55 protein-coding genes and 2 pseudogenes (1 of these 57 cut by a window edge) are annotated in these 57671 nt (G+C 57.9%); 32 read left to right on the top strand and 25 right to left on the bottom strand.

All coding sequences use genetic code 11. The features are described 5' to 3' along the window. Positions 1-18: 18 nt before the first annotated feature. Positions 19-1089: an AraC family transcriptional regulator gene (locus ABNH18_RS05040; protein ID WP_349381761.1), complete on the bottom strand. Its 1071-nt coding sequence runs from the start codon at positions 1087-1089 to the stop codon at positions 19-21. A gap of 206 nt (positions 1090-1295) precedes the next feature. Here ABNH18_RS05040 and ABNH18_RS05035 point away from each other — a divergent pair, with 206 nt between their 5' ends. From ABNH18_RS05035 to ABNH18_RS05025, 3 genes are all read left to right on the top strand, one after another. Continuing rightward, positions 1296-1727: an SRPBCC domain-containing protein gene (locus ABNH18_RS05035; RefSeq protein WP_349381760.1), complete on the top strand. Its 432-nt coding sequence runs from the start codon at positions 1296-1298 to the stop codon at positions 1725-1727. A gap of 65 nt (positions 1728-1792) precedes the next feature. Further along, on the top strand, positions 1793-4456 hold the full coding sequence (locus ABNH18_RS05030) for an efflux RND transporter permease subunit (protein WP_349381759.1): 2664 nt from the start codon (positions 1793-1795) through the stop codon (positions 4454-4456). Between the two features lie 323 nt (positions 4457-4779). Then, entirely contained in the window at positions 4780-5904 is a 1125-nt protein-coding gene (locus ABNH18_RS05025; RefSeq protein WP_349381758.1) for a hypothetical protein, read from the top strand. 403 nt (positions 5905-6307) lie between these two features. On the opposite strand, the gene ABNH18_RS05020 is transcribed toward ABNH18_RS05025, so the two are convergent. From ABNH18_RS05020 to ABNH18_RS04985, 8 genes and pseudogenes are all read right to left on the bottom strand, one after another. Continuing rightward, a complete protein-coding gene (locus tag ABNH18_RS05020; RefSeq protein ID WP_349381757.1) occupies positions 6308-7027 on the bottom strand; it encodes a haloacid dehalogenase type II in 720 nt (239 codons plus the stop codon). A 167-nt stretch (positions 7028-7194) separates the two neighbouring features. Beyond that, positions 7195-7596 (bottom strand): DUF6713 family protein, encoded by a 402-nt coding sequence (locus ABNH18_RS05015; protein ID WP_349381756.1) that lies wholly within the window; start codon positions 7594-7596, stop codon positions 7195-7197. A 136-nt stretch (positions 7597-7732) separates the two neighbouring features. Beyond that, positions 7733-8392, bottom strand: a pseudogene (locus ABNH18_RS05010) (NADPH-dependent FMN reductase). A gap of 133 nt (positions 8393-8525) precedes the next feature. Then, positions 8526-8873, bottom strand: coding sequence for a hypothetical protein (locus ABNH18_RS05005; RefSeq protein ID WP_349381754.1), 348 nt, complete (start codon positions 8871-8873; stop codon positions 8526-8528). 488 nt (positions 8874-9361) lie between these two features. Continuing rightward, positions 9362-10870: a fumarate hydratase gene (locus tag ABNH18_RS05000; RefSeq protein ID WP_349381753.1), complete on the bottom strand. Its 1509-nt coding sequence runs from the start codon at positions 10868-10870 to the stop codon at positions 9362-9364. Between the two features lie 174 nt (positions 10871-11044). After that, complete coding sequence (locus ABNH18_RS04995; RefSeq protein ID WP_349381752.1) at positions 11045-11920, bottom strand: alpha/beta fold hydrolase; 876 nt, start codon at positions 11918-11920, stop codon at positions 11045-11047. After that, entirely contained in the window at positions 11917-12198 is a 282-nt protein-coding gene (locus ABNH18_RS04990; protein WP_349381751.1) for an acylphosphatase, read from the bottom strand. Before ABNH18_RS04990 ends, ABNH18_RS04995 begins: the two co-directional genes overlap by 4 nt. Beyond that, the gene (locus tag ABNH18_RS04985) at positions 12188-13507 is read right to left on the bottom strand and encodes a YihY family inner membrane protein (RefSeq protein ID WP_349381750.1); all 1320 of its coding nucleotides are present in this window, start codon (positions 13505-13507) and stop codon (positions 12188-12190) included. The genes ABNH18_RS04990 and ABNH18_RS04985 overlap by 11 nt, the downstream gene beginning before the upstream one ends. Positions 13508-13601: 94 nt before the next feature. On the opposite strand from ABNH18_RS04985, the gene arsC reads away from it, so the two are divergent. The 9 genes from arsC (at position 13602) to ABNH18_RS04940 (ending at position 21710) form a co-directional block, all read left to right on the top strand. Beyond that, complete coding sequence (gene arsC / locus ABNH18_RS04980; RefSeq protein ID WP_349381749.1) at positions 13602-13955, top strand: arsenate reductase (glutaredoxin); 354 nt, start codon at positions 13602-13604, stop codon at positions 13953-13955. Positions 13956-13962: 7 nt separating this feature from the next. After that, a complete protein-coding gene (wrbA, locus tag ABNH18_RS04975) occupies positions 13963-14559 on the top strand; it encodes an NAD(P)H:quinone oxidoreductase (protein ID WP_349381748.1) in 597 nt (198 codons plus the stop codon). Beyond that, positions 14559-14900, top strand: a complete 342-nt coding sequence (locus ABNH18_RS04970) for a DUF2069 domain-containing protein (RefSeq protein ID WP_349381747.1) — start codon at positions 14559-14561, stop codon at positions 14898-14900. Before wrbA ends, ABNH18_RS04970 begins: the two co-directional genes overlap by 1 nt. Beyond that, positions 14890-15570 (top strand): RDD family protein, encoded by a 681-nt coding sequence (locus ABNH18_RS04965; RefSeq protein WP_349381746.1) that lies wholly within the window; start codon positions 14890-14892, stop codon positions 15568-15570. Before ABNH18_RS04970 ends, ABNH18_RS04965 begins: the two co-directional genes overlap by 11 nt. Then, complete coding sequence (locus ABNH18_RS04960) at positions 15567-16550, top strand: stage II sporulation protein M (protein ID WP_349381745.1); 984 nt, start codon at positions 15567-15569, stop codon at positions 16548-16550. Before ABNH18_RS04965 ends, ABNH18_RS04960 begins: the two co-directional genes overlap by 4 nt. Then, positions 16531-18051, top strand: coding sequence for a DUF4129 domain-containing protein (locus ABNH18_RS04955; RefSeq protein ID WP_349381744.1), 1521 nt, complete (start codon positions 16531-16533; stop codon positions 18049-18051). The genes ABNH18_RS04960 and ABNH18_RS04955 overlap by 20 nt, the downstream gene beginning before the upstream one ends. Continuing rightward, entirely contained in the window at positions 18044-19366 is a 1323-nt protein-coding gene (locus ABNH18_RS04950; protein ID WP_349381743.1) for a DUF4350 domain-containing protein, read from the top strand. Before ABNH18_RS04955 ends, ABNH18_RS04950 begins: the two co-directional genes overlap by 8 nt. A 68-nt stretch (positions 19367-19434) precedes the next feature. Then, positions 19435-20406, top strand: a complete 972-nt coding sequence (locus ABNH18_RS04945) for an AAA family ATPase (protein WP_349381742.1) — start codon at positions 19435-19437, stop codon at positions 20404-20406. Continuing rightward, complete coding sequence (locus ABNH18_RS04940; RefSeq protein ID WP_349381741.1) at positions 20403-21710, top strand: DUF58 domain-containing protein; 1308 nt, start codon at positions 20403-20405, stop codon at positions 21708-21710. The genes ABNH18_RS04945 and ABNH18_RS04940 overlap by 4 nt, the downstream gene beginning before the upstream one ends. A gap of 94 nt (positions 21711-21804) precedes the next feature. On the opposite strand, the gene ABNH18_RS04935 is transcribed toward ABNH18_RS04940, so the two are convergent. Then, positions 21805-22326 carry an elongation factor P hydroxylase gene (locus ABNH18_RS04935; protein ID WP_502876775.1) on the bottom strand — a complete coding sequence of 174 codons (522 nt, stop codon included), beginning with the start codon at positions 22324-22326 and terminating at the stop codon, positions 21805-21807. Positions 22327-22426: 100 nt separating this feature from the next. Here ABNH18_RS04935 and ABNH18_RS04930 point away from each other — a divergent pair, with 100 nt between their 5' ends. From ABNH18_RS04930 to ABNH18_RS04915, 4 genes are all read left to right on the top strand, one after another. After that, a complete protein-coding gene (locus ABNH18_RS04930; protein ID WP_349381739.1) occupies positions 22427-23809 on the top strand; it encodes an MATE family efflux transporter in 1383 nt (460 codons plus the stop codon). A gap of 128 nt (positions 23810-23937) precedes the next feature. Continuing rightward, entirely contained in the window at positions 23938-24204 is a 267-nt protein-coding gene (locus tag ABNH18_RS04925; protein ID WP_349381738.1) for a DUF3649 domain-containing protein, read from the top strand. Further along, the gene (locus tag ABNH18_RS04920) at positions 24201-25826 is read left to right on the top strand and encodes a PepSY-associated TM helix domain-containing protein (protein ID WP_349381737.1); all 1626 of its coding nucleotides are present in this window, start codon (positions 24201-24203) and stop codon (positions 25824-25826) included. The genes ABNH18_RS04925 and ABNH18_RS04920 overlap by 4 nt, the downstream gene beginning before the upstream one ends. Further along, a complete protein-coding gene (locus ABNH18_RS04915) occupies positions 25823-26182 on the top strand; it encodes a DUF3325 domain-containing protein (protein WP_349381736.1) in 360 nt (119 codons plus the stop codon). The genes ABNH18_RS04920 and ABNH18_RS04915 overlap by 4 nt, the downstream gene beginning before the upstream one ends. A 14-nt stretch (positions 26183-26196) precedes the next feature. Here the strand turns inward: ABNH18_RS04915 and ABNH18_RS04910 are convergent, their stop codons facing one another. Continuing rightward, positions 26197-26673: a gamma-glutamylcyclotransferase family protein gene (locus ABNH18_RS04910; protein WP_349381735.1), complete on the bottom strand. Its 477-nt coding sequence runs from the start codon at positions 26671-26673 to the stop codon at positions 26197-26199. Positions 26674-26869: 196 nt separating this feature from the next. Here ABNH18_RS04910 and ABNH18_RS04905 point away from each other — a divergent pair, with 196 nt between their 5' ends. After that, positions 26870-27556: a hypothetical protein gene (locus ABNH18_RS04905; protein WP_349381734.1), complete on the top strand. Its 687-nt coding sequence runs from the start codon at positions 26870-26872 to the stop codon at positions 27554-27556. A gap of 65 nt (positions 27557-27621) precedes the next feature. On the opposite strand, the gene tusA is transcribed toward ABNH18_RS04905, so the two are convergent. From tusA to rlmM, 3 genes are read right to left on the bottom strand one after another with little or no spacing between them, the layout of a single operon-like run. Beyond that, a complete protein-coding gene (gene tusA / locus ABNH18_RS04900; RefSeq protein ID WP_349381733.1) occupies positions 27622-27861 on the bottom strand; it encodes a sulfurtransferase TusA in 240 nt (79 codons plus the stop codon). Beyond that, on the bottom strand, positions 27861-29117 hold the full coding sequence (locus tag ABNH18_RS04895; protein WP_349381732.1) for an MFS transporter: 1257 nt from the start codon (positions 29115-29117) through the stop codon (positions 27861-27863). The genes tusA and ABNH18_RS04895 overlap by 1 nt, the downstream gene beginning before the upstream one ends. A 2-nt stretch (positions 29118-29119) precedes the next feature. Further along, positions 29120-30181, bottom strand: coding sequence for a 23S rRNA (cytidine(2498)-2'-O)-methyltransferase RlmM (rlmM, locus tag ABNH18_RS04890; protein ID WP_349381731.1), 1062 nt, complete (start codon positions 30179-30181; stop codon positions 29120-29122). Between the two features lie 60 nt (positions 30182-30241). Between rlmM and ABNH18_RS04885 the strand changes: the two genes are divergently transcribed. After that, positions 30242-30898, top strand: a complete 657-nt coding sequence (locus ABNH18_RS04885) for a hypothetical protein (RefSeq protein ID WP_349381730.1) — start codon at positions 30242-30244, stop codon at positions 30896-30898. 116 nt (positions 30899-31014) lie between these two features. Here ABNH18_RS04885 and purU read toward each other — a convergent pair whose 3' ends face one another. Both purU and ABNH18_RS04875 read right to left on the bottom strand, forming a co-directional pair. Then, entirely contained in the window at positions 31015-31887 is an 873-nt protein-coding gene (gene purU, locus ABNH18_RS04880; protein WP_349381729.1) for a formyltetrahydrofolate deformylase, read from the bottom strand. A 50-nt stretch (positions 31888-31937) separates the two neighbouring features. Then, complete coding sequence (locus ABNH18_RS04875) at positions 31938-32957, bottom strand: AraC family transcriptional regulator (RefSeq protein ID WP_349381728.1); 1020 nt, start codon at positions 32955-32957, stop codon at positions 31938-31940. A 253-nt stretch (positions 32958-33210) separates the two neighbouring features. Between ABNH18_RS04875 and ABNH18_RS04870 the strand changes: the two genes are divergently transcribed. Further along, a complete protein-coding gene (locus ABNH18_RS04870) occupies positions 33211-33600 on the top strand; it encodes a response regulator (protein ID WP_349381727.1) in 390 nt (129 codons plus the stop codon). Positions 33601-34003: 403 nt separating this feature from the next. Here the strand turns inward: ABNH18_RS04870 and ABNH18_RS04865 are convergent, their stop codons facing one another. Together ABNH18_RS04865 and ABNH18_RS04860 are read right to left on the bottom strand one after the other, a co-directional pair. Further along, a complete protein-coding gene (locus ABNH18_RS04865; RefSeq protein ID WP_349381726.1) occupies positions 34004-36169 on the bottom strand; it encodes a 3-hydroxyacyl-CoA dehydrogenase NAD-binding domain-containing protein in 2166 nt (721 codons plus the stop codon). A 29-nt stretch (positions 36170-36198) separates the two neighbouring features. Further along, on the bottom strand, positions 36199-37410 hold the full coding sequence (locus tag ABNH18_RS04860) for an acetyl-CoA C-acetyltransferase (RefSeq protein WP_349381725.1): 1212 nt from the start codon (positions 37408-37410) through the stop codon (positions 36199-36201). A 209-nt stretch (positions 37411-37619) separates the two neighbouring features. On the opposite strand from ABNH18_RS04860, the pseudogene ABNH18_RS04855 reads away from it, so the two are divergent. From ABNH18_RS04855 to ABNH18_RS04845, 3 genes and pseudogenes are all read left to right on the top strand, one after another. After that, positions 37620-37960, top strand: a pseudogene (locus ABNH18_RS04855) (glutathione S-transferase N-terminal domain-containing protein); the annotation flags it as partial. Further along, positions 37940-38431 (top strand): glutathione S-transferase N-terminal domain-containing protein, encoded by a 492-nt coding sequence (locus ABNH18_RS04850; protein ID WP_502876774.1) that lies wholly within the window; start codon positions 37940-37942, stop codon positions 38429-38431. The pseudogene ABNH18_RS04855 and the gene ABNH18_RS04850, both read left to right, overlap by 21 nt. 175 nt (positions 38432-38606) lie before the next feature. Next, positions 38607-38765, top strand: coding sequence for a hypothetical protein (locus tag ABNH18_RS04845; RefSeq protein WP_323774173.1), 159 nt, complete (start codon positions 38607-38609; stop codon positions 38763-38765). 137 nt (positions 38766-38902) lie between these two features. On the opposite strand, the gene ABNH18_RS04840 is transcribed toward ABNH18_RS04845, so the two are convergent. After that, complete coding sequence (locus ABNH18_RS04840; protein WP_349381722.1) at positions 38903-39223, bottom strand: hypothetical protein; 321 nt, start codon at positions 39221-39223, stop codon at positions 38903-38905. Positions 39224-39318: 95 nt separating this feature from the next. Between ABNH18_RS04840 and smrA the strand changes: the two genes are divergently transcribed. Beyond that, positions 39319-39909 (top strand): DNA endonuclease SmrA, encoded by a 591-nt coding sequence (gene smrA, locus ABNH18_RS04835; RefSeq protein WP_349381721.1) that lies wholly within the window; start codon positions 39319-39321, stop codon positions 39907-39909. 191 nt (positions 39910-40100) lie between these two features. Here smrA and sthA read toward each other — a convergent pair whose 3' ends face one another. After that, entirely contained in the window at positions 40101-41498 is a 1398-nt protein-coding gene (sthA, locus tag ABNH18_RS04830) for a Si-specific NAD(P)(+) transhydrogenase (RefSeq protein WP_349381720.1), read from the bottom strand. A 92-nt stretch (positions 41499-41590) separates the two neighbouring features. Between sthA and ABNH18_RS04825 the strand changes: the two genes are divergently transcribed. Next, entirely contained in the window at positions 41591-41881 is a 291-nt protein-coding gene (locus ABNH18_RS04825) for a LapA family protein (RefSeq protein WP_349381719.1), read from the top strand. On the opposite strand, the gene ABNH18_RS04820 is transcribed toward ABNH18_RS04825, so the two are convergent. From ABNH18_RS04820 to ABNH18_RS04810, 3 genes are all read right to left on the bottom strand, one after another. Then, positions 41846-46156 carry a choice-of-anchor Q domain-containing protein gene (locus ABNH18_RS04820; protein ID WP_349381718.1) on the bottom strand — a complete coding sequence of 1437 codons (4311 nt, stop codon included), beginning with the start codon at positions 46154-46156 and terminating at the stop codon, positions 41846-41848. The two genes, ABNH18_RS04825 and ABNH18_RS04820, sit on opposite strands and share 36 nt — an antisense overlap. Before the next feature lie 186 nt (positions 46157-46342). Next, positions 46343-47032 carry a DnaA regulatory inactivator Hda gene (gene hda, locus ABNH18_RS04815; protein ID WP_349381717.1) on the bottom strand — a complete coding sequence of 230 codons (690 nt, stop codon included), beginning with the start codon at positions 47030-47032 and terminating at the stop codon, positions 46343-46345. Positions 47033-47036: 4 nt separating this feature from the next. Next, positions 47037-48047 carry a DUF8605 domain-containing protein gene (locus ABNH18_RS04810; protein ID WP_349381716.1) on the bottom strand — a complete coding sequence of 337 codons (1011 nt, stop codon included), beginning with the start codon at positions 48045-48047 and terminating at the stop codon, positions 47037-47039. A gap of 227 nt (positions 48048-48274) precedes the next feature. Here ABNH18_RS04810 and purM point away from each other — a divergent pair, with 227 nt between their 5' ends. The 4 genes from purM to ABNH18_RS04790 are packed head-to-tail and all read left to right on the top strand — an operon-like array spanning position 48275 to position 51396. Then, positions 48275-49318: a phosphoribosylformylglycinamidine cyclo-ligase gene (gene purM, locus ABNH18_RS04805; RefSeq protein WP_349381715.1), complete on the top strand. Its 1044-nt coding sequence runs from the start codon at positions 48275-48277 to the stop codon at positions 49316-49318. Next, positions 49315-49956: a phosphoribosylglycinamide formyltransferase gene (gene purN / locus ABNH18_RS04800; protein WP_349381714.1), complete on the top strand. Its 642-nt coding sequence runs from the start codon at positions 49315-49317 to the stop codon at positions 49954-49956. Before purM ends, purN begins: the two co-directional genes overlap by 4 nt. Positions 49957-49990: 34 nt before the next feature. Next, positions 49991-50665 carry a DUF3108 domain-containing protein gene (locus ABNH18_RS04795; RefSeq protein WP_349381713.1) on the top strand — a complete coding sequence of 225 codons (675 nt, stop codon included), beginning with the start codon at positions 49991-49993 and terminating at the stop codon, positions 50663-50665. Positions 50666-50667: 2 nt separating this feature from the next. Further along, entirely contained in the window at positions 50668-51396 is a 729-nt protein-coding gene (locus ABNH18_RS04790) for a DUF3108 domain-containing protein (protein ID WP_349381712.1), read from the top strand. Positions 51397-51553: 157 nt separating this feature from the next. Here ABNH18_RS04790 and dcd read toward each other — a convergent pair whose 3' ends face one another. Continuing rightward, entirely contained in the window at positions 51554-52123 is a 570-nt protein-coding gene (gene dcd, locus ABNH18_RS04785; RefSeq protein ID WP_349381711.1) for a dCTP deaminase, read from the bottom strand. Between the two features lie 116 nt (positions 52124-52239). Continuing rightward, the gene (apbC, locus tag ABNH18_RS04780; RefSeq protein WP_349381710.1) at positions 52240-53325 is read right to left on the bottom strand and encodes an iron-sulfur cluster carrier protein ApbC; all 1086 of its coding nucleotides are present in this window, start codon (positions 53323-53325) and stop codon (positions 52240-52242) included. Between the two features lie 207 nt (positions 53326-53532). Between apbC and ABNH18_RS04775 the strand changes: the two genes are divergently transcribed. From ABNH18_RS04775 to ABNH18_RS04760, 4 genes are all read left to right on the top strand, one after another. Then, positions 53533-54228 (top strand): SIMPL domain-containing protein, encoded by a 696-nt coding sequence (locus tag ABNH18_RS04775; RefSeq protein WP_349381709.1) that lies wholly within the window; start codon positions 53533-53535, stop codon positions 54226-54228. Positions 54229-54240: 12 nt separating this feature from the next. After that, entirely contained in the window at positions 54241-55278 is a 1038-nt protein-coding gene (locus ABNH18_RS04770; protein ID WP_349381708.1) for an AraC family transcriptional regulator, read from the top strand. Between the two features lie 118 nt (positions 55279-55396). After that, positions 55397-56866, top strand: a complete 1470-nt coding sequence (locus ABNH18_RS04765; RefSeq protein ID WP_349381707.1) for a DUF3336 domain-containing protein — start codon at positions 55397-55399, stop codon at positions 56864-56866. 39 nt (positions 56867-56905) lie between these two features. Continuing rightward, positions 56906-57671 carry the beginning of a hybrid sensor histidine kinase/response regulator gene (locus ABNH18_RS04760; RefSeq protein WP_349381706.1) on the top strand. The gene runs 1514 nt beyond the window's last position, so the window shows 766 of its 2280 coding nt (coding positions 1-766); its start codon is at positions 56906-56908; its stop codon lies off the right edge, out of view.

Below are 57671 nucleotides of genomic sequence, written 5' to 3'. Positions count from 1 at the left end.
GGCAAAGTGTCACACCAATCAGGCGTGGGAACCCTGAACGGGAGGCTTGCCAGGTTCCTGATGGAAGTCTTTCTGGTACTCCTTGCGGTATTGGCCCGGCGCACAACCCTGCCAGCGTTTGAAGGCATGATAGAAGTTGGCCGTATCGGAAAAACCCAGCTCCGTCGCCAGGCTTTGCATATCACAGCGCGGCTGGCGTAGCGCCTTGCAGGCATGCTGATGGCGCACCTGATCGCGCAACTGTGCAAACCGCGCCCCCTCTTCCTGAAGCCGCCGCTGGAGTGTGCGCGGAGTCATGGCCAGCACATCGGCAACCGCTTCCATGGTCACCGTATACTCACCGAGCAAACGCTCCAGCTGCTTAACCACTTGCCCAGTCACCCCACCGGCCCGGGATAATCCGGCCAGCACCTGGTCCGCAGATTTGCGCAAACGCTCGTTGTATTTCGGGTAGGCACGAGGCAGCGCGGTGCCAAGCAACTCGGCACTGAAGCGGATGGCATTTTGCCCGGCAGAAAACGACAAGGGGCACTGAAAAAATGCCCCATAGCTTTCCAGCTCGTCGGCGCAGGGTTCAGCATGCAGAAAACAGGCACCGGTGAGCGGCATGTCTGCGCCCAGTAGGGAGCGCCCAATGGACAGCATGGTCGCGACCACCACTTCGTTGTGGGTGCGCGTCGCCGTAAAGCGCAAGGTTGGGTCTTTGCTGATCACCGACAACTGCACACTCTTGCCATACAGATCCAGAGAGAAATCCAGATACGGCACCACCAGGTCCTTGTAGCGAAACAGCATACCAATGCCCTGCTCCAGGCTATTGGCGGTGGCCATCAGGTTGCCCAACAGATCCAGGTTGCCATAGTGGTTATCCGCGCCCACATGCAACCCGAATAGAGGATCATCACTTTCAGTAAAGGCGGCATAAAGGAGTGCATCCAGTTGAGTAAGGCTGATAAAACGATCACTGCGGCCGACAATATCCGCATCTATTCCCACCTGCTCGAACAGGGCCTGCACATCCAGCTGGTTACGTAACGAGACTTCAAGAAGCCCCGGCAATATGGACGCCGGTAACAGTGTTGTTGTCATGCTGACTCCTCGCAATCACCCGAAACTAGGCAAAGCCTCCAGACAGGTCAATAACGCCCGCCGGATTGGCCCGTTTTACCGACTGGAGGTTGCTCCCTACTGTGCGTAATCTAGGCCCCTTGGAATTATTGCTTTTGCGCAACCGCACAGGCTTGCGTGTCGCGCTACCCGAAAGCACCTTCACCCAATAAAAACACGGATGCAGCATGCTAAAACGTTACCTGGTCGACGAAGTCACCGACACCCGCGCTTCCCGTAAACAGGCCTTCAAACTGTTTGCCGACGCTGACAACTGGGCCAGCTGGTGCTCGGTAGTCCGCCACGCCCGGCTCCTCAATGGCGGCTGGCGCCCCGGTGCCCTGCTGCTGTTCGTGGCGGACCTGCCCCGCCTGCCGCCGGCGCCGGTGGTAGTGAAGGTGCTGGAGTACAAGGAAAACGAACGCATCACCTGGGGCCTGCAACTGCCCTTCGCCCGCATCATCCACCGCTTCACCTTTATCGACGATGGTCAGGGCGGCTGCCGGGTACATCAGGAAGAGTGGACCGAAGGCTTGTTGACGCTGTTGACCTGGCCCGCCGGCAAACTCATTCACCGTTTCGATACGCGGTTCGCGGCAGAATACGCAGCCATGTTCTGAAACCGTCTGTTCGTTGTATACATAACAAAACTGCAGATCCCCCTGTAACGTAAATCGGAAACGTCATGACTCATCGATTGTTTAACGCCTATTGCCGGGCGGTACTGGCACACCCTGTTTTGTGGCTGGTGCTGCTGGTGCTCATTTGTGGTGTCGCCGCCACGCAGGCCCGCAATTTCAAAATCGATGCGTCCGCGGATTCCATGGTGCTGGAAAACGACAAGGCGCTGGAGTACTACCGCAAGGTCTCCAAGCAATACGGCGGCAGCGATTTCCTCGTCATCACCTACAGCCCCAAAGATAAACCGCTGTTCCAGCAAAACAGCCTGGATCACCTGCAATCCCTGCAGCAGTCGCTCAAAGACGTGGACCGGGTCAGCTCCGTTTACAGCATGCTGGACGTGCCCCTGCTGTTCAGCCCCCAGGTGGAATTCAGCGACCTGGCCAATGAATACCGCACCCTCACCAGCGAAGGGGTAGACCTGTCACTGGCCGAGAAAGAGTTCACTGACGAGAACCCCCTTTACGAAGACCTGCTGGTCAGTGACGACGGCAACACCACTGCCCTGTTGGTGAGCTTCGAGCGGGACCAGAAATATTACGACCTGCTATACAAGCGCAACGACCTGCGAGATCAGCAACGCAACGCCGAGCTGGGTGAACAGGGCCAGCAGGATCTGGCAGATGCCACACGTGCCTTCAGCGACTACAGTAGCCAGATCCAACAACGCACCGCCGGAGAAATCGACCAGGTGCGCGAGATCATGGACAGCTACCGGGACGACGCCAACCTGTTCCTGGGCGGCGTACCCATGATCACCACCGACCTGGTGCGCTTCATCCGCTCGGACCTGAAAGTGTTCGGCGTTGGCGTACTGGTCTTCCTGATCCTCACCCTGTTCGTCATTTTCCGCCGCCCCCGCTGGGTGATCGTGCCGCTGGCCTGCTGCGGCGTCACCGTATTGGCCGTCACTGGCTGGCTGGGCTGGATGGACTGGAAGGTGTCGGTTATCAGCAGCAACTATATTTCCCTGCTGCTGATCATCACCATGTCCATCACCATTCACCTCACCGTGCGCTTTCGCGAACTGCACGAGGAGAACCCGGACGCTAGCCAAAAATGGCTGATCCGCGAAACCGCCGCCCACATGATGCGCCCCAGCATCTACATGATCCTCACCACCATGGTGGGCTTCTCCTCGCTGGTAATCAGCGGCATTCGCCCGGTGATCGACTTCGGCTGGATGATGACCCTGGGCCTGGGCGTGTCCCTGATTGTCTGTTTTTTGGTGTTCCCCGCCCTGCTCGCCCCGCTGTCCGCCGGAAAACCTCGCCAAGGGCGCGATATCAGCCGGGAGCTGACCCTCGCCTTTGCCGGCTTTACCGAACGCCATCGGCCGATTCTGCTGATCGCCGCGCTGGCCGTGATCGCCGCCTCCCTGTGGGGCATCAGCCGCCTCACCGTGGAAAATCGTTTTATCGATTACTTCCAGAAAGACACGGAAATTTATCAGGGCATGCTGCAGATCGACCGTAAACTGGGCGGCACCACCCCGCTGGATATCGTCATCGATGCGCCCAAAGCCACCACCGCGCAGAAAGCCGCTCTCAACCAGCCCGCCACCGGCTGGGATGGCGACAGCATGGACGACAGCGCCAGTGACCCCTTTACCTCAGACGCCATGGCAGATAGCGCTGACGACGAAACAGGCAGTGCCGATCCTTTTGCCGACAGCGATCCTTTCGCCGCAGGCAGCACCAGTGATGATCCTTTCGCTAACGATGCCGGTGCCGACCCATTCGCGTCCACGCCCAAAAAAGCCGAACCCAATCCACTCAAGGGGTCCTACTGGTTCACACCGGCCCGACTGGGCCAGCTGGTGGAGATTCAGGACTACCTGGAATCCCTGCCGGAAACCGGCAAGGTGCTATCCATTGCCACCACCTACGAGGTGGCAGAAAAACTCAACGGCCGCCCGCTCAGTTATGTGCAGTTAATGCTGCTGGCCAGCTTCATTCCCGATGACTTGCGCAGCCAGCTGGTGAAGCCCTACTTGTCTGACGACGGTAACCAGGTGCGCATCAGCGTGCGGGTGATTGATTCCGACAAAAACCTGAACCGCAACGACCTGCTCGCCAAGATTCGCACTGACCTGGAAAGCAACTTCGGCCTGCAAGCGGAACAGGTGCACCTCACCGGCGCCATGGTGCTCTACAACAACATGCTGCAAAGCCTGTTTGACTCCCAGATCAAGACGCTGGGTTATGTGTTTGCGGCGATTCTGTTCATGCTGCTGATCCTGTTCCGCAGCATTCCGGTGGCACTGATCAGCATGGTACCCAGCCTGATTTCCGCCTCACTGGTACTGGGCCTCATGGGTTGGATTGGCCTGCCTTTGGACCTGATGACCATCACCATTACTGCCATCACCATCGGCATCGCCGTGGATGACACGATTCACTACATCCACCGTTTCCACGAAGAGCAGCCCAAAGACAACGACTACGTGGCCACCATGAAGCGCTGCCATAGCTCCATCGGTAAAGCGATGTACTACACCTCGCTCACCATCATTGCCGGCTTCTCGATCTTGGCTCTGTCCAGCTTCAACCCCACCGTCTACTTTGGCCTGCTCACCGGCTTGGCCATGCTGGTCGCCCTGCTCAGCAACCTGACCCTGCTGCCGGCACTGCTGATCACCGTCAAACCCAAACTCAAAGCCGGCTAACCCCTCCCGCCGGCCCCACTGTGGGAGCTTGCCTGCAAGCTCCCACACCCTCCCTATCCCACTGCCCCTCAATATCCCTCTAAACCACGCCCCTCCGTAGGGCGGAAATGGCACAAGTAATCCCCGCCACAATGACAGCAGCACTAAGCGGTTTTTTTGCCCAACAAATGGCAGAATGCTATCAATAGGGACCGAGCGGGGGCTCGGAATACAACAGAGGGAAGGGGTACATCAAGATGTTTCATATTGCAGATTGCAGGGTGCTGCTCTGGTCAATAGCACTAATCTCAGTGCTTGCCTCAGGCTGCACCGGCACCCGCTACATGCCAGCACAAGGCCAGCTGGCCAAACCAGCAACGTCGCCCGAAGCATTAAAGGGCTTTGCTGGCACAGCCGATATCCATCTCAGCGTACCTGGTGGTTACGCCTCACCCAGTGCTCGCCAATACCCTACCCAAATCGCCACCGCGGAAGTGAATCGCTGGTTTGCGGAATCCGGGCAAGACCTCACGGTCAGCATGCGTAACGAGAACATCAAAGATAGTGGGTCGCTAACCATCATTACCTACCTGCTGACGCTGGGCATACTGCCTTCCTGGATCAATACCAAAGGGGAAACCGTCCTGGAAGTAAAAGCCGGAGATCAGGTTTTGTTTCAAAATCGAGAGCCTGTGGCGTACCGATCATCACTGGCAATGATACCCACAGCCTATGCATTCGGTAGCCCCGGTAAAACACAATATGAAGTCATGGCTAACGACCAGCTCAACCGCCACAAACAGGCCCTGCAGCAATTCATCCAGTCGCAGCAAGCCGGCTACGAAAGTGCCGTTTCCGCAGGCACCGTCAACGCCTACCGCCAGTACCTCAACAATAACCCGGAATCCTTCTTCCGCATGGAAACCCTGCGCCGGCTGGCCGAAATGGCCCCCGCCACTCATGCATTGCCCTACCATCGCGACAACATCGCCATCGACAGCGCCTACATCGTCTACCTGCCCGATGAATACGACATCTGGTTCCTGGGGCCACAAGACATGAAGGTCTACGAGGTGCTTCGTCTGTCCCGCAATGAAGACGACGCCCTGCTGGCCTCACGCATCCGTGCCGCCAAGCAGCCTTACCGAGTCTTCAACACGGACGAAATCGCCCTGCTCAAGGAAGGCGGCCTGTCCTCCGGTCTTATCGCCGCCATGATTGATGCCAGCGCCACTAGCCAACCCGCTCCGGCGGCAGCCACCCCCGCCGTTGCCAGCGCAGTGGCCCAGCCCCCTGGCACGCCGGCAGAGGCCGCCTCCCAGAACGGCATGAGCGACATCGCTGCCCAATGCGCCAAGCGCTACGCCGCCTTCAAAGCCTGCGATCAGGTGCCCTCCTTCGGCGCCAATATCTGCCGCAGCCAGGTGAAAAAACAATACTCCCACATGGCCTGTGAGCTCATTCAGTAACCCGGCCCCTGTGGGAGCTTGCCTGCAAGCAATTGCGGAGTTTGAAATCGTTTGCAGGCAAGCCCCCACAGCCATCCTCCAGCGACTCCATTGACTACTGATCAAATGATCAGTACATTGGTCGTCCGGGTAGCCCCAGGCCTTCATTACTGTGACCCCAGGAAAGCCTGACGATTGATCTCCGCGCCCCAAGGATGGGGCCGGGCTCCCGGACTAATTCAAGGTTATGGCAGGACGGTATTTGTGGGAGCAGTGGTTCCACCGCGAATGCCCACTTTTTGTCAGCCCCCAATCTCAACACTAAAAAACCCCGGCCGAGACCTTTGAAACAAAGGCCCCAACCGGGGTTCTTCTATCGATATCCTGTATCGATCAGCAACCGGCAATCGCTCACCGGCATCGCTTACTTCGCTTTCATGATCTCCGCCAGTTCAGAGACATTCTCGACCACGTAATCCGGCTTCTTCGCCAACGGGTAAAGCGCCTTACCGGGCCGGGCAATAAAGGCGGTCTGCAACCCGGCTTCTTTTGCGCCAGCCACATCCCAGCCATGGGCCGCCACCATCAAGGCTTCTTCTGGCTTCACCCCAAGCTGCTTCAGCACCCACTCATAGGCGCGCAAGTCCGGCTTGTAGATCTTGATATCCTCAATGCTGTAACGCGCATCAAAGAAATCCGTCAGCCCCGCGTTCTCGAACTGGGTCTTTACCCCGTCGTTGGACGAGTTCGTCAGGCTCACCATCTTGAAGCCCTGCTTTTCCAGAGCCGTCAGCCCCGGCTTCACATCCGGGTGAGGTGGCAGGTTGAGGATCGACGACACAATGGCATCTTTCGCTTTTTCCTCACTCAAGGAAATATCGTTGTTCTCCGCTACCATCAGCAACGAGGCAACGCCGATCTGACCAAAGTCGTGGTATTCGCCTGTTACCGTGGTCACCAGAGAGTTATGCAGCATGGTCGAGAACCACAGCGGCAACAGCTCTTCTCTACCCCCCAGCGCCTCACCCACCGATGAACGCATGGACTCCAGATCCAGCAGGGTTTCGTTCACGTCAAAGATGATGACCTTGGGTTTAGGCGGTTCGGCGTTTGTCGCAGCGCCTTTCGGAGTTGCATCAGCCATGGCTGTACCTCCAAGAAACAAAATGGCAGCAAGAAGGGGAAACGTTTTCAACAGGGTTCGGGGCATAACAAAGAGCACCTCAAAGAGAATGAATGCATAGCAAGCCAATGCAGCGTAAGCCTTTCTGGTGTGAGGGCACAATAAAGGTAAAGTTCCTGGGGCTGCTTCTACTCTCTACCAACCCAGTAACACCCTAACAGGTAAATCGCACCAAACAGCGCAGCGCCAAAAATGAGTGTATTCGAGAGCACTCCCTCAAACGTATAGTGCGGCTGCCCGCTAAAGGCCACATGCAAGCCAGCATGAACCACCAAAAACACAGACACCCAGAACTGCCCCCGTACCACCCGCTCTGGCAAGCGGCTGGTCAACCAGCCCAGCACCAGTGCAAACACCGGCACATGTAACACCACAAACACAACACGCCCTACCGCCGGCTCCAGCCAGTGGGTCAGCGGCAGCACACGCCACTCATTGTGAGTCATGGCATCCAGCTCGTGAGTGAATATCAGGCTGATGCCGAGGAGGAAAGTTGCTTTAAGCCAGAGAGGCTGAAAAGTAGCACTCATTATCATTGATCCCGGAGGTATTAACGGGTTAACCGCGCGGCCCTTTCTACATTGGATATGACACCCGGGGCAAGAACAGACCTTAGCCTCTCATTCGACGCTTTCCGACGGCCAACATCCATTTTCCGAAATCCCACTAGGGCGCATTTCGCTCGGAAGGGGTTGTTTTAAAATCCCGGACCATCTTGTGCGGATCGACCTCATCACCATACGCTTTCGCGGCCTGAGCCCACCAGGTTAGTTGATTGAACGTTCGACCCAAATAATCAAACCAGGATGCCTGATCCTCACCCGCCTGTAGCGCTCCATCTTCGGCGAAGACGTTTTGCGCTTTCGGCACATGCACCATCGCAGAAACAGGAAGGCAGCCCAGCTCCGAAAGAAACGTGCGCATACCGACGGCCGCACGCATCCCACCCCACTGGCCGGCTGAATAGGTAACGATTGCGCTAGGCTTATAGGAAAAGAGCGAACTGCCAAAGTGGTTGAGCAAATTCGCCAACGCTGGGCTCATGGAGTGGTTATATTCCGGGCTGACCATGATGTAGCCATCGGCAGAGGCGATTTTTTCGGCCAGCGTATTAAGTGCCGGCGGCGCCTTGCTCTTCGGGTAAGAAAAATGCGGCTTGAACACCGCCTCCATCGGGTAATCCAGCGCGTCAATCAACTACACCTCATGCCCCGCATATCGCTCATTCAGGCATTCAACGCACGCCTTCGCTACCCTCTCACCTAAGCGAGCAGGCTTAGGCGGAGTACTATCGCGAACCGTGCCCAAAAAAATCAGGAATTTCATTGATCGGACTCCCTCTGTTGGGTCATCGGGCGAAGTCTTTGCCTCTTACGATAAAAAACCAGAACTCAGGGGACAACTCTTACCATTGTCCTCTTGAGGCACGGGGCAAGACCTGACCCCGGGCCTGACATTGTTATGTATGACTTTCTTTAACACTCGAAGTGCCAACCAATTTTTTTGCCACTTTTCTGGACACAAACCCAGTAATAAAAAAAGCCGGGATATGCCACCACCAAAGAATCAACAGCAAATCAAGGACTTCATTAGGAGCCCCTGTTGCAGCGCCAACACCAAGCATTACTCCAAAGGGGATAGGCACCATGACGATCGTTGCCGGGGCCCATGAAGGAGTAAAAAGCAACGTATAAACCACCGAGCAAAATAGCACTCTCTTTTCTTTTGGCAAAAGCCTAGCCAGCAATGTGGCTGCGGTAGCGACAAGAAGCAAAACCGCCATTGCCTCAATAAATATTATTAGCACCTAGCCTACCTTCCACCTAACAGTTTATTTAGTTGCAGATGCAATATATCACTTTGCTGTATATCCCCGACCCCGCCCTGCTCAAGAGCCACATAAAACCATCACCCAATCAGTGATTTACCCCACAGGCAGGAATCAATCTCAACGGACTTTTCTTGCATCGCAAAATTTGAAAATCCACCTTATCTCAGCAACTTACAAATATCTGTAAGTCATATCCTACATATTAAAATTGCGCGCGGGTGAAAAACGGGGGATTTAGGGCGGGAGAATCAGGGTTGGTAGGGACGTTAAAGTTTGAGGTTTGATTGCCAGGTTTGTCGGGTTATCTGCCGTTGGGTTCGTCCCTCGAGCGGGACTCCTACAAAAAAAAGGGCGGGTTGTTTTGACGGTTTGGGTTTTGCGTGAGGCGTGTTGCTGCCGCTTACCCACAAAAAAGCCGCGCTTTTGTTGCGCGGCTTTTTTGTGGGTAAGCGGCGTAGAACCTACTACGCGCTCTTTTCGGCGATCTTCTGTTTCCAGATAACCGGGCCGGTTTTGTGTACGGATTCGCCGGTGGAATCCACGGCCACGGTGACGGGCATGTCTTCCACTTCGAATTCGTAGATGGCTTCCATGCCCAGATCTTCAAAGGCCGCCACGCGGGATTTGCGGATGGCTTTGGAGACCAAGTAGGCAGCACCGCCCACGGCCATGAGGTACACGGCCTTATTGTCCTTGATGGCTTCGATGGCGGTGTCGCCACGCTCGGCCTTGCCGACCATGCCGATCAGGCCGGTTTCTTCCAGCATGGTGCGGGTGAACTTATCCATGCGCGTGGCGGTAGTGGGGCCTGCGGGGCCAACGACTTCGTCGCCCACCGGATCCACCGGGCCTACGTAATAGATAAAGCGGTTGGTGAAATCCACGGGCAGTTTCTCGCCGTTGGCCAGCATTTCCACCATACGCTTGTGGGCCGCATCGCGGCCGGTGAGCAGCTTGCCGGATAGCAGCAAGGTGTCACCGGGCTGCCAGGTCTGCACTTCTTCCGGGGTGACCGTATCCAGGTTCACACGGATGGCGCCTTCGTCGTTGCCCCAGGCGATGTCCGGCCATTCTTCCAGGTCCGGTGCTTTCAGGTCTGCCGGGCCGGTGCCGTCCAAAATGAAGTGCGCATGGCGGGTGGCGGCACAGTTGGGGATCAAAGCCACCGGCTTGTTGGCCGCGTGGGTGGGGTAATCCACCACTTTCACGTCCAGCACGGTGGTCAGGCCACCCAAGCCCTGGGCGCCCACGCCGAGGGCGTTCACTTTTTCGAACAGTTCCAGACGCAGTTCTTCCGAACGGGTCTTAGCACCACGAGCTTGCAGCTCGTGGATGTCGATGGGATCCATGAGGGATTCTTTGGCGATCAGCATGGCTTTCTCGGCGGTGCCGCCGATGCCGATACCCAGCATGCCCGGCGGGCACCAGCCGGCGCCCATCTTGGGAATCTGTTCCAGCACCCAATCCACCACGGAGTCGGACGGATTCAGCATAGCGAACTTGGATTTCGCTTCGGAGCCACCGCCTTTGGCCGCCACGTCGATTTCCAGGGTATCGCCGGGGACGATGGAATAATTGATCACCGCCGGGGTGTTGTCCTTGGTGTTGGCACGCTTGCCGTCCGGGTCCGCCAGCACCGAGGCACGCAGGACGTTATCCGGGTGGTTGTAAGCGCGACGCACCCCTTCGTTGATCATGTCGTCCAGGTTCATGTCGCCTTCAAAGGTGACATTCATGCCCACTTTGGCGAACACGGTCACGATGCCGGTGTCCTGACAAATGGGGCGACGGCCCATGGCGGCCATGCGGGAGTTAACCAGGATCTGCGCCATGGCGTCCTTGGCGGCCTTGCTCTCTTCCTTCTCATACGCTTCTTTCACCGCACGGATAAAATCCACGGGGTGGTAGTAAGAGATGTACTGCAAGGCATCTGCCACGCTCTGAATCAGGTCATCCTGGCGAATCACCGTCATGGGATTACTCCTGCTGGGAAAATAGGGGCGCGTAGTATAGCGCGACTGTGAAGGGGGCGAAATCGGCGGCGGGAGCACTGGACTAGGGAACCTCTGAATAACTCCTTGCGTACTCAGTCTTTCAGAGGTTCCCTGCCCCCCCCCCTTGCCGCTGACCACTTTATCGCGGTGGTTTCAGTCGCACCGGGTGTTGTTGAGCAACCGAATCAAATGACGATTGACCTCTTCCGGCTGCTCCAGATGCAGGAAATGACCGGCATTGGGCAAAGTTTGCAGCTCCACGCCACCACTGAAGTCACTTTCTACCAGCGTATGCTCCAGCAGTTTGGGGCTCATGCAGCCATCGTTCTCGCCAAACAGGACCTGGGTCGGGGTGGCAATATCCTGCCCCAGCCAGGCCCGTGCCTTACGGTGTTCTTTCTTCCATACCTTGAACAGGGACCGGTACCACGCCAGTGCCGCACTAATTACGCCCGGCTCTGCCAAGGTATGTTTGGCGTTATCCAGATAGAGTTCCGGCTCCCAACCTGGCGACCAGCGCCGCCACAGGGCTTCCACGCCATCCAGGTCGCCGCGCTTGAGCCAGGCTTCCGGTGCCAGCGGCAGCTGGAAAAACTGCATGTAGCCGCTTAGCAATACCTGCTCTGGCACTTTCAACAGCCCTTGAGGTATACGCCGTACGGGCGGAATCGACAGTGCGCTGAACGAACAAAACGTTTCCGGGGACTGGGCACAGGCCAGATATCCCACCGCCGCACCCCAGTCGTGCCCAACCAAATGCACACGGCCGCCCAGCTGCGCAGCAAAGACCATCAGATCATCCACAGCGGCATACAGAGAGTAATCGCCGTTACCCGGCTGACAACTGGGTGCATACCCGCGCAAGGCCGGGGCGATAGCCGTATAACCGGCATCGGCCAGAGCATTGATCTGCACCGCCCAGTTTTCGTAGGTATCGGGAAAACCGTGCAACAAAATCACCGGCTCACCATTGCCGGCCATCAAGGCAGGAAAACGCAGGTCACCATTGACCAGCTCAACCTGTTTCATCGGGTTACCTCAAAGTGATTGGAACAGGGGGTATCATCATGATCGCTACCCTCTTCCACCAAAATTCTTTCCACCTGAGCCAAAGCCGGCCCCTGGTGCATGGCATCGAGCATGTCGTCCACCGCGCCGCTTTCGCCTTCCAGCAATGCTTCCACCCGGCCGTCTGCACAATTGCGTACCCAGCCGGTGAGATTGCGACGTACCGCTTCCTGGCGCGTCCAGGCTCGATAGCCTACACCCTGCACAATACCGCTCACCAGTACATGCTTAACCGTCATGCTTGTCCTCTTGGTCAATGTTGGCAGAAGCCCGCTCTGGCTCTGCGTTATCATGTGTTGTAACTGCCGGTTTACTGAATAGCGTATCCAGGCTTATATCCAATGGCGCCATCATGCCTTCCCGGGCCTGATCCATTCGCGTTTTCAGCGCCGCTTCCCAGGGCAGCGGTTCCTGCTGTTGCCTAACCCGTAACTGGGTATGGGCCGGCCAAGGCAACATCGCCACCAACTGGCCTAGCGACAGGTTGCGTAAATCCCGGCTGAGCATGTAGCCGCCTTCTTCCGTGCGCCGGATCAGTTTTGCGTCCACCAGCAGGTTACGGAATTCATCCCACTGGCTAATGCCGGATTCTTGCATCACCTTGCGCACTTCCTTGCTGCGCAGCACCTTGCCATTCTGCTGGCGCTGCCAGAACACATTGAGCAGGCGCACCAAGGCATGCATGCGTGGCACCTGCCGGCGATGTTCTTGGAAGACCACTAAGGCACGCACCAGCTCGGCCCCCCCGAGCACAATGGTCCAGGAAATATAAATCCACAGCAGAAACACCGGCACGGCGGCAAAGGCGCCGTACACCACCTGGTAGCTCGGTGCCTGTTTGATGAAAAAGGTAAAGCCGCCTTTCGCCAGCTCAAACAACAGAGCCGCCACCGCCGCGCCCAACACGCCCTGTCGTAACGGGATTTTGGTATTGGGCACCACCGTGTACATCAGTGTCAGCATGGCGGTGGTGAACAGGAACGGCAGCAAGGACAACCACAAACGTACACCGCCCAGATAACTCACGGTGTCACTGAAAATAGCCTGAGAGGTGAGATAGGACGAGATCGCCAGACCTAAGCCCAAACAAATCGGCCCCAGAGACAATACGGCCCAATACATCAACAGGCTGGTCAGCCCTTTACGGCGTGTCTTTACTTTCCAGATTCGATTCAGGCTTTGCTCAACAGTACTGAGCATCAAAATCGAAGTAATCACCAAAAACACAATCCCCAGCCCGGTGAGATTCGCCGCTTGCTTGGCAAAGGACTGCAGGTGATCGAGCAGCATGTTGCCGGCGGACGGCACAAAATACTCAAAGGCCCACGCCTGAAACTGGGTGCCCTTGTCTTTCAAGGCGGGCACAGAAGAAAGCACCGCAAAACTCACCGTCATCACCGGCACGATGGCGAACAGCGTGGTGTAAGTCAGTGCCGCCGCACTTTGCCGGCAACCGTCTTCATTAAACTGGCGCACCAGTAGCGCAAAAAACGCCTTGATGGAATCGAACCGGGCCTGCACCGGAATGATCGGTTGCTCATTCTCCATGCTCTACGCATCCTCTCTGATTAATCACCGTGCCCTTGCCACCACACCTGTGCAGCTTACAATGGCTGCGTTACGAAACAGGATATGCAATCCCATGAGCGACTACACTATCTTCCACAACCCGCGCTGTTCAAAATCACGCCAGACGCTGGCCTTGCTAGAAGACAACGGCATTACCCCTACTATCGTAAAGTATCTGGACGACACACCGGATACCGCCACATTGGAAAGCCTGATTCGCAAACTCGGGCTGGGCAGCGCCCATGATCTGGTACGTCACAAGGAAGCGGATTACAAAACTGCCAGCCTGTCTGCGCAAAGCAGCGATGCCGACGTTATCGCGGCCATGATTCAGTACCCCAAACTGATTGAACGCCCCATCGTCGTCAAAGGCGACCAGGCGGTGCTGGGTCGCCCCCCGGAAAACGCCCTACAGTTACTGGACTGAATCCCCCATGAGCGATTATGTGCTGGTGCTTTACTACAGCCGCAACGGCAGCGTTGCCAACTTGGCGCAACAGGTGGCCCGCGGTATCGAAAGCACCGCAATGGAAGCGCGCCTGCGCACCGTCCCGGCGGTGTCCGCCAACTGTGAAGCCACCGAGCCGGGCATTCCGGATCAGGGTGCGCCCTACGCCACACTGGATGACCTGGCCGGTTGCCAAGGCCTGGCACTGGGCTCGCCCACCCGCTTCGGCAACATGGCCGCGCCACTGAAGTATTTCATCGACCAGACCAGCGAGCTGTGGATGAAAGGCACCTTGATCGGCAAACCGGCAGGCGTGTTCAGTGCCACCGGCAGCCTGCACGGTGGCCAGGAAAGCACGCTGCTTTCCATGATGACGCCCCTGCTCCACCACGGTATGGTGCTGGCCGGTGTCCCCTACTCCGAAGCGGCCTTGCTGGACACCCAAAGCGGCGGCACCCCTTACGGCCCCACTCACGTTTCCGGCAACCAGGGCGACCCGGCACTGACGGAACACGAAATCACCTTGGCCCGCGCACTGGGCAAACGCCTGGCACTACTGGCGCGTCAACTGAAGGCTTCCTGATGAATCTTGTTTTACTCCGTATCAGCTATGCGTTACTCCTGCTTGTCGGCATCAGCGGCCTGTTCACCCTGGCACCGCCGGACGCTCACATCGTTTCCAGCCTGATCATCGCCCTGGTGCTGTACGGCCCTCTGATATTGATGATCCCTGCTGTCATCAGCGGCAACCGGCGCCAGGCCACCTGGCTTTGCTTTCTGATACTGTTCTATTTCTGTGGTTATGCCGTCCAGCTGCTCGATCCGCCGCCGGTACGCACCCTGGCCATCGCCAAAACCACGCTGACCATCATGGTCTTCGTGTTTGCCGCGCTACAAATTCGCCAGGGCCAGAATGCTGATTGATGAACGCCTGGAAGTAGAAACACCGGAAGGCGCCATGCTCAGCCTGTCGCTGGCCGGGCCGGTGCCCCGGGCGCTGGCCTATGCCATCGACCTTGTCATTCGGCTGATTATTTACGGTGCCCTGGCCGGTGTCTTCGCGGCATTGGGCAAGGCGGGCATGGGGCTGTTGCTTATTCTGGCGTTCGTGCTGGAATGGTTTTACCCCACTCTGTTCGAAGCCTTCCGCCATGGCCAGACTCCTGGCAAGAAAGCCATGGGCATTGTGGTGGTCCATGCCAATGGCAGCCCGTTGAGCTTTAACGGCAGCCTGATTCGCAACCTGCTGCGCACCGCCGACGCCTTCCCGTTGTTTTACCTGCTCGGGTTTATCTGCACGCTGATAAGCCCCCGCCATCAACGGCTGGGCGACATGGCTGCCAATACTCTGGTCGTTCACATCGAGGAAACGCCGCAGGTTCAAGAGCGAACCCAAGGCGACACCCTCGCCCCGGACTGGTCACTGAACCGCGATGACCAGCTTGCCTTACTCGCCTTCCATGAACGTCATGGCCGCTTTTCCGAAGCACGCCAGCAAGAACTGGCGCAACTGGCGTACCCCGAACTGGCTCCACCGCTGGCTTTGCAGCGTCTGAATGCCGTCAGCCGTTATCTGGTACAAGGGCCCGCATGAAACAGGCCCGTTTCGAACAACAATACCGCCCGGAATGGCAAGCGCTGGAACGCCAGCTTGAGCAACTGGAGTCCCTGCATGTGAGCAAGAAGAACAAGCTCGCCCTAGACACCTTTGTCACCGATTACCGCAAACTCTGCCACCAGTTGGCGCTGGCCCGGGAACGGGGCTACAGCGTGCAGCTGCAACAGTTCCTGAACAACCTGGTGTTGCGAGCCCATCGCCAGTTGTACCGCTACAACCCATCCCTGGCGGATCGCATCGGCACCTTTATCGCCAGCGGCTTTCCCCAGGCGGTACGTCGCCAATGGCGCTGGCATCTGGTCAGCGGTCTGGCCTTTGTGCTCTCCATGGGGCTGGTATGGGTGCTGGTGCATCAACAACCGGAAATGATTTACACCGTGGTGGATGAAGCCAGCATTGCCAATCTGGAAAGCATGTATCAGCCGGAAAACCAGGCGGACATGAAGGAGGACCGCAGCGGCGATGACGATGTGATGATGTTTGGCCATTACATCCAGAACAACATCGGCATCGCCTTCCGTACCTTTGCCAGCGGGCTCCTGCTGGGCGTAGGCGCGCTGGTGGTGATGCTATTCAACGGCAGCTTCTTCGGCGCCGCCGCCGGGCACCTGATCAACGTGGGCGCACAGGAACCGTTCTTTACCTTTGTGATCGCCCACGGCGCCCCGGAACTGACAGCCATCGTACTGGCCGGTGGCGCAGGATTACGGCTGGGCTGGGCCATTATTGCGCCCGGCCCCTGGTCACGGCTGGACGCCCTGCGCCTGGCGGCCCGGGATGCGCTACCCACCATGTACGGGGTGTTTGCCCTGCTATTACTGGCCGCCTTTATCGAAGCGTTCTGGTCACCACGGGACCTGGCACCAACCATCAAATACAGCGTGGGTGCGGCCTGTTGGGCCCTTTTGTATCTGTATCTTATGTTCGGGGGGCGGGATGGAACTCGAAAAGGCTAGCGCCCGGCTGGCGCCGCGCAGCCCCTGGCAAGCGGCGGACCTGGGCACCCAGTTTTACCGCCACTGGGCCGGGCCCATTACCCGTGTCTGGCTACTCTTTACCGCCGTGCCCTATGCCCTGCTGCTCAGCATTGCTGCCCTGGACAACAGCCTCTGGCCCTTGTTCGTGTTCTGGTGGCTAAAACCCCTGTGGGAGCGACCGCTGCTGGCCTATTACAGCCACGCCCTATTCGGTGAAACGCTCTCCCTGAAAGCCTTGCTCAAACGCTGGCGCCAGTACGCCCTGCCGGGCCTGGCCGGTCAACTCACCTGGCGACGGCTGAGCACCTTGCGCAGTTTCAATGCCAGTGTCTGGCAACTGGAGCAGGTCAAAGGCGAGACGGCCAGCCAACGGCTGAAAGTACTCAACAGCTACCCCTCCAACCGGGCCGGCATGTTGACCCTGCTGGTGCTGCACCTAGAACAGTTCATGACGCTCGGGCTGATGGCGTTGCTGTATATGCTGGTGCCCTGGCAGTTCAATCTGGAGCTTAGCGACTGGTTCTACGATCAGAGCGCGCTGCAACTGGCCATCTCCGGGCTTTGCTTTTACCTGGTGCTGTGTGTGACCGAGCCGCTCTATGTGGCCTGTGGCTTTGCCCTGTACCTGAACAAACGCACTTGGCTGGAAGGCTGGGATCTGCAGCTGGGGCTCACCCGTCTGGGCGAACGCCGCCGGGCGGCCAGTGCGGCCAAAAGAGCAGTCGGCGCCTTGCTGATCATGGTACTGGTGCCGTTGATGGAGCCCGCCAACGCCGATATGGCAGAGCCTGCCGCCAACCCCAAAACCGAGCAGCAGCAAGTCATCGAGCTGCTGGCCAGCCCGGAGTTCATGCCCTTGGAGGAACGCACCGAGCGGCAATGGATCAACCAGGACGACAGCGACTCCGACAGCCTGATGGAGAAAATCTGGCGGTTCCTCTTTGACAATCTCGATGATGAGGACGCCGAGACTCACAGCTCGCCGCTGAACATCCCGGATGCCTTACTGTGGACGATTTTCTGGGTTCTGTTCATTGCCCTGGCACTGTGGCTGATCGTCAAAGTAGCCGACCAGTTCGGCCTGCGCGGGCACCGCACCCGCAACCGCCCGGTGATTCCCACTCACGTGGCCGGGCTGGATATTCGCAAACGCAGCCTGCCTAAAAATCTGAATCGTGCCGTGGAAGAAGCACTTAAAACCGGCGACATACGCGGCGCACTCGCCGTGCTCATGCGTACCGCCCTGGCCGGCATTCTGGCGCGATATCCCGTGCCCCTGGCCGCTGGCAGTACCGAACAACAATGCCTGCGCACCCTGCAACAGCACCACGGCGACCCACTACCCATTGCCTATCTCCAGCGGCTAACCCAGGCCTGGATCAGCACCGCCTGGGCCCATCGCCCGGTCAGCACTGAACAGGTACGTACCCTGGCCCAGCACTGGCAGCAAATGGACAGGCTGGAGGCAGACCATGGGTAGAGCTCGCCTGCGCCGTGCCTTTCCCTGGCTCCTTGCTGCCCTGCTAGTCGCCATGATCGCGGGTTATTACGCGCTGACCGAGCCGGTCACTTACATGCAACGGACCGCCCCGGACAGCAGCATTACTCGCAATCCTTACAGCGCCGCCCAACAGTGGCTAGCGCAACGGGGGCAGCCCTCCGAACGCATTCTCAGCGCCGCGGCCCTGTTCCCGTTACCTGACACACGCACCACACTGGTGATCGACAAACACCGTGGCATGCTGACGTCCAACCAGGTCAATACCTTGCTGAAATGGGTGCAGGACGGCGGCGAGCTGGTGGTTGAGGCGCGCCCGCTTCCCGGCATGCTGGAAGCATCCGATGCCAGCGACAGCGACTGGCAAGACAACGACCCACTATTGTTCCCGTTAGGCATCACCGTGTGGGACTCCCCGGTGCCCAGTGAATCTGCAGAAGCAGATCCGATACGCGAGCTGCTCATGGCTCTGCCGACCTTTGTCGACAGCCCGCTGCAATATTGTCTGCATAGCGACAACGAATCACTCCGCGAAGACTGTGCACGACTGGCTTGTGACGCACCTCAGGAACCCACTCCACTGGGACTGCATGTCGGTGACAACGAGCCCGATCGTCGCGTGCAGCTTTTCAGTGACTACGTCATCTGGCACGACAGCTGGGATGACGAAGAAGGCCTGGCGCCACACCTGGAATGGCCGGTAGAAGTGACCGCCTATGCGGATAACGATTACGGTAGTCAGCTGGTACAAATGAGCCTGGGCAGCGGACAGATTTCCGTGCTGACGGATTTGAGCCTGTGGTCCAATGAACGACTACTCTATTTCGATCATGCCTGGTTACTGGCCTGGCTCACCGCCGATGAGCCGGTGTGGTTTGTCCGCTCAGTGGCCATGCCGCCGCTGGCCCAGTGGCTGTGGCTGAAAGCCCCGGCTCTGGGCACTGCCCTGCTGGTGCTGCTGGCCCTGTGGCTGTGGTACCGCATTCCTCGCCAGGGGCCACGCCAACAAGCCCGGGAAGAAAGCAGCCGTGACTACCTGCAACACCTGCACGCCAGCGGCTATTTCCAGTGGCGCACCGGCCAGCAGGCGGCCCTGGTAGAAGTGCTGCGCGCACAGGCAGAGCAACAACTGGTGCGTTTTCATCATCAGCGCGACAAAGCGCTGACCCTGGCAGCGAAAACCCTGTCGGTGTCCGTACGGGAACTGGACGCCGCCTTACAAATGAAGCCGGAAACCCGTGATCAGCTCACGCAGCAGATCGCACTCTTACAATCGCTGAAAAATTGCAGTCATTGATGCCAGATACCGACCCAGTGACACAGACAACCACGCCAACGTCAGTTGAAATGCAAAAGGACAACAGCATGAGCCAACCCGCCACCCTCGCCGATGCGGCCGCCTTGGCCCACGACATTGAAAGCCGGCTCAATCAGGTATTGATTGGCCAGCAACAGGTCGTCCGTGAAGTGTTAATCGCACTGATTTCCGGCGGCCACGTTCTTATAGAAGGGGTCCCCGGCCTGGGCAAGACGTTGCTGGTGCGTAGCCTCGGGCGAGTACTGGAACTGGATTTCAACCGCATCCAGTTCACCCCGGACCTGATGCCCACGGACGTGACCGGCCACGCCATGTACGATCGGAAAACCGAGCAATTTCGCATCCGTCGCGGCCCAGCCTTTACGCAACTACTGCTCGCTGACGAGATCAACCGCGCACCGGCCAAAACCCAAGCCGCATTGCTGGAAGTAATGCAGGAACGGCAGATCACCATCGAGGGAAAGGCCTTCACGCTGGACGAGCCCTACATGGTCCTCGCCACCCAGAATCCACTGGATCAGGAAGGCACCTATCCGTTGCCAGAAGCGGAACTGGACCGGTTCCTGTTCAAGGTATTGATCGACTACCCCGGCCACGAAGACGAAACCCGCCTGGTGAACATGGTGCTCGACGGCACCATCCGCGCCAGCCTGGACGTGGACAGCCTGAGCCCGGCCACCGATGCGGCCGGCCTACAGGCCATGAAAGCGCTCAGCAATGACGTACTGATCGACGCCGAAGTGCTGGACTATGCCTTGCGTATCGTGCGCGCCACCCGCGACTTCAATGGCCTGAGCCACGGCGCCAGCCCCCGTGCCAGTATTGCACTGGCCCGCGCAGCGCGCGTACAGGCCATGTTCGAAGGCCGTGACTTCGTGACCCCGGACGATATCCAGCAAGTGGCTCGCCCGGTGCTGCGCCACCGTATTCAACTCAGTGCGGACGCAGAAATCGAAGGCCAGACCCCGGAAACCGCGCTGGCCCGTCTGCTCGATCAGGTGGAAGCACCGCGGCAATGAAGCCCGCTCCGCGCCTGCTTCTCGCCGTCGGCCTCTGGGCTCTAAGCGCGATCTCGCTGCTGTTTTTCAGTGGCAGCATCGCGAGCCTGCTATGGTGGGCGGCCGGGGCGATTCTGGCGGCCTTTGCCCTGCTAGACCTGCTCCATGGCTGGCGCCGCCCGGCACCAGCGGCACAGCGTATCGTGCCCAATGCCCTGTCCGTGCAGCAGCCTCACCCGATCAAGGTGCGCATTCCCTCCACGGAGTTACCGGCACAGGCCACACTGGCGGATCATCATCCCGGCGATGATCCACTCACCGGCCTGCCCTGCCTGCTGAACCGTGCGGACAATGAGCTCACCGAATTCACCTACCATTACCGCCCCAGCCGGCGCGGCCCGGTGGCGTTCGGTGATCTGGAATTCTGGTTTGCCAGCCAGCTGGGGCTCTGGTCGGTACGCAAAATCTGCGCGGCCCGCTGCACGGTGCCGGTGTACCCGGATTTTTCCCGCATCGGGCAAACCCAGCTGGATGCCAACCATTCCTTCTTGCTTACCGGGACTCGCCTCAAGCCCCGTCGCGGCGAAGGCATGGAGTTCCACCAGTTGCGCGAATATCACCCCGGCGACAGCCTGCGCCAGATTGACTGGAAAGCCACCGCCCGCCGGCGCAGCCTGATTAGCCGCGAGTATCAGGATGAACAAAACCAGCAAGTTTTGATCATGCTCGATGGGGGGCGCCGCCTAGGCATACCAGTGGGCAATCTCACCGGTTTTGACCATGCGCTGAATGCCTCACTGCTGCTGGCCTGGAGTGCGCTCAAGCAAAAAGACAAGGCCGGCGCCATGCTGTTCTCCGGCGATCAACCACGCTGGCTGCCACCGGTGCAGGGGCAGAATGGCATTAACCACTTGTTGAACGGGCTGTATGACTTGCACCCCAGCCAGCACGCCAGTGACTTCAGCCTGGCCGCCCGCCAACTGGTACGCCATAGCCGCCGGCGAGCGCTGGTGGTGCTGGTGACTCGGCTACAACACGAAGACCTGGATGACCTGCTCAGCGCCGTCGGCTTGATGCGTCGCCATCATCTGGTATTGATCGCCGATATGCTGTTGCCAGAGCAGGAAGCTCTGACGCGTAAACCGGTGGAGGATTTCGATCAGGCGCTGACACTCTGCGCCGACGCCCAGGAACAGAAACAGCGCCAGCAACTGCACACCCGCCTGCGTCACGCCGGCACGCTGGTCACCAGCGCCACGCCGCAAAACATGCCGGAGCAGTTAAATCACCTGTACCTGGCGCTGAAGCGCAGCGGCCGGCTTTAGTCGGATTACGCCTTTCAGGCTAATTCGACCTACTTGAGAAGTTGGGTTTTGTAGGTCGAATTAGGCCGAAGGCCGTAATCCGACAACCCATCGCCTACGAAAACAGCGACTGCAAAGCTTGATGCAAAGACACGCCCTCACGCCCATACGCCGTTGCCAGCGCTTCACACCAACGCGCCGGCCGTTCGGCAAGGCCTCGCTCCAGCAAGGCCTGAGCCTTGGCTTTGACCTCCACCGCAAACGCCGCTTCATCACCACCGTCACCATTCAGGTTATCCAGCGACACCCGAAAATCATGCCCACAAGCGGCACAGAAAAGCGCCTCCAGCGCCTGAGGATAGACTTCCACCCGGGCAAACTGAGACTGCTGGTCCGCGTCACGCCCATCCGGTGCGTACCAGTAACCGTAATCCTCTTGCTGATGGCGGGCCGGGCCAGCCACACACCAATGGGCGATTTCATGAAGAGCACTACGAAAGTAATCACGGGTGTAGCAAATCCGATGGGGGTTACCGGGAAGGTACACAGGTTCAGCGCCCCCCCCTTCCAGCACGGTATTGTGGGAAGCAAAAAAAGTCGCCCGGAACAGGCCTTCCAGATCACCACTGGCATACACCTGTGAAGCGCTTTGCGGTATGGTAGCCGCCTTCATCTGAACCTGATTCTGATCTATTTCGTTCACTACACCGTTCCGTTTACAACAGTAGCACTCGCCTATGTTATCGCGCCGCCAGGAACTTGCCGCTCAGCTCACCCTCGCTTTGCCGATTTTGGGTGGCCAACTGGCACAGACGGCCAACGGCTTTGTGGACACCATGATGGCCGGACGGGTCAGCGCCAATGATTTGGCCGCCGTGGCCGTGGGCGCCAGCATCTGGGTGCCGCTGTTCCTGTTTATGACCGGCGTGTTGATGAGTGCAACGCCGGTGCTGTCACGGCATCTGGGCGGCAAAGCTTATCATCGCATCAACCCCCTCGCCCAGCAGGGCCTGTGGTTGGGGCTGGGGCTGGGCATTCTGTGCGCGCTGATTTTGCGCAGCATCGCCCCGGTGCTGGTGTGGATGGACGTGGACCCGGCTATTCGCCCCATGGTCAGCGGTTACCTGGATGCACTCAGCTGGGGCATGCCCGGGGCCGCCATTATGCTGGCCCTGCGCAGCTACACCGAGGCCATGAATCATACCCGCCCAGTGCTGCTGATCAGCGTCATCGGCCTGATGATCAACATCCCCAGTAACTATGTGCTGATCTACGGCAAGCTCGGCTTCCCGGCCATGGGCGGCGTAGGCTGTGGCTGGGCCACCGCGCTGGTGATGTGGTCCATGGCACTGATGATGATGGTCTACACCCACCGCCATCCGGTCTATCAGCATGCCCCGCTCAACCTGCGACAGCGGCATTTTGATCGGGCCAGCCTTGGCTACATGCTACGCTTGGGCTTGCCAGTGGGGCTGACGATTTTCTTTGAGGTGAGCATCTTTGCGGTCATCGCTCTGATGATTGGCAGCCTGGGGGCCCAGGTGGTCGCCAGCCACCAGATCGCTCTCAACTTCACCTCCCTGATTTTCATGGTGCCACTGAGTTTCGCCTTGGCCGCCACCGTGCGGGTGGGGCACGCCCGCGGGCGAAGCGATCGGGACGGTATTCGAGTGGCGGTGCAGGTGGCCATGGCCATTACACTGGTCGTCGGCATCGCAGCTGCCAGTAGCTTGGTGCTGGCCCGCCACTGGATTCCCCGCATTTATACCGACAATGGTTCCGTGATTGCTCTGGCCAGCTACTTGCTACTGTTCGCCGCTCTATACCAGGTGTCTGACGCCCTGCAGGTGTGCGCCAATGGCTGCCTGCGCGGTTTTGAAGACACCGGCTGGCCCATGGTCATGACCCTGCTCGCTTACTGGGGCATCGGCCTGCCCATCGGCTATGGCCTGGCACTGACGCACTGGTGGGTGGAGCCCATGGGCCCCGCCGGCTTCTGGATCGGACTGGTGGCCGGCCTGACCAGTGCCGCCGTTTTTCTTGGCTGGCGCCTGCGCTGGCGGCTCACTCAGCCCCTTCCGGCACCGCCAGCTAATGCCCAGGATGACTTGGCGGCCTGATCCGCACGCCCCGCTCCTTACAGTGTTTACATCCTGGCATCGCATTCATGGCGTCATTTGCATTTTCTTTGCACCGTTTCTGTAGATAATAACCATTCTCATTTTGATTGGCTTGCCTCTACGCTCTTATGACTCCACTTTCGATTACTTCCCGCACCTTGGCCGCGGCTTTGGGTGGCTATGGGCTAGGCGCCCTTGCGGCCATGGCATTGGCCGTTACTCTGCCCATGGCCCGCGACCAGGCCGTGATCATCGGCATCATGGTGTCGTTCCTGCTCTGTAGCGGCGCGGCAATCTGGGCATTTTCCGCCCGTTCAGCGTGGCGAGCCTGGGCCGGCATTCTGGCACCCAGCCTGCTGCTGGGCGGGGTATATCTGTGGGGCCTGCCCGCATGAATAAATCCTTTCGCCAATCCATGGCCTGGCTGCATACCTGGGCCGGTTTATTACTTGGCTGGCTGTTGGTGGCTATTTTCATTACCGGTACCAGCGCTTATTTCCGCGAAGAAATTACTCTGTGGATGCAGCCAGAACTGCATGACTCTACGCTGCAACCAGCAACTGTCGAGCTGGCAATGGCGGCGCTGAACGCCAAGGCCTCAGACGCGAAATCCTGGGATATCAGCCTCCCTGGAGCCCGCCAAACCGCCGCCGAGCTACGCTGGCAGCCGGCTAAGCAACCGGAAGGTGGCGGCCGCCGTCGCGGTGAACAAATGCTAATGGATGCGGATAGCGGAAATATTGTGGAGCCACGCGCTACTCGTGGCGGCAATTTTCTTTATCGATTCCATTTCGAGCTGTATGGCATAGACCGGCTGTGGGCACGCTTGCTGGTATGCGTGGCCACAATGTTCATGCTGATCGCCATTATTAGCGGGGTGATTACCCACAAGAAAATCTTCAAGGATTTCTTTACCTTTCGCCCGGGTAAAGGACAGCGCTCCTGGCTGGATGCCCATAACGCCACCGCCGTTCTCGCCTTGCCTTACCATTTCATGATTACGTATTCAGGGCTGTTACTGTTTATGACCCTGATCATGCCGTGGGGTATCGACGCAGCGTATGAAAATGATCGCCGTGCATTTTTCTCCGAGGCATTCTCCCGTGGAGAAGATGCCGCGCGGCCGGGCGCGCCCGCAGAGATGGTGGCCATTGGTCCCTTGATCGAACAGACCGAAGCCCGTTTCGGTAAACCCGTGGAGCGCATCCAGATCACCAACCCGAACCGGGACAACGCGCAGATCACCTTACGAGTAAACCGTGACCCAGCGGTGACCGATCGCCAACGCGGCGGCGATCCGACGCAAGTCTTCCAGGGCAGCAACGGCGAACTGATTGAAACACGCATACCCGCCAATGACGAAGTATCGCCCGGTTGGCGTATCTATAATTTCTTTTCCAGCGTTCACATGGCGCGCTTCGCCGACCCGATTACTCGCTGGCTGTTCTTTCTGTTTGGGCTGGCAGGTTCCGCGATGACCGCCACCGGCATGCTGCTCTGGGTGAGCAAACGGACGCAGAAGTTACGCCGAGATCAGCAGCCTGACCGAGCCCTGAAAATGGTGAATGGGCTGAATATGGCATCCATCACCGGGCTGATGCAGGCCATCGCCGCCTACTTCCTGGCTAATCGCTTGTTGCCCGTTGCCGTAGAGGCCCGTGAAGATCGTGAGATCCAGGTATTCTTTCTGGTCTGGCTGGCCTCACTGGTGCACGGTTTGCTGCGCCCGCATCGACAGGGCTGGAGCGAACAAGTGGCGGCTACTTCGTTGTTATGGCTCGCCGTGCCAATCGTCAATATTTTCACCACGAACTCGCACCTGTTCTCCGCATTGGCCTGGCAGCACCCAGCCATCGCCAGCTTCGACCTGGTCTGCCTGATTCTTGCCGCCCTGGGTGGCTATACCCTGTGGCGCCTGCAGCGCAAACCCGAACCGGCCAAACCGCGCCGTGCCCGCACACCTCGGTCAGCTACCGTCAGCACGCCCCAAAGTAAGCCAGCCGGAGAATCACCATGACGATGGCTTTGTCGCTTTTTCTCGCCTTGTCACTGGCCTACGCCGGCCTTACCAGCCTGTCCTTGGCCATGAAACGCCACCATGATCAGGTTATGGGCCGCAAACTGCAGCCAGAGCGTGTGCGTTTTTACCGCTGGCCTGGTTGGCTGTTGTTGGGGTTATCGCTGCTGGTAACACTCACCGTCTGGCCTCTGGGGCTGGCCCTGTTTATGGCAGTGAGCCTGGTGGCGGTGGCCGGCTTGCCACTGGTGTTTTTACTGCCATATCGGGCACGGTTGGCAGGGCGACTGGCTGTGGCCTTGCCGGTGTTGGCAATGCTTAGCTGGTCTGCTGCCCCACTGGCCATCGGCGGTTAGCGGCGAGAAGACATTCAGCGTGGCTGGCAATCATCCACACAGGCGGTGGCCAGCAAACGCCGATAATAATCGGCACTGAGCCAAGGCCGGCCGCTGAGAAGATGATTCAGATACCAGCGTTCCGGGCGCAAATCATCGGATTGCCATTCTGTATTGGCGATATAGACCCACGTATGCAACTCCCCCACATCAGTCTGTACCGCCAGTCGCTCACGGCGGTAACGGACTGGGTGGCCTTCGAACGGGTCCATCCGTTCGATTTCCCGATGGTCCCATAACTGGTACAGCACACCCTGCACCGCCGCTCCGTCATGTTCCGCGCTAACGATGTTGGCGTAGGCAATGCCTTCTTTGCCATGGGCGCGCTTGTTAAAAGCCAATTGCCAACCGGGCAATTGCGCTCGTAACGATTGCCGATAGCGCATGCCCCGCACGGCCATCCGTGCCGGGTTCATGTTCGAGCCATAGGCAAAGTAGTAGTCACACTGCACACATCACTCCTGATTGATTGCCGTCCTCAAGAAAACCACTCCAACCTAAGGCAGTCAGCCTGCTGGCTACTAAAGCCGGTTATCTGCACTGGCTTGCATGGCGCCCTGTGACAGGCTAACGTGAATTAACGGGCCGTGCCGCACGATCCGCTGTGATCATGCTCGCGTCCCCAAGGAAACGTACCGGGAGAAGCCCATGACTCAGGCGAACCGGCAACACCCAAGCGGAAGCAATGTTGTTTCCTTCTCACCACGCCGCAAAGCGGCCAAGCCCCCCATTTTGCGTTTATCCCCGGAATACGATGGCATTGAACTGCTCTATGCCAACGATCATCACCCCGACAAACTGTTCTCACTGAAAATTCTGGCCTGGGCGCGATTAGCCAATGGCGAGACTGTAGCTATGGTGCCCTGGCTCAAGGAACCAGTATCCGCCATGGCGCTGGCCGATCCGCTGAATGGCCGCTGGGAGGGCTACCGCCTGCCTCACAGCGATTACCTGTTCGTGGATGCGCCGGAGCACAAGGTGCAGGAGCTGGATGCGGCCCTGTCGTTTTTCGGCAAACCCCAACCCGGCGAACAAGCGATTCAGGAAATTCCGGATACCATCGGCACCCACGCTGTCTTCTCTGAAGACAATTTCCACACCATCAGCCTGATGGAAGTGGTGAGCTGGACGTTGTTTGCCGATGGCACCCTGTCCGCCATGGTGGCACAGGAGAATGACCCGGTAGAAACCCCCATTCTGCCCGGGGCAGAGTGCCTGACCACCGCGCAATCCCTGCCGGCATTCCGCTATTTCTTCCAACACGGCATTGCCAACAAGTTAAAGGAGAGGGACCCGGAGGCTTTGGCTGCGGTGGCCATGCTGGCAAAAAACTGAGCCATGATGGACGATGAAGAAAGAGCGCTATCGAAGGCACGGCAGCTGCATGCATCCGTATTCAATTAGCCCTCTTTCTTCTTGATCCAATACAAGAACACATCACCCTCGCGCTGCTGATCAACCAGGCTGTGGCCAAGGAATTGACAAAATTTGGGGATATCCCGTTCAGTCGAGGGGTCGGTGGCGCGCACTGCGAGCACATCACCGGGTTTCATATCCCGCACCTTGTTGTGCAGCATCATCACCGGCTCAGGGCATAGCAAGCCGGTGGCGTCGAGTTCGTGTTGGGCATCCAGTGTCATCAAGGTTCTCCTCGTGGCGCGCCATGGGCAACCACCGGTGGCTGCCAGAAAAAGGCAGCCATTATAACGGCTGCACTGAGAATCGCAGCCAGCAGGAAATGTGACGCATAGCCCAGCCAGGCGACGCTGAATCCGCTGAGCAAGGTAAAGACACCAACCGCAAACAGTTGCACCGACGCTTGCACCGTATAGTCGCTTCCCTCATGGCCGCTGCGGCAGTAATCCATCATCAAGACAAACAGCGCTACGGTGGACAAGCCATCCGCCAATTGTTCGAACAAGGCCACCGCCCAAATCCACTGCACCGGTACAGTTACCGGTCCCGCCGCCACCCACCACCAGCCAATAAATGAGAGCGCCTGTAATCCGGCAAAACCGAACAGTGCCACGCGACGACTTAGCCGCAACATGATCAGCCCAGCCAAACCGGCACCAGCAAGCCCCACTAATGAGGTGATCAGATCCAGACTGCCAATTTCAGCCAGAGTCCAGTGCCTGTCGACCAGAAAGGGCTTGATCATGCGAGTGCCAAAGCCATCCCCCACCTTGTAGCCGAGCAAGATCACCAGCCAGACGCCCAGCCCGGGGCGGCGCCAGAACAGCGCCAATTGCCGCAGCCACCATTTTGCTGTCACCGGTCTGCGACGCCGGGCCGGCTCCCGCGGTTCATCAAACCGCCAGGCGGTTACCGCCACCACAAGTAGCATGGCGATGATGGTAAACAGCGTGGCCTGCCAGCCCCACTGCCCCACCAGAATCAATAGCGCACCACTGCCCAGAATCATCCCGACTTTGTACCCACTGACCTGAACACTGTTACCCAGGCCCCGCAGTGACGGCGTCAGCAGCCGAGCGGCCAGGCCGTCGGTGGCAATATCCTGGGTGGCACTGAACAAGTTGAGTAGAAACAGCATCACGATCAGCACGGCAAAACCGGCGCCGAACAACCAGGCTTGAGACAGCATGGCGGCCACGGCCAGTACTGCCACGACCCCGCTCAGGCAGGCCAGTATCCAGCGTTTTCGGTGATTGGCGCGGCCACTGCCCCAGCGATCCACCCAGGGAGCCCAGATAAACTTCAGTGCCCACGGCAAGGCCGGTAACGCCAGCAAGCCGATCCATTCCGGCGACAGCCCCGCATCACGGGCCAATGCGGGCATGGATTTCCCCAGTAGCCCTGCCGGCAGGCCCTGAGCGAAATACAGCATGCCCAACGTGGCAAACAAGGGAACGGTTCGGCCGCGCCCGGCATCCATCGTCAGTAATCCCGGTGGAAGCTGGCCCAGACGGTGATTTCTTCCCGGTCGTAATACAGGTGCGCCGCCTTGATCACCGGTTCACCTAAATGCTCCATGCGTTCCATGGCAGTGGTGAGTTTTTCCAGCAGCTGCCGGGTTTCCTGGAAGCGGCGTTTCATCGGTAATTTCAGGTTAAACAGTGCGGCACTGGCCCAGCCCTGGGTTAACCATTTTTCCATTTGCTGCAAGGTACGCGCGGGCTTGTCCACCACATCGCACACCACCAGATCCACCTTGCTGCGCGGGCGCCAGGTAAAGGCGTCGCCGGACACATGCTGTACCGGGTATTCATCCAGCAAACGGGGATCCATCTTGCCGTGATCCACCGCCTGCACACGAATGCCCCGCCGAGCCAGCTGCCAGCTCCACCCCCCCGGCGCGGCCCCCAGATCCACTGCGGTTCGGGCATGTAATGTATCAGCACTGCCGAAGAAACGGATCAAGGCCTCTTCCACTTTCAGCGCGGAGCGACTCGGTGCCTCTGCCGGTAGCCTTAGGCGACGCACGCCCCCTTCCACCAGCGCAATCGCGCTGGGACTGGTACTGACCCAACCGTTGTGGGAATCGCTAAAGAACAGGTGAATCCGTTGTTTCGCCTTGGGGCGCAACAAACCGGCTTTCTTCAAACGGGGTTCCAGCGCCTTGCGAAACCCACGCAAAAACCGCTGTAACTCCCGGCCTTCATTGGTATCCGGGTGCTCTAGGTAAAGCTCGGAAAACGGCGCCGCTTGTTCCAGCAAAGGCCACAGGGCGGTAATTCGGTCATCACCGATGTCGGAAAACTCACCCTCGCAAACGCTTAAGGTGCGCGCAAAAATCAGCCCGCTATCCTGCAGATCGGCCAGCGAGCCTTGCTGGCTGTGCCACAACACATACCCGCTGTTAGCGGTGGCGCGGGGGTAGCCCGCCACCATCTGGTCTGCCGCATGGAAGTTCAGTTCGGCAGCCAGGTCCGTTTCAAACCCCGGCCGGCACAGGGCCAGCAAGGTCTCGGACTGGGAATTCAACAAGTCACTGTGCATGAAGGTCTCGCGCTGGTTACAATGTGGCCCATTGTCCTTATCACAACGGCTGGATCAATAATGAAAATAACACTGCCGCTGACTCTGGGCCTCTGTGCCTTGATTCCCCTCGCCCACGCTGACGAAGAACTGGCCCCACCGGATGTGGATTTCTACGCTGAAGCCCAGATGATCCGCGCAGATATGGATCCGTACGGGTTCGATACGGCGGACGGGCTGAATATTAATATCGGCCTGTGGCTAAACAGTGTCGAGCTAGGTAAAAACAGTCGTTTCGGGCTGGAAGCCGGTTTTGTCAGCCAAAGCGATGTCAGTGATAACCTCGATTTTGTACGCCCACCTGAAGGCACTTCTGAGGCCTCTATCGCATCTTCAGTGCGAGTCCAACAAGAAAACTCACTGACGATTAATGGCCTGACTCTCGGGGTTGTCTGGCAGAGTCCTTATTGGCTCTACCTGAAAGGCGGCGGCTATTTGTACGATTTTAAACTGGAACAAGAGCAGGAAAGGATTTTTCTGGACCCTACCGGTGCCGAGATTAGTCGACGTAATGACGGCACCGATAGCAACGACCAGAACGGTATCGCACCCTTTGCAACAGTCGGCGTGGCCGTGCCTATTCTTGACCAGCTGTTCCTGACCGCCCAATACCAGTACACCAACCTGGAATCAGAAGCCTACGGCACCCTGGGCATCGGCCTGCGTTATACCAACTGATGCCTGATGCCTGATGCCTGATGCCTGATGCCTGATGCCTGATGCCTGATGCCTGATGCCTGACAGCGTGCGACCGTTGTCCTTGGCGTCAAGCATCAGGCATCTTGCCTCCAGCGTTACTTAACAAACACTACCGTTTTGTTCCCATCCACGATCACCCGATCTTCCAGGTGCCAGCGCACCGCGCGCAGCATCACCTGACGCTCCACATCCTGCCCCAGTGAACGTAACTCCGCCGCTGAATGACGGTGGCTCACTCTCTGCACGTTCTGCTCGATAATCGGCCCCTGATCCAGATCTTCCGTCACATAGTGGCTGGTGGCGCCGATCAGTTTGACGCCTTTGTCGTGGGCTTGCTGATAAGGGTTCGCCCCCACGAAGGCCGGCAGGAAGGAGTGATGAATATTGATCACCCGATGCGGGTAATGCGAGACAAAATTCGAACTGAGAATCTGCATGTAACGGGCCAGCACCACCACATCCACCTTGCCGTCGAGTTTGGCCAGGGTCTCGGCTTCCGCCTCGGCCTTGTTGTCGGCCGTGACCGGAATATGGTGATACTCGATGCCGAAGCGCTCCACTTCGTCGCGCAGGTCGTCGTGATTACTGATCACCATGGGAATGATGGCTGGCAGGTCACCACGGGAGGTGCGCCAAAGCAGGTCCATAATTACATGGTCGTGCCGGGACACCAGTACTGCCATACGCTTTTTCTCGCTGGCGTAGCTGATTTGCCAGTGCATGCCATAGGGCTCGGCTACCCGGCTGGCGAAGTTATTGCGCAACGCGTCCCGGGAGCAATCCAGCTCCGGGGTCTGGAATTCCAGTCGCAGAAAAAAAGTACCGCCGTGGGCATCGCTGGAGTGCTGGTCGAAATCGGTAATGTTGGCACCATGGTTGTACAGGAAGGTGCTCACCGCACTGATGATGCCCGGCTTGTCCGGGCAGGTCACCAGCAAGCGCGCCGTGTCGGCGTCATTGGCTGTCATGGAAATTCTCGTGGCTAATCGTCAGTGAAATATCCAGCATGGCGGCCCTGTTACAGGGTGACTCCAAAATGCTCCCGACGGAAATTGGACGGTGTTTTCCCGGTCCATTTTTTGAAAGCTCGATGGAACGAGCTGGCTTCGCTAAACCCCATCAACAGTGCGATTTCATCGATACTGAGATCCGGCTTGGACAGGTAGTACACGGACGCATCCTTGCGGATGGCATCCTTGATTTCCTGGTAACTGGTATTCGCTTCCTTGAGCCGCCGCCGTAAGGTCTGCGGGGTCATGTTCAATTTGCCGCAGATTTCCGTGAAATCGGGGAAACTGTTGCCGTATTCATTGGAAATAATGGCACGGATCTGCGCAGGCAGGCCGACATTGTGGATATTGCCATCGAATAGCTGAGCCAACGAATCCTTAAGAAATTTGGACAGGGACAATTCGCTCTGCACCAAAGGCAATTCCAGAAAGTCTGCCCGGAAAGTCACCGCATTTTGGTCGGACATATACTCAATGGGGCAATCAAACAGGAACCGGTGCTCCTCATCATTCCGCACATCCGAATAATCCAGCTTTACCTGCTGGGGCTCAATGGCTTTGCCGACCAGCCAGCTCATGAAACGTAACCAGATAAACAGGGAGGCTTCGATAATCACTTCTCGGAAATCGAGACGCGGATCGGCGACCACAATCAAACGGGCCACATCGCCATCTCGCTCGATCCGGGACTGCAGGCTCAATTCGAACAAGTCGTAGAAACGGATACCCCGCTCCACCGCAGCGCCCAAATTCGGGCAATTGATCACAGCGTGGGCCATCATGGAGAAGGTACCGGGCTTGGATTTGCGACCCTGCCCAAAACCCAGAAATTCGTCCTGGGTCTGGGTCATGATGAGCAACATCATGCGAATGAAGGTATCGCGCTCAATGGTAGCGTCCGGATCATCCAGCATTTGCCGTGGAATGCCGCACTTGTCCAGAATCTCGGGAATGCTGGCGCCGGAACGGGCAGCGCCCTGCAGCAATTTCACCACACGGTTAATATTGATCGTTCTGCGATGGTACATCGACCTCCACCCTCAAACCTTAGGCATTGCCATTAAGCGAAACCGTACCCGTCAGCATTGTCATCGGCACGTTTGTTGTTTGCCGGCCTGCTGTTTTTAAAGCGCCCGGGAGCGTCAATCATAAAGAAACTGGCCGGAATTAACATACTGTCTACCGCTTCAAAACCGTTGCACCATGATTCTGGCCGGAAAAACCTCCCTTCATACTGATTTCACCCTTGTTATCCCGCGCTGTCTACGATAAAAATTACTAATGAATGTTCTCGTCGTTGAAGACAATAAGGCTGTCAGCCTGATCATCTGCCGCATCATCGAAGAGCTAGGCCATCAGTATGTGCTGGCCGCAGACGGTGAGGCGGCCCTGCGGCTGTACCATCAACGGGACATTGATCTGGTGATCCTGGATGTGGAGCTGCCCATTCTGGATGGGTTCACCGTGGCCAGAGACGTGCGTAACGGCAACGCTCACATCCCGATCCTGTTTATTTCCGGCAATAGCAGTGAGGCTTGCTTCCAGCAGTGCCTGGATGCTGGCGGCGACACTCTGATGCCCAAACCCTTGCGCCCCAGCGAATTACGCGCCTGGCTGAACAGCAGGCTTGTCACCAACAACAACCCCCACATCTCCCCCGCCGCTGGCTGACCCGGCCTCAAGCCAGTCACAGCTGATCCCTACCTTGTTAGCAGCTCCTTGCGGAGCGTTCATGGATCCACGTATCCGCATGATCACCTTGGGAGTTCGTGGTCTGACGCGGACAATTACCTTCTATGAATCCACCCTGGCCCTGATCAAACGAAACGCCCCATGTCCGACAATACTCCAGTGGCCTTCTTCGAACTCAATAACAGCCAACCCGGACGGGCACCTTTGGAAGTGGTCTGTAATCCGCATTTCTCGGCTGGACCGCGATAACAATTTATCCAGAATTTTAGGCTCGATGCCTCAGGCCCTATGCTTTACGCATCAACCAGCGAGCCTCCCCCGGACACCCACAAAAAAGCCCGGCTGGGTAAGCCGGGCTTTTTTTGGTGCGTCATCTCAAGGGTTACTTATAGATTTCGCCTTTTTCCGCTTTTTCCACCAACGAGGCCGGCGGGTTGAAGCGCTCACCGTAAAGCTTGGCCAGCTCTTGGGCGCGTGCGACAAAACCACGCAAACCGCCTTCGTACTGGTTGATGTACTGCATAACACCACCGGTCCAGGCCGGGAAGCCAATACCGAAGATAGAACCAATGTTGGCATCCGCCACTGAGTCCATCACGCCTTCATCAAAGCACTTCACCGCTTCGAGGGACTCAATGAACATCATCCGTTCCTTGATGTCTTCGAACGGCATATCCTTGCTGCCACCGAAGGCATCGGCCAGGCCGGACCACAGGTGCTTCTTGCCCTTTTCCGGATACTCGTAGAAACCTTTACCCTGCAGCTTGCCCGGGCGATCCAGCTCTTCGACCATCTTCTTCATGACTACTTCAGCCGGGTGCTCCGCCGGCGGCTCGGCCCCTTCACGTTTGGCATCATCACGGGCCGCTTTACCAATTTTCAGTGCGGTTTCCATGTTGATCTCATCGATCAGGTTCAAGGTACCCACCGGGTAACCCGCCTGCATGGCCGCCTGCTCGATGGACTGGGCATTGACGCCTTCGCCCAGCATGGCAATCCCTTCATTGGCGAAGGTGCCGATCACGCGGGTGGTGAAGAAACCACGAGCGTCGTTGACCACGATCGGGGTCTTCTTGATCTGCAGACAGTAATCGTAGGTCCTGGCCAATGCTTCCGGACAGGTGTCCTTACCACAGATGATTTCCACCAACGGCATTTTGTCCACCGGGCTGAAGAAATGGATACCGATAAAGTTATCCTTTTTCTTCACGCCTTTGGCCAGGCCGGTAATCGGCAAGGAGGAGGTGTTGGAACCCAGTACCGCGTCCGGGTTAACCACGTCTTCGATTTCCTGGAACACCTTGTGCTTCAGCTCGGTGTTTTCGAACACGGCTTCAATCACGAAGTCTACGCCTTCCAGATCTTTCGCATCGGCAGTGGCGGTAATGCGGCTGAGGATTTCCTCTTTCTTCTCCTCAGTCATCTTGCCCTTGGAGATTTCCTTGTCGAGAAGCTTACGGGAGTAGTCTTTACCCTTATCGGCATTCTCGGCAGAAATATCCTTCAGCACCACTTGCGATCCGGAACGGGCTGTTACATAGGCCACACCAGCGCCCATCATGCCGGCACCCAGCACACCCACTTTCTCGGCGCGGAATTTTTCAATGCCATCGGGACGGCTGGCACCACCGTTGATAGCCTGCAGGTTGAAGAAAAACGCGGTAATCATGTTCTTGGCAACCTGGCTGGTTACCAGCGACACGAAATAACGGCCTTCGATGAGCGAGGCGTTATCGAAATCCACCGCAGCCCCTTCGATAGCTGCCGACATGATAGCCAGCGGCGCCGGGTAGTTAGCGCCCTTGAGCTGCTTCTTCAGGTTAGCCGGGAAGGCTGGCAGGTTAGCGGCAAATTTCGGGTTCTTCGGGTCACCGCCCGGAATCTTGTAACCCTTCTGGTCCCAGGGTTGCTGGGCTTTCGGGTTAGCCTTGATCCATTCACGGGCCTTGGCCATCATCGCGTCGCGGTCTTCAACCAGTTCGTCGATCAGACCGGTTTTCTGCGCCTTGTCCGCCTTCATGCGCTGACCCTGCATCAGCACCTTCATCAAACCATCCTGGATACCCAGCATGCGCACGATACGGGTCACGCCACCGCCGCCGGGCAACAGGCCCAGAGTCACTTCCGGCAGACCGAACTGAGCGGATTTGTCATTGATGGCAACGCGATGATGACAGGCCAGTGCGATTTCCAGACCGCCACCCAGGGCCGTGCCATTCATGGCAGCGACCACCGGCTTGCCCAGGGTTTCCATGATACGTAGCTGACGCTTGATCTCGGTCACTCCGGCCAAGAACTCCGGGCCATCTTCCTTGCGAGCTTTCAGCAGATCACGCAGATCCCCACCCGCGAAAAAGGTTTTCTTGGCAGAAGTAATGATCACCCCGGCGATGTCGTCTTTTTCTTTTTCCAGACGCTCGACCGCTGCCGCCATGGACTTGCCGTACAGCTCGTTCATGGTGTTGGCGGACTGGTTGGGATCATCCATGGTCAGAACGACGATATTGTCCGCGTCTTTTTCCCAACGAATTGCAGTTTGTTCACTCATATCTTTACTCCGAAATCGTTCAACGCGGCTTACAGACGCTCGATGATGGTGGCGATACCCATGCCACCGCCCACACACAAGGTGCACAATGCGAACTTCTTGTCGCGGCGCTCGAGTTCATCCAGTGCGGTACCCAAAATCATGGCACCGGTGGCACCCAGCGGGTGGCCCATGGCGATGGAACCGCCATTGACGTTGGTGATGTCCGGGGTAATACCCATGTCTTTCATAAAGCGCATGGCGACCGCCGCAAAGGCTTCGTTGATTTCCCACAGATCAATGTCGCTAGCTTTCAGGCCGGCTTTTGCCAGCGCCTTCTTGGCAGCCGGGCCTGGGCCCGTGAGCATGATGGTGGGATCGGCGCCACTGATCGCCGTGCAAACAACCCGGGCACGGGCCTTCATGCCGTAATCCTTGCCCACTTTCTCGTTGCCAAGCACCACCAGGGAAGCACCGTCTACGATGCCGGAGGAGTTACCCGCGTGGTGAACGTGGTTAATCTTTTCCAGCCAGTGGTACTTCTGCAGAGCAACCGCATCAAAACCGCCCATTTCGCCCATCATGGCGAAAGACGGGTTCAGGCCAGAAAGTGCATCGGCAGTGGTACCCGCACGAACGTGCTCGTCGCGATCCAGAACGGTCATGCCGTTCAAGTCTTTCACCGGCACTACCGATTTTTCGAAATAGCCCTTTTCCCAGGCGCTAGCAGCACGGGACTGGGATTGAGCAGCGAACTCATCCACGTCACGACGGCTCCAGCCTTCGATGGTGGCGATCAAATCTGCGCCAATACCCTGGGGAACAAAACCAGTCTCGTAGTTGGTAATTGGATCCATGGCCCAAGCACCACCGTCAGAGCCCATGGGAATACGGCTCATGGATTCCACACCACCGGCGAGAATCAGGTCATCCCAACCGGATGCCACTTTCTGGGCACCGGTATTCACCGCTTCCAGGCCGGACGCACAGAAACGGTTCAACTGATAACCCGCCACGGTATCCGGCAGGCCTGCGGCCAGGGCCGCTGTCTTGGCAATACAGGCACCCTGGTCGCCGACCGGAGTCACCACACCCAACAGCACATCATCAATGCGGTTGGTATCCATATTCGGGAAACGCTCTTTTACTTCATCGATCAGGCCTACTACGAGATCCAGCGGCTTAACCGTATGCAAAGAACCATCTTTCTTACCCCGACCACGGGGAGTACGAATGGCATCATAGATATAGGCTTCGGTCATGGAACCTTCCTCTTGCCTCAGGCATGTATCAGCATTGGGCTGACGGGTTATGAAGGGCGTGGGAGTCTCTGAACACTCCCTTGTTGCCCGGTATAGGGTGGCAAGAGTGCCCCAGCCACTCCAATGTCTCAATGACATGAGTTAACAGTGCCCATGAGCGGAACGGGCAAGGCGGCAAGTCGTTGAAAAAACACGCGTCAGTGCGGCCAATGAATGCCCGCAAACACATGGTAAGGTCGCGGCAATTCGTTTCAGGAGTATCCGGTATGTCACACGGCACAGAGGTTTTTCGTTCATTGCTGTCTTCCACGCTGCAACAGGGCCGAGGCATTGCCAGCAAGGGCCACAGTAACCGCCCGCAGGAGCCGCTGGAGCTCTACGACATGGAAGGTTGCCCTTTCTGCCGCCTGGTTCGCGAAGCTCTCACCGACCTGGACCTGGACGTCATGGTGTTCCCCTGCCCCAAAGGCGGCGACCGGTATCCCCCCTGGTGGAACGGCTGGGTGGCAAACAGCAATTTCCCTACCTGATGGACCCCAACACCGGCGAAGCCCTGTATGAATCCGCGGCCATCATCGATTATCTCTACCAGCAATATGGCGGCCGCCCTGCCCCCAAGAGCTGGCAACTGCGCCTGCGCACCGCCGCTGCGGTGGCCGCTTCTGCCCCTCGTGGCAGCCACGGCATCCGTTGCCTGGACAGCCAGGCGCCGAAGAAACCGCTGGAGTTGTATTCCTTCGAAGCCAGCCCCTTTGCCCGCCTGGTCCGTGAACGATTAACGGAGCTGCAGTTGCCCTATCTGCTACGCCAGTGCGGCCGCGATCAATGGCAGGACTGGGTGTTGCCCATCATGCGCAAACGCCTCGATATGGACTATGCCCCCAGCCAGCGCAACCGGGTGGATCTGATGGCGCGGGCCGGCAGAATCGCAGTGCCCTACTTGGTAGACCCGAATACCGGCAAGGAACTGTTCGAATCCGAGGCCATTCTCGACTATCTGGATCAGACTTACGGCGGCTGATTCCCGCGCCATCGCCCAATGATGTCGGGGCACCGATAAATGGTGCCCCTTTTCCCTTCTACCCCCCACTTTTTAGTGCTATATATCCCAATGTCAGGCCGCGTTCGTAGCATTACCTACGGGGCTGGCCTGCAAAACGGCAAGCATCCTTTAACGTTGTAAAGAGAGTGGCACCATGAGTCGTCGCCAATTTGATGACTACGACCCGAACGAGTGGGAAGAAGAGCACAAGCGCGCAGAACGTGAGCGCCGCAAACGAGACGCCAAGCGTCACAGACATGATGATGAGGGAGGAGAGGAAAGCCGGGACCGCCAACGTCCACAGGCCTACTGATTACGTCTCCTTCTGGACCACTTGAGAATTTAGACCTCTTAAGGGCGACAGAATAAATGGGGCCCGGTTGCTGCTATGGCTTGTCGCCCTTGCAGCAACCGTTCGCCTCGTGGGCAATCACTGCTCACCCGCTCCCGCTAATCCCCGTAACGGCTTACCAGCGTAGACAGCATGGTTGCCGTCTCCTCATCCGTCGCAAGACGAAACCCGCCTCGCCAATGGCCATTATCCAGATAGCGGTGCCATAGCGGCTCCGCATTTACATGCAACTCGCGCTGCCCGGACAGATTGAAAGGCAACTTCAGCACCATCGCTTGCACCGTTTGTGGTGGTACGCCTTTACCCGCCAGGCAAACGCCCTGGTCCGTAATGTTCAGGATATGGCCAATCGGCCGCTGATCGGCACACACCCGCACATTAACGCGGAGCCTGGGCCGGCTGAATCGTCGACGTTCCATCACATCCCTCCTTCTCAGGGAGCCTGTTACTCCCAGTCTCCGCCGGCTTTGTGTACCATGCAAGGGAGATACGATGAATTTTGTGGAGCAGTTCCATGGCCTCCGACGATGATCTGTTTCGTCAGGAAATGGCGGATGTGACGCCGATAAAACCGGACAACCGGGTCCAGGAACGCGCCCCCCGTCGCGAACCGTCCATCCGTGAACAATTGCGCCGTGCCGCCGCCGTGGACGACCGTAAAGACAACAATCCGTTGACGGTCCCTGAACAAGTGCCGCAAATCGGGCCACTGGACATCGTCGGGCTAAAAAAGGATGGCGTTCAGGAAGGCGTGTACCGCAAATTACGGCTGGGCAAGTATGAACCCCAGGATGTGCTGGACTTGCACCGCGTTCGCCTAATGGATGCCCGCAACCTGGTGCAGCAGTTTCTGGAGAATGCCCACAATAATGGCATGCGCACCGTACTGATCAGCCATGGCAAGGGATTACATAGCGAACGCCCCGGTTTTCTGAAGAGTTATGTGATGCACTGGCTGGAAGAAAGCCGCTTGGTGCTGGCCTTTCACAGCACACCGGCCAATCGCGGCGGCAGCGGCGCCACCCAAGTACTGGTCCGCAAGAACGGCCAGGCCCGGCAACGCAACCGGGAATTCTTTATTGAAGCGGGGAAACACCAGAGATAGCGCAGTTGAAAGTTGAAAAGCGCGGAGACCGTGGACACTCCGAATGCACCCCGCCTGAGCCGCGCTATTGACTGGAAAGCTCTACTCTTTGTTAGCGACTTTTACGCAAGCAGTCGCGGGCAAAGGGCCTGCCGGTAAAACCGGGAAACCCTCGCACTTTTCAACTTTCATCTTTGAACTTTCAACTCTCTTTACCGCTTGATCCGGTTCAAGCCGTTAATCGCAGCCACCCGATAGGCCTCTGCCATGGTCGGATAGTTGAACGTCGTGTCAATAAAGTATTCCAGCGTGTTATTTTCTCCCGGCTGGCGCATGATCGCCTGCCCCACATGGACAATTTCCATAGCCTGATAGCCGAAACAGTGGATACCCAACACCGCCAACGTTTCGCGATGAAACAGAATTTTCAGCATGCCCACCCGTTCACCGGTGATCTGCGCCCGGGCCAGATTTTTGAAGAAAGCCTGGCCCACGTCATACGGCACCTTGGCTTCCGTTAACTCCTGTTCGGTACGCCCAACGCTACTGATACCCGGAATGGTATAAATGCCCGTGGGTACATCCGTGACCTGGCGTACCTCATCACCCGCAATAGCGGCGGCACAAAAGCGCCCCTGATCGTAGGAGGCACTGGCCAGTGAGGGCCAGCCCACCACATCGCCCACTGCATAGAGAGTGTCAGCCTCTGTCTGATAGCGCTCATTGACCTTGAGCTGCCCACGGCTATTGGCTTCAACACCCACATTCTCCAGGCCAATCTTCTGCGTATTCCCGGAACGGCCGTTACACCACAGTAAGGCATCCGCGCGCAGTTTCTTGCCGGATTCCAATTCCAGGGTCACGCCTTCTTCGTCCGCCGTCACCCGTTTGTAGTGTTCACCCTGCCGAATCGTGCAGCCCTGCTCGCGCAGGTGATAGCTGAGCGCATCGGAAATTTCTGTGTCCAGAAAATCCAGCAAGTGCTCACGAGAGTTCACCAGATCCACCCGAATGCCCAGCCCGGTAAAGATACAGGCATATTCCGAGCCGATGACCCCGGCGCCATAAATGAGGATATGTCGCGGCGTATGATCCATGGTCAGAATGCTATCGGAGTCGTAGATGCGCGGGTGCGAGAAGTCCACATCATCCGGATGGTAGGGACGCGACCCCGTGGCAACCAGAATATTGCGGGTTTTCAGCAAGTGCTGACGGCCTGCATGGTCATCGACCCGAACTTCTTGCGGAGACAGAATCTCACCACGCCCGGTAAACACGGTGACCCGGTTGCGAACATAAAAGTCGGTCCGCACCTGCACCTGTGAGTCGATCACTTCCTGGGTTCGGGCAATCAAGTCCTGCCAGCGGATTTCACGTGGCTTGATAATGCCTCGTAGCAAGGGGTTTCGCTGGGTGCGAATCACCTGACGCACCTGATGCCGCAACGCCTTGGAGGGGATCGTGCCCCAGTGAGTGCAGTTCCCGCCTAACGTCGATTGATCCTCGACAATCGCCACTTTCAGATCTTTCTTGGCCGCCTGCATGGCCGCCGCTTCACCCGCAGGGCCACTACCAATCACCACAAGATCCCAACCGGCACTGATATCCATTCACCTCTCCTTTCTACTGATAGACAGAGTATAGGGAGGTAGCGAGACAAGCACGAGTTGGACTAGAGTCGAGAGACAGCAAGGAGATAAACATGGATGACAAAACCGCCAAGAAACCTTCACTGGTGGCCCGCGGCGGCCGCAAAACCGGGCACTGGTTGATGACGCATCCCATGGGAGCACTGCAAATTCTGCTGGTGATCATGGCTATCACTGTGGTGTTTCAGAACCTGGAGCCCACCAGCATTGATATCCTGTTCTGGACGCTGATGGACATTCCCAAGCTGGTGTTGCTGATGGTCAGTATGCTGTTTGGGGCGCTGGTATGGGAAACACTGCGCCGGGTACTACGCCGCCACTCGACGGCGAAGCAAGAGCATTAAGCCGCCCAGCATGGCCCAACCGATACTGCCGCCTGAACCGGCGGAGGTTTCATCGTTGGGGTAAGACACCGTAAATGTGGTTTGTCGGGACAATCTACCACAGTCGGTGTCTTCCACCGTGAGGGTGAACACATCCTTGAAGGTGTTGAAGTTGCTTTGCGGAATATAGGTAACGGTGCCGTTGTCATTGTCGATAAACAAACCGGCGCCTACCACATTGCCGTTTTCATCTTTTTTCGCGAAGCTGGGCGCCTGGCTGACGGAAATATCGTAATTGCTCCAATCAATTTCCGCATCCGGGTCATCCGGGTCTGAGGCCGTCAGGTTAAACACGACGGTTGCGCCCGGCTCGTTCATTTTCGACTGGCTGTCTAGGGTCGGCGCCTTGTCGTTGATGGTCATCACCACCGTTGCCGCGTCGCTCGTATTCACGGATACATTATTGCTGTCTGTGAAGGTATAGAGGAAGGCCATTTTCAGCGGGTTATCGTCGGTACTTTGACATACATTGGTCTCAAAGCCCGCTGTGGTCGGTGGCGTAAAGAGCACTACACATTCATCGGCCACATCCCCGTCTTCCAGCAGGTCCGGGTTGGCATCAATGACTTTCTGGGAAATGGGCTCGCCACAGCGCAAATCATAACCGTCCCTATCCGGGTTATAGTAAAGCCAGACGAACTCGATGACCGCGCCGTCCGCATCCGGATTGGCTGGGTTACTCAATTCAAAACGTGTGCGTTCACTCATATCTTGCTGATAGGGATCACCGGTACCGACATATTCCACAGGGTCCGCGCCATTCGGTTCAGCATGTTCAAAGGTGAAAACATTATCCAAAAACAGGGAGGGGTCCACGTCATCCAGGTAGACAATCTCAGCCCCATCGCTGGCAAGATCATTATCCAGAATATCCACGGCCACCTGACGACCCGGGCGATTCTGGTTGCTGGCTTCGTCATCACCGGCGGTGATTTTCTGGTACTCGAAAGCCCCCAGGTCACAGCGGCCACCGGACGTCCGGGAAATACCGCGCAAATCCGTGGCGCGGCAACGTAAAGGGGTGCCGGTCCCGCTAACCAAGGCTTCATCATTCCCCTTGTCCACCAAGATCGCATCGTTCTCAGGGTCGCTCATGGACAGGAACGGTGGCGTATAATCATCTGCCACCCCCTCTTCGCCGCTCACTGCAGCGTCCAAATCGGCACTACCCAGCGACGGCTGATTATTGCTTTCCGTTGTTGCCCCACAGGCCGCATCGGAAAAGGCGTTGTAGTGGCTTTCATGAAAGACCGTCGCACCGCTGGTGCACGCCGCCCCACTGTCGAAATAAATGCTGTTGGCCATCTGGATATCGGAAGGGGCATCACCAAGATCAATCCCTAAGCCACCGCCAGCATTATTCATGAAGGTACTGTTCATTATCGTGGCGCCCACCACGATGTTGGACAGATCCAGCGCCGCGCCCTGGGCCGACATATTATCGACAAAGGTGCTGTTGGAAACCGTCACGGAACCGGCATTGATATTGGCATCCAGCACGCCCCCTTTGGTGACACTGGTATTGCCCTCAAAGGTGCTGTCGATCAGTGCTACCTTGACGCTGTCATTGTTCTGAGTGGTGGTTGAGACCACGCCCCCGGCCACACCAGCAGTGTTGTTATGCACATAGGCGCGATTGAAGGTCACCAGTTTTTCATTACCCGCATTGGAGCGCACAAAGGCCACCCCGGCTGAGGCATCGGCATGGTTATTGGTAATCACCACACGATCGAAAATCACCGAGCCACCGGTGGTAATCACAGCGCCACTGCCGGCTTCACCACTGCCCGTAGCCACCCCGTCTTCCAGGGTTAAATAGCGGAACGTGATACCGGGATGGCCGGAGCTCAGATTCGGCGGTTCTACTTCGAACAAACGTTCCGTGCCATTGCCGATAATGCGTGTCTGCGTCTCTTCGTCATCGGCAGGGTCTTCATCGCGCACACCTTTACCCACCAACTCCACGCTGCCACCCTCAACAATCAGGGTTGTCGCCAAGTGAATCTCGCCAGCGGGGATAAGAATCCGGTCAGACGAGTTCCCGCCATAGGCGCAGTCCGGGCTGCCCGACCCGCCGGCATTTTCCAGCGCTTCGCGTAACGTACATTTACCATCGTTGGTGATGGGCGGAAATTGATCGGCAAGAGAATTCACCTCAATATCCACCGCCAGCGCAGGGCCACTGAACAAGGCAAACACCAGCGCCAGCATCCCTTTGGCAGACAAGCGATAGCGACGTATCAGCCCTGCCAGAGCGAGAATAACCAGCATCACGCCGCCTTGGGCACCAATGCTTTTTTTCTCGGTTAATCCACTGGCGGGTTCAGCCACCAGGTTGGTAATTTCGCTCTGGTTCTGCCCCAGGTCCGTGCCACCAAAAAAGGCGTCCTTGTCGACCTCATAACGTAGCTGGTCGACCCCATGGAAAGACGATTCCGGGGTATAGCGAATGCGAGGGTAACCCTGCGCATCAATCTCCACACGGGCACTCCCTCGATCTGGCTGGGCAACCACCACCAAGCAACGGTCCTGAATGGCGTCTGTAATACACGCCGTCTCGCCGACATTACACACCCCGTCGCTCACCACCACGTCTTCCAACAACCCGCAATCCACCTCCGTATCATTGCGGTCGTTTTCCAATACATCACCTAATACTGACTGACCACTGATCAGATCGATCTCATCCGGTTGCGCCTGGGCTCGCAGGAATTCCACCGCACCCACATCACAACGGCCACCCGGGCCACCACGAGAATTACCCCGATTATCCGTGGATTCACATTGATCCACCGTCGCCGTCTCCGGACTGGCACGATCAAACAGGCTGGGCGCCATGGGGTCACCCATCAACGCGGCGGGCGTCGGGTTGGGCAGCAAGCCCGGGTAAGGCCCGCCGATCTCTTCAGCGGTCATCAGCTCACAGGCACCCGCACCGGTGCCCGTACAGGCCGCACGATCCTTACCAAGAAACACATCGGCTTGTGCGGTGTTGGGGTTGTTGGTCACCGGCGTGCCCAGGGTCTGCTCTTCCGGATCCGGGCAATTAACATCGTCGGTAATAGTGAACAACAGGCGCGCTGCCGCGTCTGCCGGGCTGGCCGTGCCGTCCAGCACAGGGCCGGCACACGCGGCAGCAATACCCCCGACGCTGTTGCCCACCATCACAGTGTGCAGAATAACATCGCGGCTAACCGCATCGGCAGGGTCATCAAACTGGGTTTGCGCCAACGTCAGAGCGACACCGTCATTAAAGGCAATTGTCATGTTGGCCAAGATAGCCACGTGATCAGTGGAAACCACGTTAAGCACACCACCGGTGTTATTGACCACCATGCCGTTGGCCAATTCCAAAGTCACCGTGGCATCCGGGTCCCCGTTCAGGTGAATGGTGCCGGCATCGACAGCGCCGACCCCGGCTTCGTTATCGGCCATATAAAAATCGTAGCCAATAATCGAGCCATTGAAGGTATCCGAGGAGGCAATTACAGAGCCCACACCGGTGGCCACATTATTTTCAAAACGCCCCCCGGCGCTGAAGACAAGGCCTGAACCTTCCTCCAGATACATGGCTCCACCGTTCGTTGCCATGCCCTGATTCATGGACACATTCGACGCAATGATGACCGGGCCCATGGCATAGATCAGCCCGCCGTTGTCCACACCGGCATTGCCATCGGTCAGCTCCAGATTGGTCAGCGACATGGCGCCGCCATCATAGACATGAATCAAACGGGAATTACCGGCTGCAGTGATTACCGGCAGGGTTTTGCCTTCCGGCTTTTCGAAAGCATCGAGAATCAGGTCGAATTTGACCTGGTTGGACTGGGGCTCGATATCGGCCGTAGTCTTGGGCGGATCCACCGACGTGTCTTCGGTGAACTTGATTTGCTCGCCATTGCCGATGGGCAGTTCACCCTCGGTCAGCGTATAAACCTTGCCTTCCTGGAGTTCAATGGTGTCGCTGGCGCCACCAGCCTCACAGGCCCCCACAGCAATACGGTAATTGCTGGCATAAAGGGCTTCTCGCAACGTGCAGGTACCACCGGCGTTGCTAGTCGTCACGTCCCAGTGGGTATTTTTATCCCAAACGCCGTCGGTGCCATCGTCATCCACGGCCACAATCGTAACCGCTGCATCAGCAGTGTTAGTGATTTGATAAACGGTCGCATGGGAGGTGGCCGCAAAAACCAAGGCGCAACCAGCAAGGCACTGCTGTAGCCCAAAGTGGCGCATTTTGTTCTCCTGCAGGCTTTTTGCCTGGCGTTATTGTTCTAATGTGGATCTTGCGCTTTCGGGTACACAAATATCTGCATCGTGTCGTCTGACGAACGAGTCACGAGCGTGCAACCCAATGTAATCAAGCGAAACATATCGCCAATTTAGGTATCGAACTGTTATTTATTCGTTAAGCGCCCTTTTTTACCACCCCAGCGCATCCTTGACAAAGGGAATCGTGACAGAGCGTTGTTGCGCCAGGGCCAGATGGTCCAGATCGCTCAATAATGCCATCAAGGCACCAGCGGAACGCTCACTGCGCAAGACAATGTAATGGGCCACTTCCGGTTCCAGCCGCAACCCCCGCGCCTTGGCCCTTTCTTGCAGCAGCGCCTGTAAATCTTCGTCCTCCAGTGACATCAGCCGGTAAACCGGCCCCGCCGCCAGGCGCGTGGCCAGGTCTGGCAGCATCAGGCCCATGGCGCCGGGAGACGCATTGGCGGTAACCAGCAGCCGCCCGCCCAGGGACATCAACCGGTTATAAAGGTGAAACAGCGCCTCTTCCCAGGCCGGCAGACCGGCAAACAACTGGCAATCATCAATGGCCAACAGGCCAAACTGCTCCATGGACTCCAGCACATCGGGAACCAGTGGGATAATTTCGCTGGCGGGCAGCAGGCAGGCATCCAAGCCGTTGTGTTGAGCCAGACGCACCGCCCCTTCCAGCAAATGGCTTTTCCCTTGCCCATCACCCGCCCAGAAAAAAGCCTGCCGGTCAGCGCCCTGCACCGCCTCACGCAGCCCTGCAACCGCTGCGCCGTTGGGGCCCGCGTGGAAATTATCCAAGGCATTGCCCTCGCGAAGTTGCAGGGCCAGGGGAAGTTGCGCACTCATCGAATCAACGCCAGCAGTAATGCCATTGGGGGCCGGCCACCGCCGGATCCGGGCAGTCGCGCAACTGGGGAGACAGTTCCAACAGGTTGCGCAGCTGCTCGTCGCTGGCACTGAAATCCAGCCCAAAGGTCAGCGTGGTAGCGGAGGCCTGTACCAGTGAAGCTCGACGCATTCCGCTCAGGCCCGCCAGAAACTGCTGTAACGTGAACCAGTCCTGCAGCTGGTCGACCTGATCCACCACCAACAGGGTACGCAAATCGCTTACTGCGCCTTTCACCGCATAGCGGGCGGCCAGCTGATCGGTGACACGGTCGATCAACGCAGTGACCGCCTCCTCGTTGTTCGCCGTTTTCTCCCGGCCATCTTCCAGTGTGCTTTTGTCCTTCAGGACTCGCCAGCTCACGGTGGCCGGCTCCCCTTGGTACAGCACCCCAGCAGCAATCAGCTCGTGGGGATAACGGCGGGAGGCATCACGCAATTGTTGATCGAAACGGCCACGGATGTCGGCCACATTCAGGCGCCCCTGATCCTGGCTATCCCACTGCGGGATAACTAGGGTTAGGCCACGTCGCTGGGCTTGCGCAACCAACTGCGCATAGAGCGGGTGGCCTTTCACCACCATTTCGCCACGGCCTGCGCCCTGATCCACCAACCAGAGCAGCACCCGGGGGCGGGGCATGCCCCACACTGATGCGCCCTGGTCTGCCATAAAGGCCATCAGGCCATTCACGTCATAACGGGCCTGCAAGGCACTGCTGCCATCATCCAGCGTGTTGTAATCGTAGCGGGTCACCCAACGATCCAGCTGCGAAGCGGCTTCACTGGCCACCGCCTCATTGAGTACATCCCGCTGCCCGCTCAGACGCACTAGCATCTGCTCCAGGCCCTCGGCCAGCGCGTCCTGCCGCTGCGCATCGCCACGGCCATCTACCGGCACCTGCACTGTATCCAGCGATTCCGCCTGGGCCAGCAGGCTCCATCCCAACAACAAGGCCAACAATCCAATAAAACGCATGGGCGCTCATTCCAACCGAAAATTCAAGCGCGCTATTATCACCTATTCACCTCAGCCACGCGAACCCGTTTCCGGCAAATTACCGGGCAAATCACTGAGCGAAGCGACCTTCTCTGTCGCACGAAACCCGCTTTCCCTGAGTTTAACGCGCCAAGGCGTCACGCAGAGGTTCCCCAGCGGGCAGGCCCGTTGCTAGAATACGCGCCTTCACCAACCCGGAGCCCCCCATGACCGAACAGAAACGGCCACTGACGTACCGTGACGCAGGTGTCGATATCGACGCCGGTAACGAGCTGGTTAAACGCATCGCCCCTGTTGCCAAGCGGACCCGTCGCCCGGAAGTGCTGGGCGGTCTCGGCGGTTTCGGCGCCCTGTGCGAGTTGCCCACCAAGTACAAGAACCCGGTTCTGGTGGCAGGCACTGACGGTGTTGGTACCAAGCTGCGACTGGCCATCGACCACAACCGTCATGAAAAAGTGGGCGTCGACCTGGTCGCCATGTGCGTTAACGACCTGATCGTGGGCGGGGCCGAGCCCCTGTTCTTCCTGGATTACTACGCCACCGGCAAGCTGGACGTGGACATCGCTACCAGCGTGGTCACCGGCATTGGCGAAGGCTGCGAACTGGCCGGCTGTGCGCTGATCGGCGGCGAAACGGCGGAAATGCCCGGCATGTACGAAGGCGAAGACTACGATCTGGCCGGCTTCTGCGTGGGCGTGGTGGAAAAAGACGGCGTACTGGATGGCAGCAAGGTGGAAGCCGGCGATAAGCTGATTGCTCTGGGCGCCTCCGGCCCTCACTCCAACGGCTACTCCCTGATCCGTCGCATCATGGCCCAGGCAGACACTGACATCGATCTGGACGGCAAACCGTTGATCGAGCACCTGCTGGAACCCACCCGGATTTATGTGAAGTCGCTACTCAAGTTGATTGAACAGGTGCCCGTCCACGCCATGGCACACATCACTGGCGGTGGCCTGCCAGAAAACCTGCCGCGGGTGCTGCCGGACAACGTCCGTGCCGTGATCGACACCAAGAGCTGGGAATTCCCGGCCGTCTTCCAGTGGTTGCAGCAGGAAGGCCAGGTACCTGCCTTTGAGATGTACCGCACCTTCAACTGCGGCGTGGGCATGGTCATTGCCGTGCCTGCCAGCCACGTTGACGACGCCCTCGCCCTGCTGGAAGCCGAAGGCGAAGACGCCTTCCTGATCGGCGAAATTCAGACCGGTGAAGGCGAAGCAGACGTGGTGCTGGACGGGCTGCCAGAGTGACACACCGGTTGGCGGTATTGATCAGCGGCTCAGGGACCAACCTGCAAGCGATCATGGATGCCCAAAAAGCAGGCACCCTAGACGCCGAAATTGCCGTGGTCTTCTCCAACCGCGCCAGTGCTGCCGGCCTGGAACGGGCCGCGCAGGCGGGCATACCCACGGCCAGCCTGGATCACCGCGACTACCCGGACCGGGAGCAGTTCGATCAGGCCATGATCGAGGTGCTCACACCCTACGCCCCGGATACCGTGGTGCTGGCCGGCTTTATGCGCATTCTGTCAGCCGTGTTTGTCCGTCATTACGCCGGGCGGCTTATCAACATTCACCCCTCCCTGTTGCCCAAATACCGGGGGCTGAATACCCATGCCCGCGCGCTTGAAGCCTGCGACAGCGAACACGGCTGCTCCATTCACTTCGTCACCGAAGAACTGGATGGCGGACCGTTGATTGCCCAGGCCCCCATTGCAGTACATGCGAACGATACCGTTGATTCTCTGTCCAAGCGTGTACAACAACGCGAACACCTGCTCTATCCCCAAGTGCTGCAATGGCGCGCACAAGATAGACTGGCGCTGACTGACAACGGAGTCGTACTGGATGGGAAGCCACTCCCTGCGCAGGGTTACGCACTGGCGTAACCTCCTACGCACCCCCCGGATTTTCGCCGGCATCATGCTGGCAACCCTGACCGTTTCTTCCGCAGCCATCGCGGACGAAACGCCATCAACGTTTCGCCTGGACTACCGCCTGAAAAGCGAAGGTATCCCGTTCAGCATCGTCGCCACCCGCTCCCTCAGCCAAGTTCAGGACGGACTCTGGAAAATGGAAGTCCACGCCAAGAACTGGCTCGGCGAAATTCGCGAAACCGCCCTGTTCAACTGGCAAGGCTGCACCCCGCTAAGCAATTACTACGGTTACGAGCGTCGCGGCCTGGGCAAGGTTAAAGAAGCCAAACTGCATATCGATCGCCAAACCGGCGTGGCCGCCAGCGAACGCACCGACAAACCCATGCGTAGCTATGACGTAAGCGACAACGCCACCGACGAGCTCTCGGTCTCACTGGCCCTGCAGTGTGAGTTGCGCGACGGCGCAAAAGAGGTAGAGCTGCAAGTGGCCGATGAACGCGCGCAGAAAACTCACCACTACACCGTCACTGGCCCGGAAACACTAACCATCGACGGCGACAAGATAGAAACGCTGAAAGTGCAACGCCAGCGTGGCAAAAACAGCGAACGACAGACCTACATGTGGTTCGCACCGGGCCATGACTATACGTTGGTGCAACTGATGCAGAAGAACGACGACGGCGAACACCTGATGACCCTGCAATCACTGAAAGGACTCTGAGCGTGCGGTTAATTTCACTCTTGTTGGTGCTGGCCAGCAGTCTGGCCACCGCCAGCGAACCGCTGGCCCCCTTTTCTGCCGAATTTCGTATTTATGTGAACAAGCTGCCCACCCCGGTCAAAGCCGAGTTGGTACTGGAACCGGCGGAGGGCGACGACTACTACCACATGCTGCTCAAGGCGAAATCGTTTCTGCTCAGCAACACCGAGGAAAGTTACTTTCACTGGCGTGACTGCCAGCCGCGCACAGCTCGCTATGTGCACGAGTTCAAGGGCTTCGGTCAGCGGCGTTTTCATCACATGGATTTTGAGTGGAATCCGCCACGAGTACACAACGAATCCGAAGACGATAGCGAAAGCCTGAATATCCCCAACAACACACTGGATGAGCTGACCATTCTTCTACGCGGGCGCTGCGTGTTTGCCACCGGCGACAAGTCTTACTCCGTGACCAGCGTGTATGGCGACAAAGTGCGCGAACATCATTTTGAAGTGATCGACCGGGAAACCCTGAAAACACCACTAGGCAAACTGGACACACTGCTGGTGGAAAAGAAACGCACCGGTGACAGCAAAGAAAAACGGCGCACCCTGTTCTGGGTAGCGCCGCAACTGGATTACATGGTGGTACAGGCCAAGCACATTGAAAGCACCCTGCTGAAAGCCGAAATGATCATGATCGACTACAACGGCCCGGAGCTCGCCCCGGACTCAGCACCCACCTCAGACTAGTGGGCTGCTTGTAAAATTCGGCAGCAAAGGAGCGCAGCCAACGCGTTCAAACCCAAGCGGAAAAGAGCAGGAATAGTGGGCTTATTTCAAACTTTTCCAACGCAGAGTTGGGCGCTTTGGCGACGCGAACTGTTCGCCTAATTTTGCAAGCGGCCCACTAGGCCCGTGGCAGGGTCACACCACGCTGGCCCTGGTACTTGCCGCCCCGATCCATGTACGAGGTTTCACACACCTCATCGGATTCGAAGAACAGCATCTGCGCCACCCCTTCGTGGGCATAGATTTTTGCCGGCAAGGTGGTGGTGTTGGAAAACTCCAGGGTCACATGCCCTTCCCATTCGGGTTCCAGCGGCGTGACGTTAACGATAATGCCGCACCGTGCGTAGGTGGATTTACCCAGGCAGATGGTCAGCACATTGCGGGGAATACGGAAGTATTCCACCGTACGCGCCAGGGCAAATGAGTTCGGCGGAATGATGCAATACTCGCCTTTCACATCCACAAAGCTGCGCTCATCGAACGCTTTCGGGTCCACCGTAGCGGAATGGATATTGGTGAACACCTTGAACTCGTCGGCACAGCGCACATCGTAGCCATAGCTGGACACGCCGTAGGAGATCAGTTTTTCACCGTTCTCATCCGCACGAATCTGCCCGGTTTGGAATGGCTCGATCATGCCTGTCTCGGCGGCCATGCGGGAAATCCAGCGATCCGATTTAATAGTCATTTACGCCTCAATGTTCCAGAGTAGTTAGAGCGTTCAAGCGGCCAATGGTATAGACGCCGGGCGCCGGGCGCCAGATGCCGGACGCAGCCAACCCGCCTCCCACATCCGGCGTTTATTCAATGCTGCGTCACATTGGGAAACGCCCGCTTGCCGGCTTCGGTCAGTGATAGCCGCGCCGCCAGACGCCGGGCAGCCGATCGGTAGAGGGCAGCCTCATCACTGTCGGGGAACGCCTGCATTACCGGTTCGCCCTTGTCTGCCTGCTCGCGGATACGCAGCGACAGGGGTAACGCCGCCAGCACTTCAGTATCGTAGTCCGCCGCCATTTTATCGCCACCGCCCTGACCAAAAATAGCTTCCTGGTGCCCGCACTGGCTGCAAACGTGCATGGCCATGTTTTCCAGAATTCCCAGCACCCGGATATCCACCTTGCGGAACATTTCCACGCCCTTAATGGCATCCAGCAAAGCGATATCCTGCGGCGTGGTGATGACCACCGCCCCTGCCACCGGAATTTTCTGGGCCAGCGTCAGCTGGATATCGCCGGTTCCCGGCGGCAAGTCGACCAGTAAATAGTCCAGCTCATGCCAGCGCGTCTGCTCCATCATCTGTACCAGCGCGCCACTGGCTTTGGGGCCACGCCATACTACTGGCGTCTGCTGTGTCGTCAGGTAGCCCATGGACATGGTCTGCAAGCCGTAGGCATCCACCGGCACAAAGAACTTACCTTCCAGCAGTTGTGGGCGCGTGCCATCCGGCAACCCCAGCATCAACGGCTGGCTGGGGCCGAACACATCCGCATCCAGCAAGCCCACCCGTGCACCCTCTGCCTGCAACGCCAGCGCCAAATTCACCGCCGAGGTGGATTTGCCCACCCCGCCCTTGCCGGACGCCACCGCAATGATGTTGGCGACCTGGTCCCGCGCCGGCAGGCTGCTTTGCGCCCGGTGCGACACGATGTGACTTGCCACCGTCACCGACAGGGACCGTTGCGCCAACACCGGTGCCATATGTGCGTGAATGGCGTCGATCAGCGCGTCACGAATACTGGCGCAGGGGTACCCCAGTGTCACCGTGGTCGTCACGGCAGTCTCGCTTAACTCAAACGCACTGATGCCATTGATCTGATTCAGGCTGACACCCAGGTCCTCGGGAATAAAATCGCCCAGGTGCTGTCGAATCTGCTGTTCCGATTTATCCATGGCTGAACTCATTACCGTACTCACCGATTGCCTCTGCCTCACGAGCTGCGATGATAGGGGCTAACGGACCAACAACCAAGGGGGCCATTGCCCTGCATTTTGTAATGCGAAACGGTTGCACAGGCCCTTTGTACAACATGAGTTGCGTAAACCTGACCGATAAGCAAAATAGAGCTTTGCCGCCTGCACGGCTCCCAAGGAGATATCATGAAAGTTGTATCCGCCGCGGCGCTATTGATCGCCGGCACACTGACCCTGACCGGCTGTGATAACACCACCATCAATACCACCCGCGATAGCATTACCGTATCCGGTAGCGGTGAAATCAATGCCCAGCCGGATCGCTTCCTCGTAGTCGCCACCGCCAGTGAAAACGGCGATGACATTGCTGGCATGAAAGACAGCGTGGATGACGCCGTCGGTAATATGCTGGACTTGGCCGATGATCTGGATATTGAAGAAAAATCCATCACAGCCAGCACCATGCGTGTCTCCCCTCAATGGCAATATCAGCCAGAGCGCAAACTGATTGGCCACCAAGTCAGCCGCGACGTGAGCTTCAAGGTCAACGGCCTGGACACCTATGCCGAACTACTGGAAGGGCTGGCGGAACAGGGCGTACGCAACATCCGCCCCGCTGGCGCGGAAGTCAGCAACCGCGACGAACTGGGTAATCAGGCCCTGGAGAAAGCCGTCGCGGATGCCCGCCAACGAGCAGAACTCATTGCCGAAGCCGCAGACCGTGACTTGGGGGAAGCCTTCCAGATCACCGCTCAGGGTATTCACCATCCACAACCGGTAATGATGATGGCACGCAGCAAGGAAAGCGGTGCGGCAGACAGCTACCGGGCTGGCGAAACCGAAATCTCTGCCCAGGTACAAATCACCTTTGAACTGAACTGATCGAGCATCCCCATGGACGCACTGGGCCAGATTTGTAGCGCAGCACTTCAGCAGTATCTGGCTCACGGGCAAGCCCGTGGGCTGGATACCGCCGCGGCGCTGCAGCTTGCCGATCTGGACCCAACACATATCCAAAAGCCAGATACCCGCATCCATGGGCAGGATTTTCAGACCCTGTTGCACGCCCTGATTAAACAGTCCGCCGACCCCCTGTTCGGGCTGCACACCTCCGAGTTTGTACAGCCCGGTTCCTACAATGTGATCGGCTATATCGCCATGAGCGCCAGTACGCTGCAGGAAGCGCTGTCGAAAGTCAGCCTGTACGAAAAATTGGTAGGCGACATGGGCACCACCGACACCACCGTCGATGCCCACCAGGTCGCCATCCGCTGGGATTGCCTGTACCGTCAGCAACCCGCTCGCCAGCACTTGATCGATAACGTGCTTGGCTCCTGGGTACGCTATGCCCGCTGGCTCACCGGTAACGACCAGCTCGCGCCAGACCAGGTGTGGCTGGAACACCCCACCCCATCAGCCGCCCAGGTAGACGAATACCGGCGTGTGTTTCTCTGCGATGTGTTGTTCGAACAACCCTGCTCCGCCCTGGTAGGCGCGCCGCAATTATTGCAACAATCCATACGCCAACCCGATCCACTCCTGCTCTGTACCCTGGAAGCTCACGCTATCCAGCAGCTGAACCAGCTGGGCGTGGACACCAAGCTCAGCCAGCGGGTTAAACAGTGCATTCAGGATGCCATTGGCCATTCCCTGCCCCGCAAGGAAACCGTTGCCGAGCGGCTGGGCATGAACGTACGTACCCTGCATCGTCGGCTGGCCGACGAAGACCAGAGCTGGCAAAAACTGCTCGATGACGTGCGCCTGAAACAGGCGCGACACCTGCTCACCACCACCGCTCTACCCCAGGCCGATATCGCCGCCGCCCTAGGCTATTCCGATATCCGCTCCTTCCAGCGTAGCTTCAAACGCCACACCGCCATGACCCCGGGTCAATACCGGGCCATGCCCGGCAATGAGCAAATACACTCATAAAAACAGACACTTTTATCTGTCTCTCAGTACTTTTTGTCCTACAAGCCCTTAAACCTGACCTCTTCCCGTGTCTATACTGACATCACTCAATGACAACAATGAATGGTGGAGAGCCTCAATGAAAGGCACCCTCAAACAGCTTGAACGCGCCATCGATAACGCGACGAGCTATGACGAATGGTACGAAGCCAGCCAAGAACACGACCGCCTTTCCGGCGCAGATGACTGGAAGGAAGTCGACCGTTCACCCTATTACGATTACGAGCTGATTCGTAACCGCCTCTGGCAGATTCGTCAGGCCCGCGAGCGCAACGACGTCAACAAGCTGGTCTTCCATTTGCACGAAGGCCTGCACGGCAATCTGGGCAATATTTCCAACCCGCGCCTTTACCAGCACAGCCGCGTGGGCACCAAGCGCTTGATCGAAAACTATCTGAGCGAAGTCTCTACCGCGCTGAACTACTTGTGTGACAGCAACCTCAAGGAATTCGGACTCAAAGAAAAGCTCGATTTCTTTGAAACCACCGGCAACGCCTTCGGGCAAAGCTGTCTGATGCTCTCTGGCGGGGCAGCTCTTGGCTTGTTCCACATCGGTGTGGCCCGCTGCCTATGGGAACAAAACCTACTGCCCTCAGTGATTTCCGGATCCAGCGCCGGCAGCATTATTGGCTCGGTAGTCGGCACCCACAACGACGAAGAGTTGAAGGTGAAACTGGAGCCAGAGAACATTTACCTGGAAGCCTTCAAGGTGCTGGGCTGGAAAGGCCTGGTCCGCGGCACCCCGGTACTGGATGGCGACCACCTGGAAGCGTGCCTCGAAGAAAACATCACCGACATGACCTTCGAAGAGGCCTACCGGCACACCGGCCGTGAAATCAATATCACCGTGAGCCCCTACGACCGAAATCAGCATGCCCGCCTGCTGAACTGGCGCACCTCGCCCAATGTGTTGATCCGCAAGGCCTCGCTGGCCTCCTGTGCGATTCCCGGTATTTATCCGCCGGTCTCCCTGTGGGCCAAGAACATCGACGGGGAGCGGGTTCCCTACATCCCTGGCCGCAAATTCGTGGATGGCTCCATCGTCGACGACCTGCCCATCCGTCGACTGGCACGCCTCTATGGCGTCAACCACTCCATCGTCAGCCAGACCAACCCCCATGTAGTGCCGTTTCTGTCCCGTAACGAAAACACCGACAGCTCCCTGAGCACCCTAGGCGACTGGGCTCTGCGCAATGTGTCCATGAACCTGCGCTATGGCCTGCAACTGGTACAACGCCGGGTGGCGTCCAACGACATGGGACTGATGATCGACAAAGCGAAAAGCATGGTGACGCAGAAGTATATCGGCGACATCAACATGATCCCGCCCCGCCAGCCACTCAACGCCCTGCGTGTTCTGAATAACCCCACGCTGCAAGATGTGCGAAACTATATCCGTAAAGGCGAACAAGCCACTTGGCCCAAACTGGACATGGTGGCCAATACCACCTGCATCAGCCGCACTTTCCGCGACTGCCGCGCACGCCTGGACCGTATCGAAGAACGCATGCTGGATCGGGTAAACATGACAGCGGTGGCCAACCAGTAAACCGCACCCCGGCACGGCAACCACTCCGGGAGACCGTGCTTGCCTTATCGCGTACGCCATTACTACCGACAGAACCCGCTGGCCTTTAAAGTGGCCGGCGCGGTGCTGCTGGTCAGTACCCTGGTGATGCTGATCAGCATCGTCGTTTTCATGGTGCGCGAATATCATCAAGGCATGGAGCGTATGGAGCAAAGCCTGGAACAGGTGGAGCTGACGGCCTTGCCCGGCCTGTCCCGCTCCCTGTGGAATTTCGACGAAGAGCAATTGCGGGTGCAGGTCAACGCCTTGCTGCATCTTCCCGACGTGGCCTTTGTCAGCGTTAAATGGACCGACAGGCATGGCCGCTCCAAATCCGTGGGCAGCAGCATGGTGGAACTGCCCAAGCCGCTTGCTATTCGCGAGTTGCCACTGGTCTACGAACGCAATGACGGCACCCGGGAAACACTGGGCCAACTGGAAATGGGGATATCCCATAGCACCATTTATCAATACGTCGGCCAGCAAACCTTCTTCCTGATTGTGTTCCTCGCCCTGCAGGCGCTAGCCAGCGCCATCCTTATCATTCTGCTCATGCGTCTGCTTTTCACCCGGCGCCTCGGCCAGCTGGCTGACAACACTCGCCACCTGTCTCTCTCCTCCCTGCGCGAGCCGTTACCCATCCCCACCGATGGCGAACCACAGGACGAGCTGGACAACATTGCCGCCGCGCTCAACACCATGCGCGAACGACTCCTGCAAGATATCAATGCCCGCCGCGACAGCGACCGCGCGTTGCTACAGGAACGGCAACTGCGCCTGGATAACG

Origin of the sequence: Alcanivorax sp. (genome assembly GCF_040118815.1) — a bacterium.
In the GTDB taxonomy this organism is placed as follows: domain Bacteria; phylum Pseudomonadota; class Gammaproteobacteria; order Pseudomonadales; family Alcanivoracaceae; genus Alcanivorax.
The sequence above is the reverse complement of the archived record's forward strand: the minus strand, read 5'-3'. Positions and strand labels throughout refer to the sequence as shown.

Coding starts and splice junctions, on each gene's coding strand:
- ABNH18_RS04985 (WP_349381750.1), bottom strand. CDS start 13,507: ATGGAGAATGAGCAACCGATCATTCCGGTGCAGGCCCGGTTCGATTCC.
- tusA (WP_349381733.1), bottom strand. CDS start 27,861: ATGACACTGGATGCCCAACACGAACTCGACGCCACCGGCTTGCTATGC.
- ABNH18_RS04860 (WP_349381725.1), bottom strand. CDS start 37,410: ATGACCGAAGCCTATATCTATGATGCCATTCGTACTCCCCGTGGTCGG.
- apbC (WP_349381710.1), bottom strand. CDS start 53,325: ATGGATAAATCGGAACAGCAGATTCGACAGCACCTGGGCGATTTTATT.
- ABNH18_RS05020 (WP_349381757.1), bottom strand. CDS start 7,027: ATGGCTGATGCAACTCCGAAAGGCGCTGCGACAAACGCCGAACCGCCT.
- ABNH18_RS04820 (WP_349381718.1), bottom strand. CDS start 46,156: ATGCGCCACTTTGGGCTACAGCAGTGCCTTGCTGGTTGCGCCTTGGTT.
- purM (WP_349381715.1), top strand. CDS start 48,275: ATGACCGAACAGAAACGGCCACTGACGTACCGTGACGCAGGTGTCGAT.
- arsC (WP_349381749.1), top strand. CDS start 13,602: ATGAGCGACTACACTATCTTCCACAACCCGCGCTGTTCAAAATCACGC.
- ABNH18_RS04955 (WP_349381744.1), top strand. CDS start 16,531: ATGGAACTCGAAAAGGCTAGCGCCCGGCTGGCGCCGCGCAGCCCCTGG.
- ABNH18_RS04905 (WP_349381734.1), top strand. CDS start 26,870: ATGACTCAGGCGAACCGGCAACACCCAAGCGGAAGCAATGTTGTTTCC.
- ABNH18_RS04775 (WP_349381709.1), top strand. CDS start 53,533: ATGAAAGTTGTATCCGCCGCGGCGCTATTGATCGCCGGCACACTGACC.
- ABNH18_RS04965 (WP_349381746.1), top strand. CDS start 14,890: ATGCTGATTGATGAACGCCTGGAAGTAGAAACACCGGAAGGCGCCATG.
- ABNH18_RS05035 (WP_349381760.1), top strand. CDS start 1,296: ATGCTAAAACGTTACCTGGTCGACGAAGTCACCGACACCCGCGCTTCC.
- purU (WP_349381729.1), bottom strand. CDS start 31,887: ATGACAGCCAATGACGCCGACACGGCGCGCTTGCTGGTGACCTGCCCG.
- ABNH18_RS05040 (WP_349381761.1), bottom strand. CDS start 1,089: ATGACAACAACACTGTTACCGGCGTCCATATTGCCGGGGCTTCTTGAA.
- rlmM (WP_349381731.1), bottom strand. CDS start 30,181: ATGCACAGTGACTTGTTGAATTCCCAGTCCGAGACCTTGCTGGCCCTG.
- hda (WP_349381717.1), bottom strand. CDS start 47,032: ATGAGTGCGCAACTTCCCCTGGCCCTGCAACTTCGCGAGGGCAATGCC.
- ABNH18_RS04990 (WP_349381751.1), bottom strand. CDS start 12,198: ATGACGGTTAAGCATGTACTGGTGAGCGGTATTGTGCAGGGTGTAGGC.
- ABNH18_RS04895 (WP_349381732.1), bottom strand. CDS start 29,117: ATGGATGCCGGGCGCGGCCGAACCGTTCCCTTGTTTGCCACGTTGGGC.
- ABNH18_RS04875 (WP_349381728.1), bottom strand. CDS start 32,957: ATGTACCATCGCAGAACGATCAATATTAACCGTGTGGTGAAATTGCTG.
- ABNH18_RS04885 (WP_349381730.1), top strand. CDS start 30,242: ATGAAAATAACACTGCCGCTGACTCTGGGCCTCTGTGCCTTGATTCCC.
- ABNH18_RS04960 (WP_349381745.1), top strand. CDS start 15,567: ATGAAACAGGCCCGTTTCGAACAACAATACCGCCCGGAATGGCAAGCG.
- ABNH18_RS04825 (WP_349381719.1), top strand. CDS start 41,591: ATGGATGACAAAACCGCCAAGAAACCTTCACTGGTGGCCCGCGGCGGC.
- ABNH18_RS04970 (WP_349381747.1), top strand. CDS start 14,559: ATGAATCTTGTTTTACTCCGTATCAGCTATGCGTTACTCCTGCTTGTC.
- ABNH18_RS04770 (WP_349381708.1), top strand. CDS start 54,241: ATGGACGCACTGGGCCAGATTTGTAGCGCAGCACTTCAGCAGTATCTG.
- ABNH18_RS04840 (WP_349381722.1), bottom strand. CDS start 39,223: ATGGAACGTCGACGATTCAGCCGGCCCAGGCTCCGCGTTAATGTGCGG.
- wrbA (WP_349381748.1), top strand. CDS start 13,963: ATGAGCGATTATGTGCTGGTGCTTTACTACAGCCGCAACGGCAGCGTT.
- ABNH18_RS04930 (WP_349381739.1), top strand. CDS start 22,427: ATGTTATCGCGCCGCCAGGAACTTGCCGCTCAGCTCACCCTCGCTTTG.
- ABNH18_RS04845 (WP_323774173.1), top strand. CDS start 38,607: ATGAGTCGTCGCCAATTTGATGACTACGACCCGAACGAGTGGGAAGAA.
- ABNH18_RS04865 (WP_349381726.1), bottom strand. CDS start 36,169: ATGAGTGAACAAACTGCAATTCGTTGGGAAAAAGACGCGGACAATATC.
- dcd (WP_349381711.1), bottom strand. CDS start 52,123: ATGACTATTAAATCGGATCGCTGGATTTCCCGCATGGCCGCCGAGACA.
- ABNH18_RS04940 (WP_349381741.1), top strand. CDS start 20,403: ATGAAGCCCGCTCCGCGCCTGCTTCTCGCCGTCGGCCTCTGGGCTCTA.
- sthA (WP_349381720.1), bottom strand. CDS start 41,498: ATGGATATCAGTGCCGGTTGGGATCTTGTGGTGATTGGTAGTGGCCCT.
- smrA (WP_349381721.1), top strand. CDS start 39,319: ATGGCCTCCGACGATGATCTGTTTCGTCAGGAAATGGCGGATGTGACG.
- ABNH18_RS04870 (WP_349381727.1), top strand. CDS start 33,211: ATGAATGTTCTCGTCGTTGAAGACAATAAGGCTGTCAGCCTGATCATC.
- ABNH18_RS04945 (WP_349381742.1), top strand. CDS start 19,435: ATGAGCCAACCCGCCACCCTCGCCGATGCGGCCGCCTTGGCCCACGAC.
- ABNH18_RS04920 (WP_349381737.1), top strand. CDS start 24,201: ATGAATAAATCCTTTCGCCAATCCATGGCCTGGCTGCATACCTGGGCC.
- ABNH18_RS04795 (WP_349381713.1), top strand. CDS start 49,991: ATGCTGGCAACCCTGACCGTTTCTTCCGCAGCCATCGCGGACGAAACG.
- ABNH18_RS04810 (WP_349381716.1), bottom strand. CDS start 48,047: ATGCGTTTTATTGGATTGTTGGCCTTGTTGTTGGGATGGAGCCTGCTG.
- ABNH18_RS04850 (WP_502876774.1), top strand. CDS start 37,940: ATGGACCCCAACACCGGCGAAGCCCTGTATGAATCCGCGGCCATCATC.
- ABNH18_RS05025 (WP_349381758.1), top strand. CDS start 4,780: ATGCCAGCACAAGGCCAGCTGGCCAAACCAGCAACGTCGCCCGAAGCA.
- ABNH18_RS04925 (WP_349381738.1), top strand. CDS start 23,938: ATGACTCCACTTTCGATTACTTCCCGCACCTTGGCCGCGGCTTTGGGT.
- ABNH18_RS05015 (WP_349381756.1), bottom strand. CDS start 7,596: ATGAGTGCTACTTTTCAGCCTCTCTGGCTTAAAGCAACTTTCCTCCTC.
- ABNH18_RS04995 (WP_349381752.1), bottom strand. CDS start 11,920: ATGAAACAGGTTGAGCTGGTCAATGGTGACCTGCGTTTTCCTGCCTTG.
- ABNH18_RS05000 (WP_349381753.1), bottom strand. CDS start 10,870: ATGACGGTGATTCGCCAGGATGACCTGATTCAGAGCGTGGCAGATGCC.
- ABNH18_RS04950 (WP_349381743.1), top strand. CDS start 18,044: ATGGGTAGAGCTCGCCTGCGCCGTGCCTTTCCCTGGCTCCTTGCTGCC.
- ABNH18_RS05030 (WP_349381759.1), top strand. CDS start 1,793: ATGACTCATCGATTGTTTAACGCCTATTGCCGGGCGGTACTGGCACAC.
- ABNH18_RS04915 (WP_349381736.1), top strand. CDS start 25,823: ATGACGATGGCTTTGTCGCTTTTTCTCGCCTTGTCACTGGCCTACGCC.
- ABNH18_RS04765 (WP_349381707.1), top strand. CDS start 55,397: ATGAAAGGCACCCTCAAACAGCTTGAACGCGCCATCGATAACGCGACG.